The sequence below is a fragment of the Mucilaginibacter sp. P4_C11 genome (assembly GCF_056402115.1).
This window is the reverse complement of sequence record NZ_JBFUIA010000007.1, coordinates 173,014-230,684: the sequence shown is the minus strand read 5'-3', so window position 1 is coordinate 230,684 and position 57,671 is coordinate 173,014. Positions and strand designations below refer to the sequence as shown.

Here is a 57,671-nt window from a genome sequence, read left to right as displayed (position 1 = left end):
GTGTTGGTAACCTTGGCTATCATAATGCCGCCTTCTATCAGCGCAATCATTGCCAGGGCTGTGCCGCTTAAATCAGCATCGGGCTTAAACTCGCCTGCGTCGATACCCGCCCGGACCAGGTTTTCTATCGATTTTTGCCAGCGGAGCACAGCCTGGGCAGCCTTATCTTTTAACATAGGGTTAGTATCGTCGGCATCAACGGCAGTATTCAAAATGGGGCAGCCACCCGCCGGGAATGTAGCCCTGGTGAAGCTGTGGTACACCTGGGCATAAACAAGCAGCTTATCGTAATAAGTACCGGCCTTTTGAATGCGGTCCTGGATCTGTTTTCTCAGGATAGCCGAGTTATGATCAAATGCTGCGGCGGCAACTTCCTCTTTATTGGCAAAGTTTCCGTAAATGCTCCCTTTGGTAAGGCCTGTAGCATCCGTCAAATCAGACAGCGAAGTGCCGGCATATCCTTTTTTATTGAAGATGGGCGCCGTGGTTTCTACAATAAACTTGCGGGTGCGTTCGGCTTTTGATAATTCCTTTTCCATGATACAAATATACCGGTTGGTATTTGAATTGTTGAAATTTTTGAGTGTGAGTTGTTTTTATATAGATTATCGAATAGAAAATCATGTCAGCTTTAAGCCTTCTGCCTTCTGTTTTTAGCACATATATAATCCGGATCAATGATCGCTCACCAAAACCACCGGCCCTGCCTGTTTTTTACGATCGAGCACCAGCAGCAATAACGGCATCGCCAACACAAATAACAGCCCTACAAAAATATAGGCATCCAGGTAACTCATCAGGAATGATTGCCTGTCTATCCCGTTATTTACTACAGCCATCGCTTTGTGCTGCGCCTCCATCAGGGTGCCGCTTTTGGCTGCAAAGTATTGGGTTAGCCCATTGATACGCTGTGTAGCCTGCGGATTATATATGCTGATGTTAGAGATAAGATCGTTACGGTGCGATCCAAAACGATGGGCCACATAAGTATTGATCATAGCGATACCGAACGAGCCGCCAAGCTGCCGCATCATATTGTTTAATGCCGATCCCTGCGGAACATCTTTGGCATCCAACCCGGATACTGCCAATGCTGTGAGTGGAACGGTTAAAAAAGCCAGCCCCAAAGCCCTGAATATAAGTATCCTGGCGAGGTTTCCGGGTGTTGCTTCGAGGTTTAAGCCCGACATCAGGAAGCTGAACATTATAAACAACACAAAACCGATGGTAATAATTATTAGTGGCGATACGCCCCGTTTAAGCAGGGTAGCCGAAAACAGCAGGCCAAAAATGGCTAATATAGCACCCGGCAACAAGGTAAGCCCCGTTATGGTAGGCGGGAAGAGTAATACCCGCTGTGCCAGCACCGGTGTTAAAAACACCGATGTAAACAGGCCTACACCTGTTACTGCGGTTAGTACTGCTGCAACGGCCAGCGATTTGCTTTTAAGCACCCGCAAATCGATAACCGGGTTGGGGATGGTAAGTTCCCACCAGATAAAAGTGAGAATGCTGAACACGGCAATAACGGTTAACGCAACGATATAACCTGCAGAAAACCAATCGTCAGTTTCGCCCCGCTCAAGTACAGTTTGGAGCGAGCCAACGCCTATAATCAATAAAAGGATGCCCCACCAGTCGACGGCCCTTGGTGTTACTTTTATCTCGGGTTCGGTAACCAATAAGATGCTGGATACCGCTACGGCGATGCCGATAGGGATATTGATAAAAAATATCCAGGGCCAGGAGTAGTTTTCGGTGATGAAACCGCCGAGGGTAGGGCCGATGGTTGGGCCTAAAAATACCCCCACGCCAAATAAAGCGCTGGCAATACCCGCACGGGCTTTGCCATAAACCTCAAAAACGATTGCCTGCGATACCGATAACAGCGCACCGCCGCCAATGCCCTGCAAAAAACGAAACAGCACCAATGTCCAGATATTTGACGCCACCCCGCACATGGCCGAAAAAAAGGTAAAGGCGATAATGGAGCCTATATAATAATTGCGCCTGCCCAGCCTGGTGGCTAAAAAGCTGGTCATGGGAATTACGATGATATTGGCAATGGCGTAAGCAGTGATAACCCAGGAAGTATCTTCCAGCGTTGATCCCAAATTACCGCTCATGTGCGATAAGGCAACATTGACTATCGAGGTATCAATGAGCTCCATCATAGCGGCGGTAATAACGGTGATGATGAGAATGCTTTTTTTCATGGCAGGGTTGGGTAAATACCATATAATATACCAAGTGGTATATTATATGGTAAATTTTTTAAACGGGCTATTATTCCCTTGGTAAATTAATCACCCTTAAAGCTTCATCGGGGTTGGATAGGTATAGCCTGTAAAATTGTTCGGTATTGGCTACGCGGATCTCGTAGGTATCGCTTGCTAATGCGGCCAAAAACTCCTCGGCAACCTGGGCTGGGGGGATACCATTTTTACCACCAATTTCGGCCGAGAATTCGGTATCAACCAGCGGCGGCATCAGTTCAAATACTTTAACACTGGTATCTGCTAATACTAAGCGTAAGGCGCGGGTGTAAGCGTGTAAAGCAGCTTTGGTAGCGCCATAAGTGGCAAGGCTGGTACTTGGCGCAAAAGCTACTATCGATGATACGTTTACAATAGCCGCACCAGGTTGCTTTTTGAGCGATGGCAGCAGTTTTTCGTTCAGGCGGATAACCGACAGGTAGTTGGTCAGCATTTCTTCGCCGGCTTTTTCAAAGGTATTGGTATCGGTAAGCAGGTTATTAAGGTTTGCTGCGCCTGCGTTGTTGATCACGATGTTCAGTTCGGGGAAATCGGTAGTTAGTTTGGCTACCAGTTTTTCTACATCTTCGGCGTTGGATACATCGGCGGTTATTGCGCTCACATTTGGTAATTGGGCCACAGCTTTTTGCAAGCGGGCCTGGTTGCGGCCAATGATGATAACATGATTATCGGCTGATAATTTTTTTGCTAACTCAAAACCTATGCCGGCACTGCCGCCGGTAATGAGTATGGTGTTTTTTGAAGTTTTCATTGTTTTGCGTTGAGTGATTAAATTCAACACGACAAAAATATACCAATCGGTATATTTTTGCAATAGGCAATATTCATCTTTGTGTCATCATTATCAGATGGCTTTTTAGCGGTTATACCTTGCGTTTTTTAAAGCTGCAAAACAGGAAATTTTGTTTTGTTGCAAACGGAGTAGTATGGTCTTCGGTAATACAGGCTACCTTTTCAAAATGCTCATCAAATGTAGCTTGCAACTGTTGTTCTGCGTATTGTTTAATAGCTAACCCGCTGCATTTTTCGGGCCCGTTTTCAGAAAATGTTCCGATAACTAAATAATTGCCGACTGCTTTTGCGGCAATATTTAAGTAGCTGGCAATTTGATCCTGCGTTGTCAGGAAGTGGAAGGCCGCCCGGTCGTGCCAAAGGGTGTATGTTTCGGTGGGTTCAAAATTGGTAACATCGCAAACTATCCAGGTAACCTGGCTGCTTTTTTCGCCAAGCCGAGCCTTGGCTTTGGCTAAGGCTGCTTCGGAAATATCCAACACGGTAATGTTGGTGTAACCCTCCTGCAGCAGGAAATCAACCAGTTTGCTGTCACCGCCACCGATGTCGATTATCCTGTCGGTTTTTGCTAAATCGAAATCGCGAATAAAATTAAGCGAGGTTTGCGGTACGGCTTGCGTCCAGCTTACCTGGTCGGGATTTTTGGTGTGATATACTTGTTCCCAATGTTCTTTTTTATCTGCTTCCATAAACGAGGTTATAGTGTCATGCCAATGATAAATTGACGGATGGCCTTTAGCCCAAAGTTTTAAGTTCTAAGTCAAAAAAAATTCAACTTTAGACTTACGACTTAGTACTGTTGACTTAACACTGGTTTGGCCGAACGAAGTTCCTGATAAATATCTGAAACGTAAAAATTGGTTCTGTGTCGGATTGTATGGTTAACCAATTTTAATTATTTTAATATCGTGCTGGTTTAATTTACCCCGGCGCGGGATCCGGGCGATGGCAGAGCCGGGAGTTTTAAAACCTAAAATACCCGATTTTTCAGACTGCTTTTTCTGAACTTTTGCGAAAAAAATCTTCGTTTTACTTTTGTATCAATAAATATACTTTTTGTGTGAATAAATATCACATTTGTTGCGAAAAAGTGTGAATTTATTACCTTGTTTTTACCTGTTTGTGTATGGATAAAGCGCGGTTTTGATATAAAAAAGGAAGCGCGTAAATTTGTACTGTTTACCAGCGAAAAGAATAATAAAAATCGAATAATCCATTAACCCATAAATTTCGGCCCAGACAAAATGCGTTAGGGATCGTCGCGGATACCGGCTTGTGGACAAGGCCCGTGCAGTATGAGCAGAGAGCCCGGCCGCAGGCAACGCCGGGGAAAGAATCAGGAAGTTAGATTCAAGAATCAAGACGAAGACAATAAAAAAAGCATGCCGTCAATCAACCGGCAGGCTTACTTAAAAATATATAACCAGGTAATTAAGGGCTAAGGGAGGATAAAAACCGACAGGCTGCGTGGGCCGTGGGCGCCAATAACCAGCGATTGTTCAATATCGGCAGTTTTTGATGGGCCGGAGATGAATGCTCCATAGCCATACGTTGCGCTGCCAATTTTTTCATAAGCCTGCGCCATAGTCGGCACTAAGTTAGTTTTACTGATTACTACCGCCAGGTGCTGGGCAATAAAGGGCAGCACCCTGACGGTCATATCCTCTTCTGTGAGCCATAATGCCCCGTTTTCTGCAACGCCAAGGCCCGACCGGAGGATGCATAACTCCACATCGGCAAAACTGTGGGATAATTCGTGTTTTACATCGGCAACATAGGTGTATTCATTCAATTCCTTAATGCCTGAGATGATTTTTACACCGGGTTTAAACTCCTTGTGAAGGATGTTCTGGATGGCCGCATAGTCGGCCACTTCGTATACAAAACTACCCCCTGCACTGCCGATGGTTTTGTATTTTTCAACCAGGTTGTCGTTAGTGGATGTCAGGGTGCTTAAAACCTCAAGGCCGGGTAAATCTGCCTGGCTAAACTGGTTTGCATTTACGGCTGCTAATATGTTTTGGCGGCTGCTCATTTCTTGTTTTCCTTTCTTTTGGCATACCATTCGCCAAATGACTGTTCGGGTGCTTTGGGCATTTCGCGGTGTTTGTACCATGGGTTTGCGCCATTATTAACAGCGAAAGGCGCGTATTTGAACGTAAAGCGACCCATTTTGCCTGCCGCGCGGTAAATTGTGGGCGATGATAAGGTGAAAGCCATGCCTTTCATGGCTAAAGTTTTTGCTTTGGGCGTGTAGCCTGCCTTAACAATTACCTGCCGCCATTTGTATAGCTGGTCGTGAATATCAATTTTAACCGGGCACACATTGCTGCATGAGCCGCATAGGGTAGAAGCAAAGGGCAGGTCGGCATATTTTTCCATATCGAGGTTGGGCGCCAGGATGCTACCTATAGGGCCGGCAACCGCGGTATGGTAACTGTGGCCACCGCTTTTGCGATATACGGGGCAGGTATTCATACAGGCCCCGCAACGGATACATTTTAACGAATTGCGAAAATCTTCGCGACCCAACTGGATGCTGCGGCCGTTATCAACTATCACCATATGTATTTCCTTGCCATCCTGCGGTTTGCTGAAATGGCTGGAGTAAGTGGTAATAGGCTGCCCGGTGGCGCTGCGGGTAAGCAGGCGTAAAAATACGCCAAGGTGCTTGCGCTCGGGAATTATCTTTTCGATACCCATGGATGCAATATGGATTTCGGCCAGGTGGGCGCCCATATCGGCGTTGCCCTCGTTGGTGCATATTACAAACTCGCCGGTTTCGGCAATAGCAAAATTAACCCCGGTAAGCGCCGCGCGGCGGGTCAGGAACACTTCGCGAAGGTGCTGACGAGCGGTTTCGGTTAATATTTTAGGATCTGATTCGCCTTTGGCCGAGCCTAAATGCTCGTGAAAAATGTCGCCTATTTCTTCCTTTTTCTTGTGGATACAGGGCAGTACAATATGGCTTGGCGGCTCGCCGGCTAACTGAACAATGCGTTCGCCCAGGTCGGAGTCGATAACATCTATACCCTGTTTTAACAGGTATTCATTAAGGTGACACTCCTCGGTAAGCATCGATTTGCTTTTTACCATGCGGCTGATGCCCCGTTTCTCCAGCAGGGTATAAATAATTTTGTTATGCTCTTGGGCATTAGCCGCCCAATGTACTATTATCCCATTGTTGATGGCATTAGCCTCAAATTGCTCCAGGTAGGTGCTCAGGTTTGATAGTACGTTGTTTTTAATTTGCGAGGCTGTTTCGCGCAGCAGTTCCCACTCGGGCAGTTTATGTGCTGCAATATCGCGTTTGGCGCGTACCCACCACAAGGTTTCGTCGTGCCAGTCAACCCGTGGCTCGTCGCGGTTAAATATGGCGGCTAATTGCGGGTGATCTTTTGTTGCGGTGCTGCTCATTTAGATAGTGTGGTTTAAAATTTCGGCAACATGAATTACTTTAACATTGCTGTTTTGGCGGCGCAGGATGCCTTCCAGGTGCATCAGGCAGCTCAAATCGGCCGAGGTGATGTATTGGGCCCCGTGTTCAATATGGTCGTCTACGCGGTCTTTACCCATTTTGGATGATACGGCTTCTTCCACCACGCAAAATGTGCCGCCAAAGCCACAGCAATCATCGGCCCGGCTCAAGGGTACCAGCTCCAGGCCTTTAACCATGCCCAGCAGTTGGCCCGGCTTGCTAAAAGGTTCGGCAACCAGTTCTGTCATTTGCGAAATTCGCAACCCACGCAAACCATGGCAGCTTTGGTGCATACCTACTTTGTAGGGGAAGCTGGCTTCCAGGCTTTTTACCTGTAATATATCTACCAAAAATTCGGTAAGCTCAAAAACGCGTTTACGGATTTCTGCGGCTTTATCTTCGTTTTCGTGCGAATGCAGGTGTTCTTTAATATGCAGCGTGCAACTACCGGACGGACAAACAATATAATCGTAACCGGCAAAATTATCGATGAATAAATTATTGCAACCGCCTGTAAGGTGTTCGTAGCCGCTGTTGGCCATAGGCTGCCCGCAGCAGGTTTGATTTTTAGGGTAATGAACTTCGCAACCCAGCTTTTCCAGCAGTTCAAGGGTGGCAATAGCCGCCTGGGGGTAAAACTGGTCGACATAGCAGGGAACAAATAAAGCTACCTTCATTTTTGTGTTTATTTCAATTGGTTAAAGCAATATTAACGCTTATCATTTGCATAACTATCCTTAGGTATCTGCAAAGTATAGTTGTATATTAAAGTACCCAAAATACAGTTATAACAGGCAACTGTTATTCAGTTTTTTTTGCAAAAGGCTGGGGGAGATTGGCGTATTTAGGTAGCGGAATAATCCATGAGATGAAAGAAAAGTGAATTTAAAGCTTAAGCGGGCAATCTTATTAACACGCAATGCCCTCTTTACTTCATCACCTGGCGTTGCGCCTTCTGCATCCGAGGTTTTTTGTTTCTGTTAGTTAAACAATCCAACTACCCCAAGGTTAGCGCAGCCTAATTCGCGGATATTACCTCGCTTAAGCTCAGCTGAAAGCTGAAACTGTCCGACCCACAAGCTGGAAACATCGCGGGAGCGATGCAGTTTTTATTTTATACTGCTGATTTTTAAAGAGATAATGATTTATTAAAAAATATTCTACTATCCCTATAGGATTTATATAAATAATGTTTTATGTTTGCATCGTCAACAAAGACAAATCGTTCTTTATTTTAACTTATCAAGAAAGACTGAGGGAAAGGCCCAAAGACGTCTTAGCAACCTATACATCCGCATAATGTAAAAGGTGCTAATTCCTGCTCCATTCAACGGAGAAAGATAACATACCATCTTCGCCCCCTGCCAATCTAATAAGTGATTTTATAGTTTTTTTTAAGTCGCGTGACCGAGAGGATAGGTGGGGGTCTGCAAAGCCCTAAACGGCAGTTCGAATCTGCCCGCGACGTCTATTTTAGCTTAAAGCTAAAGGCGTAAAGCAAAAAGCTTTTTTGGCGCGTTGTCAGGCTTTAAGCCTTAGGCTTTCTGCTTTTAGCTTCTCCACAAATTTCCTATCGAATATCTTGTCGAGATAGCTTAAAGCTAAAGGCGTAAAGCAAAAAGCTTTTTTGGCGCGTTGTCAGGCTTTAAGCCTTAGGCTTTCTGCTTTTAGCTTCTCCACAAATTTCCTATCGAATATCTTGTCGAGATAGCTTAAAGCCAAAGGCGTAAAGCAAAAAGCTTTTTTGGCGCGTTGTCAGGCTTTAAGCCTTAAGCTTTCTGCTTTTAGCTTCTCTACAAATTTCCTATCGAATATCTTGTCGAGATCCTGAGGTAAGGATATTTCTTATTCACGTCGGGATAGTCACGATAGTTTCCTTCCAGCCGGAAATAACCCGATTCGGCAGCTATGGAGAGGCCTTTGATAAACATGTAGCTTACTTCGTTACTAAAAGTGTGCAAAAAATAATGCGATTTATTGCCATCTATTGTTACCATCCAGCCTCCCCGGTAATTTGCACTGTATGATAATTTATTTAAAAGCTTTATGGTACCGCCCCCGTTAACAGAGAAGCCTGGCCCATAATCATAATTACGGCTATTGTATATGTATTGATCGGGTACGGCGGCCAATAGGATAGGGCCGGCCCCGAGACTGCCGGTTATTTTTACGTCATGCGTTAGCTTAAGCTCCGAGAATAGATTAAATTTTACGCTTTGTGCTCCGTAAAAAAACGCCTGGTTGCGGATGTAATCATAGTTTGCTGATAATATCACCAGGTTCTCCATTTTATCCTGGTCAACCACAGAAATGTCCCATCCGGTAAGTGATCCATATACACTTATCACATTAACCGAGCTGCTATCGTCCTTACCAAACTCGGCAGTTATAGATATATTGCTGAACGGCTTCCTGAAGCCCTCATTGGGTACACCATACAATAATGAGGCCCGGCCGAACCAGCCAAAGCGACCATGTTCAAACGGGCTTACGGATTGTGAATTAAATATCCGTCCTCCAAGATCAAACTCGGCGCCTATTTTTGATGAGTCTCGCTCGGTGCTATTGCCATAAACTTTGCCCCAGGTGCCATCTAAAATGCGGTTTAATCCGCGCATGGGGTTAATAATTAATCCTGCTACTTCGCTGGCCTGCCTTTTAAAACCCCGCTGGCGGTTGTTTACAATACGACTGGATAGTCGAAAAGTCATCTCGCCCAACACTATGCCGCCAAAACTGGTGTTTATAAAATCGTTAGGGGCAGGTGCCTGGTTTTCGGCGAAGGTTTCCCAAAGGTAGCTGCCCGCCATGGTAGCTGGTACCGATTGCCAGAAGCTAAAGCCATTGCTTCGGAACGCACTATAAAACAAACTGCCGTGATAAGGGTGCCCAAACTGGTTAGTTTGGAAAGGATCGTTATCAAACTCCCAGTTGCCGGGGTTAAGGTTGTGGCTTACGCTTTTCCAATTTATACGGGCATAATCCTTATTGGCTACATAGCGGTCAAAAATCCAGGGCGTAATTTCGGCTATACCCAATTCGGCTACCGCACGGCCAAACCTGCGTTTTACGGAAGTATCCCGAACGTCCCGGTAATAGCGTAGTTTCACCTCGGGCTTTTGATCGAATATATTGTTTTGGGCAAAAAGCCTGGAGGCGATACAGAAAAATATAAAGCTTATTAATAATGTTTTTTTTGAAGGGTAAAGATCAGCTAAGCTCATATAAAGGTTATCAGGAGGTGGAAAAAACTATTATCCAAAAGCGCTTAGTAATGAAATTGTTTTGATAGATGTTATAATAATGTTAAATGTTTGTTTTGAAATGGGTTATGATGAAAGTTAAGAACGGTTGAGGAAGAGGATAATCAGCAAAAACTACTTAATTACTTACAAAATACATGACATCAACTTACAATTTACATAAGATCAGCCGGAAATTTATGCTCGCATTTTGTTGAGATAGMCGGCGCATTTGCGTTTCGCAAAAAAAGCTTCGTGTCTTTTTAAATCGAATAAGGGACTTGTATTGGCCAACAACAGGCACAGATATTTGGATGTTTATAAATTGCACGATCAATATAGTGTTAACCATGATCAAATATAAAATATTGACTATTAGCAATTTGTAAAAAATATATTTGAAATGTGTTAAGTTATGTTAACCCAATTAGATGCGCTTGCCCTGGTTAACTATCTCCAAAATCAACAGGAAACTCAAAAAATATTATCTTTAAGCGCTTAACCTGCATTAAGCCCAATCAAAACCAATATCCATTTAAATCATGAAAATTTTCAACATCGTATTTGTTGTGTTGTTTGTCATTTTTGCGGCCCTGCAATATAATGACCCCGATCCTTACATTTGGGTGCCTATTTACCTTTACAGCGCCTGGTTTTGCTTTAAAGCTTCGCAAAAAAAGTTTTACCCGGTTTGGTATGCAGTTGGCATATTCCTTTATCTGGCTTATGCTACATATAAAATATTTGATGCCAATGGCCTGATAGACTGGTTTACCCAACACCACTCCGAAAGCCTGGTAGAAAGCATGAAGGCTGAAAAACCATGGATAGAAGAAACCCGGGAGTTTTTTGGTTTGCTGATATGCGTTGCCGTATTGGGCATCAACTGGGTTTACGGGAACAGGCTGAAAAAGAAAGCGTAATATTTATGCGTTTCAATCAGAATAATTCCCAAATAGGGGGGTTACAGATACGATAATCCGTTATACCCGCCATGAATATAGTACACCGGTTCAAAATTATGTTCATTAGGGTCAAGTTCGCAGCTTACCTGCATGGTGGTAAAGGTTACATCGCCAAAAATGTTGGCTATGGCGGTATCGGCGGCATCGCGGCCGGTGGCAATTTTTATAAGGCCATTTAAGGGCACCAGTTTGGTGGCATCAAAAAGTATCCATTTGCCGCCCAGGTAAGCCTCAAAACAGGCATGAAAATCGGCAGGGTATAAGTGATAGGCATATCCTGTAAAATAGCGGGCCGGAATGGTTAAGGCGCGGCAAAGGGCAATACCCAGGTGGGCAAAATCGCGGCAAACGCCAACCTGTTCGGTAACGGTATCAAATGCCGATGTTTGCGAATTGCTGTACCCGCTTAAATATTGCACATTATTGTGAATCCAGTCGGTAAGGGTAACTACTTTCTCAAACGGATTGGTGATGTGGCCAAACAGATTGTGCGATAGCCGGTACAATTTATCCGACTGGCAATAACGGCTTGGGTTTAGATAAGGCAGCACCGATGAATCGAGCTGGGCCACCAACGTTTCCTGTTGTTGAGAATAGTCGGTAAGCTCATAAAAATTGTCAACCAGCGCGTTGTATGTAACTTTAATAGTCCCCGGCTGATATACCTCGAAGCGCATCAACCGGTTTTCGCCCTGGGCAGATATGATCTCCTCAATTTTAACGTAAGGGTCAACCGTAAACTCCTCGTTCAGCACAGTTTGGTTGGGTGTACGTAATGCATGTATGTTTAATATCAATGTGCCCGGCGCCCGTACTACATATTCCATTTGGGTAAACACATTGAATTTCATTGATCAGCTTTCGGTTTTAATTTCTTCTAATTTGTTAAAGGTAGTATCCATCCAGTCTTCAGATATATGTTCTAAAGCCAGTTTCAGTTCTTCGGCCCATTGGGCCGATATATATTCCAGGTCTTTCTTTTCGTATCGTTGCTGGATAATGTCGAAACTATCCTTTTTATAAACAGCAACGTCAATCGGGAAATCCACATTATTGGAGCTTACCCTTGTTGAATCGAACGAAAGAAAACCAGTTTTAAGGGCCAGCTTCAGGCTGCTTTCCTCGGTAAGGATGCGGTTTAATATCGCCTTGCCATGGCCCGAATTTCCTATAACTACATAAGGCGCACCCTGCCCAAGTTCAACCCAGTTTCCTTCGGGGTACAGTAAAAAAAGCTTGTGCTCGTCGTCGTCTTTTAGCTGTCCGCCTATAATGGTGTTCAGGTCAAACCTGAAACCCGCGGCTTCTAATGATGCTTTGTCTTCGGCAATTACCCGCTTTACCTGCTCGCCAAAGGCGTTTACAGCTTTGTACATTTTGTTAAACTCCTTGGTTTCCAGTAATTCGTTAAAATAAACAATAGCCTTATCCCTTGCCGACCGTAAACCGCTGGTCATGATAAAAAGCGAAAAATGATCTTTTTGTTCTATGGTGATCTTCTTTTTTACAGTGGTATCTGTACCAGAGGTTATACGGGTATCGGCAATAGCCAATAAACCCTCTTTAACCTTAATTCCGAGGCAATAAGTCATTTTTATACAGTGCGATTTGTTCCAAAATTTAAGATAGCCAAAGTAGCGAAAAGAATCGGGGAAAATAGAATCAAGAGGCAATCAACGAGAGCCAAGAGTCAAGACTATTAAAAAGTTGCAAGTAGTTAAAACAAGTAGCAAGTAGTTAGTATCAAGTATCAAGATTTTTTTGGATGTTTAACAAAAAAGCCGCCGTTTCCTTATGAAAACAGGCGGCGTCACGGAACAGAAAAAAGTCTTAACTCTTGACTCTTTTTAAAGTATGTAAAACTGAGCCGGTTTTTGCGGTTGTTTACTTATCACCGCGTCGATGTCATGAGGTAACTCATCCTTCATCATCTGTTTCAGGTTTTTTTCGATGGTGCGGCTAATTGTTGTTGTGGGTGTATCGGTAGGTTTGTTTTCAAACGGATCCTGCAGGTGGATAGCCATTTTTTCGATCAGGAAAAAGGCCGATGATATGGCTATTACCAGTGGCACCTGGAAAATCCCGAAAAATTCCATCAGGCTGAAAGGCAGCAGCAATACAAAAAACATAACCAGCCAGTGAATGTACACACTATAGGTAACCGGGAAAACGGTATTCTTAATACGCTCGCAGCCACCCATCGAATTCATAAAGTTGGTGAGTGTGTTATCAAGGGCCACCTGCTGGTACTCATTTATCCAGCCCAGCTTATACAGTGTGCGCAGGTCATGACCCTGCAACTCGTTTATTGCAAGCGGAATATGGTCGAGCTTTTTGATGTTTTTTACATCATCGTCGGTTAGGTAGGCCTCCAGGTTATCTTTTGCGTTTTGACCGCGCAGGTGGCAGCTTAAGCTATAGCACCAGGCCATTTGCCTGCGGATGATGCGCTCTTTTAACGCCCATTTTTGCTCGCCATCATGGCTGCTATCCACAAAAGTTAACACCTGCCGTGCAAAGGTGCGGCAGTCATTTACAATACCTCCCCAAAGAATGCGGGCCTCCCACCAGCGGTCGTAAGCCTGGTTTGACCGAAAGGCCAGCAAGAGCGATATGATGGTACCCAAAATGGTGGGCACCGTTAGCGGAATAGAGACATCTTTGAAGTTATAGTATTGGTGAACACAATAGATGGTAATGGCGTACACAGCCACCATCAAAACTTCCTTTTTTATTTTACCAAATACGTAGCTTACCGGTATATTTTCTTTTAATAACATAGGTGTGAAATTTTAATTATGATTCATGTTCAGTTAAAATAGGCTCCTCAATTACTACATCTGCCAAAGTGCCTGGCGTTTTAGGCAGCTTTATTAGGGCTGTATCGCATTTATCAAAAAGCATTTGCGGGGCTATGCTGTTTTTAAAAAGCAACTCGTAATTGTCATGTGGGGGCACAATGGCGTCAACTTCATGAGCCTCAAGGAAATTATTGAAAACTGCAACCGTGCTGCCATAAAAAAAAGTGATAGCAATATTGTTGATGACATGGCTATACTTGTTTTCGATATCGCGGCACCTGATATAAAAATTATCGGGAATTTGCCGGTACTCTACGCTGCGCCGCGATAGCATCAGCAATTCACTCATGTTATCGGTAATTTTAAGCATATGTACCAACACAATGCTTACCTTTTCGGGATAAAAAACCTGGGCCAAAGCAGGAATATACTGAATAGACTGCTGGGTAAAATCGGTAGGGATTAATAACGTTTTCATGGTAATTTTAATTAATGGTGAAACCTTGTATGTTTTGTTTGATACAAGTGTAGCAGCCAATAATTAGGAGGATATAAGAAAGTTATTAGAAATTGATTAGAATGCTTATAGCCTCACCTAAATTCTCTCCAAAGGAGAGGACTTTTGATTTGCATATTCGAGAATCGTTTAACCCATTACTTTTTAAAAACCCTCTCCTTTGGAGAGGGCAGGGTGAGGCTCTACAGGCAAAAATACCTTAATCTCGGTACCTATTCCAACTTCCGAGCTGATGCCCAGGCTTCCTTTGTGCAGGCGGATGATGTTAAGCGTTAAGGGCAAGCCAACGCCATGGCCTTCGTACTCGTGGGCGTTTGAGGCGCGGAAAAAAGGCTCGAATATATGCTGAAGCTCGGTTTGGGGGATGCCGATGCCCTGGTCTTTAATAGCAATAATCACTCTTTTATTTTCGGCTAACAGGCTAACTGTTACAGGCCGGTTATTGGAGTATTTGCAAGCGTTGCTGATAATGTTGTTAATGGCCAGCCGCAGCAAATTGCTGTTGCCTTTTACGTAAAGCAAGCTTTCATCGGCAGGTAAGTTTTCAAGATCGATATAGATATTGCTCTCCGGGTTTATTCGTTTAACAGATTCGGATGCGGTAAGCAAAAGTTCATCCATCCTGATGCTTTCCCAGTTTTGCCTTTTGCCATCAAAGCCCGATTGTGCCAGCGTAAGCAGGCTGTTCAGGATCTGGCCCAGTTTTTCCGATTCGGCATACACCGTATTTAAAACCCCGCGTTGCTGGCTGTTCAGGTCTTGTTTGTTTAAAGCCAGCTCAAGCTCAGATGATATAATGGTTAGCGGCGTGCGTAACTCGTGCGATGCATTGCTTACAAAGTTGTTTTGTGTTTCAAAGGCTGTTTCAAGCCTGTTAAGCATGTCATTAAACGTTAGCGATAACTCGGCTATCTCGTCTTTGCCGGTCAGTTCGTCCAGCCGGAAATGCAGGTTATTGGCGGTGATGTTTTTTACATTGTTGATAATTCGCCTCACCGGCTGAAAGGTGTAAAAGGAAAAAACCTTGCCCACAAAATATACCAATATCATGGCCAGCAAAAAGCCATATAACAATATTTTTTGAAGGTCTTTTAGCTCCTGGAAACCAGCTGGGTTTGATGCCGATACAATAACAACATAGCCTGCATTGCCTTTTTTGAACAGCGAGCCTGCATAAAAAGTGTTATCATGCCTGTAATGGGCCTGGCCTGTCAGTAATATATCGTCGATAAAAACCTCGGCAATTCCGGCACTTGCCCGCACTTTATTGCCGTTGCTTACCGCTAAAAAATACTCTTTTTCCGAATCCAGCTTCTCCAGGTATTTGTTGCGCACCTCTAAAGTAGCTTTACTTTTGGCGCCTGGCGACAGCTGTACTTCCGCCGCTATGTTTACGCGGGCTTCCAGCCGTTTATAAAAATCATCAAAGTTGAATTTGTAAACAAGGTAAAATATGGATGCATTAAGCAGTATAAGTATACCGCCCGACAGCATCAGGAATAACAATGTTATTTTACTTTGTATCTTCATCGGTATCGCCCTCTTTCATCAGGTAACCCATACCAAACACTGTATGGATAAGGTTGGGGCCACCGTTTTTCTCCAGCTTTTTACGCAGATAGTTTATGTAAACATCTACCACATTGGTGCCCATATTAAAATCAATATCCCAAACATTTTCCAGGATTTGGATGCGGGATAATACCTTTTTTTGATTTTTCACAAAATATTCAAGCAACCGGTATTCGGTTGCTGTAAGTTTTAATGTCTCGTTGTTGCGGTAAGCTATTTTTGATTCGGTATTGAGCAGCAGGTTGCCTATTGTATAGGTGTTATTTGCTGATGTTTCGCTTCCGCTGCGGCGCAGCAGCGTACGAAGGCGGGCGGCAAGCTCCGCAATTTTAAACGGTTTTACCATGTAATCATCTGCGCCGCTATCCAGGCCGCTTACAATATTCTCGGTAGAATCGAGCGCCGTGAGCATAATAATGGGCATCATTTTTTTTTGCTGCCTGATGCGTTTGCAAACCTGTATGCCATCCATTACGGGCAGCATTACATCAAGTATAACCAGGTCAAAATCATGATCGAGCGCCATTTGTAAACCCGTTGCACCGTTAGCTGCAACGCTTACTTCAAAACCATAATCGGTGAGGCCGCGCTTAATTACCGATACCACATTTGGTTCGTCCTCAACTAATAGTATCCCCATAAAACAACCAATGTATTTAACTGCTGGTTTGCCAAAATAAATAAATAATTTAGCGGTTGACTAATTATTGAAATATAAACCTATAATTGTATTCCATTTTCGGGCTTTTTAAATTACCACCGGGTTGCGAATTTTATTTGCATACCTTGGTTTACATAGCAGATACTAAAATATACCCATAACCGGGTATATAAAATTAAAGAAACAGTAGACATATTAGCAACCCTATGGCCCAATTTATTAAGATCCAACTTTCAGTAATTTGCTATAACTGCGTAATATGCGGAAGCCGCCCGGTAATTGAACAAGCTAAAGGCAGCAAATTTATAGTGCGGTGCCCTAAAGACAGTGCACACTACCAAACCCAACCAGGACTAGTTGATATAGATGACTGGAATAAGAACAACCGGGCACAGGATAGCGACGATAAATTGAAAGTAGTGGCTAATTAAGCCTTCCCCGATAAATAGTTAACGCTAAAACCAATAATTTCTTTGATATACAGGCTCCACTTGCTTAAAACTTCGGCACTGGGCATTAACTCAAAAAGCGACCATTGTACATCACCTGAAATTACATTGCAGGAATATGGAATTACATCAACATGTTGGCCGTTAAATATTTGCATAGCCCGGCGCATATGAAAGGCTGAGGTTACCAGCAGGTAAGGCCCCTGTTGCTTATTTTTCAGTAGCAGCGCTTTGGTTAATGATGCATTTTCGACCGTATTACGCGCGTGGTTCTCTATTAGTATACAACTGTCTGGAATCTGAAGTATCCGCAGTTGCTGCTGCACAAAATATCCTTCTCTAAAAGCGTCCGGAACAAGGCTGCTGTTTCCTCCCGATATCACTATTTTTTTTACCTGGCCGCTTCGTTGCAATAAAATGCCCTGTATAAACCTGTCGGCAGCCCAGTTAAATACGCCTTTACCTTGTTTGTTTTCACTTACAAAACCACCTAAAATTATGGCTGCCCCGTATGTTTTGCCTGGCGGCAGTTTAACAGGAGCTATATCCCATGCCCTGGCCAGTAGGTTTAAAAACAAAGGGGCCGAAAATATCCATAATAACACCACTCCCCAGGTAAGGCACCTGCGTTTCAATTTAGGCCTTTTTGTTATAGCGGCTATCAGCAACAAAACAAAAACATACAAAACCGGCAACAGTAAAAAAGATAGCACCTTGGATAGGATAAAAAACATAGCAGGAGTAAAAATAGGCAAAAAGAGACAATCAGGAAATTACAATTAAAGCAATAACTACACGTTTGCCTATTGGGAGTTGTTTATAACAGACATTAAACTATTTGTAGTTATTTAACTCTCACTATCGGTGCTACGTAACAAACTGGCACCATCATTGTCATATGATTACTAAACAAAACATTAAAAATATGGGCTTTATAAAAATACTTGCCGTTGGTGCAGCAGTTGCCTATGGCATAAATTACGTTACAAAAAAAGGACCTGATGGAAAATCAATCATCGATAACCTGGCCGAAGAGGCACCTGAATGGTTTGACCGTGCAAAAAAATATGGCGAGCTTACTTTAGAACAAATTGCCGTGCGTGCGCAAAACTACAGGGATAATACGCGATATTAGGTGGTCATTTCGCTGCGCTGTCATTGGTCATTGTCGCTACGCTTGTCATTAGTCATTTCGCTTTGCTGTCATTGTCGCTACGCTTGTCATTAGTCATTTCGCTTTGCTGTCATTGTCGCTACGCTTGTCATTAGTCATTTCGCTTTGCTGTCATTAGTCATTGTCGCTTCGCTTGTCATTAGTCGTTTCGCTTCGCTGTTATTGGTCATTGGTGGATTTATTTGAATTTTTTAAAACAACGACAGCCAATTAAACTTGGCCCTAAATGACCAATGACCAATGACCAATGACCAATGACCAATGACCAATGACCAATGACCAATGACCAATGACCAATGACCAATGACCAATGACCAATGACCAATGACCAATGTTAAAAACATACTTTTTTTTGGCGATAGCCTTACGGCGGGGTACGGTTTAGGAAACCATAAAACCGAGTCGTTCCCTGCGTTGATACAACAAAAAATAGATGTTGCGGGCCTGCCGTATCATTGCATTAATGGTGGTCTTAGTGGTGATACTACGGCTGGTGGTTTAAAGCGGCTGGAATATTGGGTGAATCGTCCTTTGCACGTTTTTGTGCTCGAATTAGGTGTAAATGATATCATCAGGGGTATATCGCCGCAAACTACTGCGAAAAATATACAAACCATTGTTGACAAGGTAAAACTAAAATATCCTGGCATCATACTGGTAATGTTGGGTATGGAAGTTCCGGCTTTTATCCCCGGGACGTTTGCCGTAGATTTTAAAGCTATTTTTCGCAGCGTGGCCGATGCCAACCAAATGGCTTTTGTGCCTTTTTATTTAGATGGTGTTGCAGGCAAAACACACCTTAATTTACCCGATGGGCTGCATCCCAATGCAGCCGGCTACAAAGTAATGGCCGATAGCGTTTGGCCGGTGCTAAAGGCATTGTTATAATACAGGCCTTTTCCTGAAACCTGTTATTTTACGCCACTGGGTGTAAATTCATATCCTTCAAGACAGTAAAGGACGCCCAAATAAAAATATCATTTTACATTGCAGGGTATACGTTGAAAGCATGCTTTCGGCATAGTTTTAACTATGATTTGGCTAAAACCTTTTACTACTTTTATAAACCCGGATACTACCATTTAATATGAAACTACTTTTATGTAAGCCTGCGCTTTACATCGCTTTATCGTTTTTTTGTTTGTTTAAAATCCCTGTGGCTGCTGCGCAAACGCCAACAGCTATGGGCCTACAGTGTGAATACCTGACTACCCCAATAGGTATCGACGCCAAACACCCCCGCCTAACCTGGAAAATGGCCGATGCACAGCAGGGAGCCGCTCAAACTGCCTACCAGCTTTTTGTAGGTACCGATTCGCTGGCGATTGCCGCAGGTAAGGCCGATAGCTGGGCAACTACTAAAACGTCATCGGCCACCAGCCTGGTTACCTATAACGGCGAGATATTGCAGCCCTTTACTAAATATTTTTGGCGGGTTGTTTTGTGGGGTAACGCTGGTAAAAAGCTTAGCTCATCGGCAATTACCAGTTTTGAAACGGGGATGATGGAAATGCGCAACTGGAAAGGATCGTGGATAAGCGATAACTATGGCATTGCAGCTAACCCTGCACCGTATTTTCGCAATACGTTTAAGGTTGGCAAAACTATCAGGTCGGCAAGGGCATACATCGCGGTAGCAGGTTTATATGAACTTTATATTAACGGTAAAAAAATTGGCAACCACCGGCTCGATCCAATGTATACCCGGTTTGACAGGCGTACGCTTTATGTGGCTTATGATGTAACCGCCAACCTGCAGAACGGCAAAAACGCCATAGGGGTGCTGTTGGGCAATGGTTGGTACAACCACCAAAGCACGGCTGTATGGTTTTTTCACCAGGCGCCATGGCGTGGCAGGCCAACCTTTTGTATGGACTTAAGGGTAACCTACACCGACGGCACTACCGAAACCATATCATCCAACACACAATGGAAAACATCTTTAAGCCCTATAGTATTCAATAGCATTTATACCGCCGAACATTATGACGCCCGCAAGGAACAACCCGGATGGAATACCGCCGATTTTGTTGACTCCGGATGGAAAAACGTAATTAACCGGTCGGCACCATCGGCTAATATTGTGGCCCAAAGTATGCAGCCTATTCGTAATGTAGAGGAGATAGCCACCAAAACCATCACTAAAATTGATGATAACCTGTGGGTGTTTGATATAGGCCGCAACATATCGGGCGTAAGCCAGATTACCGTTAAAGGCGATTCGGGCACAATAATCCGCCTGAAACATGCCGAGCGGCTGAATAAGAACGGTCACGTAGATCAATCCAATATCGACCTGCATTACCGCCCGACAGATGATAAAGACCCTTTCCAGACCGATATTTTTATTCTTGGTGGTAAAGGCGAAGAAACCTTTATGCCTAAGTTTAACTATAAAGGCTTTCAGTATGTAGAGGTAAGCAGCAGCAAGCCTATCCAGCTGACCAAAGAAAGTTTGAAAGCTTACTTTATGCACAGCGATGTACAACCGGTAGGCGAGGTAAGCTCATCAAACCAAACTATTAACCAAATTTGGAGCGCCACTAATCACAGCTACCTGAGCAACTTGTTTGGCTACCCAACAGATTGCCCGCAACGCGAAAAGAATGGTTGGACGGGCGATGCCCACATAGCCAGCGAAACAGGCCTGTACAACTTTGACGCCATTACTATTTATGAAAAGTGGCTGGCCGATCATCGGGATGAGCAGCAGCCTAACGGCGTATTGCCCTCCATTATCCCCACCGGCGGCTGGGGGTATGAGTGGGGCAATGGGCCCGACTGGACAAGTACTATTGCCATCATCCCCTGGAATATTTACTTGTTTTATGGCGATAGCAGGCTATTGGCAGATAGCTACACCAGCATCGAAAAATATGTAAACCATATTGATGAGCTGTACCCGACCGGCCTTACCAGCTGGGGCCTTGGCGATTGGGTACCTGTAAAATCTGTTTCGCCGGTTGAACTTACCTCGTCGGTTTATTATTATACAGATGCAACGATATTGGCCAAAGCAGCCCATATTTTAGGTAAACAAACCGATTTTGTAAAATATACAGCACTGGCTACAAAAATAAAAAATGCCATCAATGCCAAATACCTTAATACGCAAACCGGCATTTACGGTCAGGGTTTTCAAACCGAATTGAGTGTTCCGTTATTCTGGGGTGTGGTGCCCGATAATATGAAAAGCAAGGTGGCCACCAACCTGGCCGCCCGCGTGGCTGCTGATAATTACCACCTGGATGTAGGTATCCTTGGCGCCAAAGCCATTTTAAGCGCCTTGAGCGACAATGGTTACCCCGATGTGGCGTACAGGATAGCATCGCAGGAAACTTTCCCTTCATGGGGTTGGTGGATGGTGAACGGAGCAACAACGCTGTACGAGAACTGGCAGATTGATGCCAAATCTGACATATCCCTTAACCACATTATGTTTGGCGAAATTGGCGCCTGGCTGTACAAAGGCATTGCAGGAATTCAGCCCGATGCAAATCAGCCCGGCTTTAAAAATGTGGTCCTGGTGCCTCATTTTGTGCCCGGCTTAAATGAGTTTACAGCTATGCACGTTGGCCCCTACGGCAAAATTTTATCGTCATGGAAACGGGAGGGGGGTAGTGTTACTTATAAAGTAACGGTGCCGGCAAATTCAACGGCAAGTATCACCTTCCCCGCAGGTAAAGTTACCTTATCAGGTAAATCCATCGGCAAAGAATATAAGGCGGTGGCGGGTAACTATGAGTTTAAAATAAGCCCCCCAACCCCCTGAAGGGGGAGTTATTGATTGGGTACATTCACTTTAAAAAGAAGAGGTGAGGCTAAATGACTTAAAATTGACAGGCCGGTTATAATACCGGCCTGTTTTGTATATAGCTTTGTTACATCGGGGCCTGCAACCCGTTTTGCTACCATGTACTATAAATTAACATTATTACTCCTGCTGATTGTTAATACAGCATTTGCCCAAAACGATGAGGGCTGGGTATTAAAAAACAGTAACGACGGTGTAAATATTTATACACGCAAAGTATCCAACTCAAAAATAAACGCCATTAAAGTGGAGTGCCATTTTGATGTTCCGGCCTCGCGGCTGGTAGCCGTTTTGATGGATGTGAAAAACAGCGAGGATTGGCTGTACCATACCTCATCAAACTATATTATAAAACAGGTGTCACCATTGGAGTTGTATTACTATTCGATGGTAGAGGTGCCCTGGCCCGTAAGCAACCGCGATTTTATAGCTCACATAAAGGTATCGCAGGATGCGGTTAGTAAAGTTATTACTGTTGATGCCCCCTGCATCCCTGATATGGTACCCCGAAAGGCTGGTGTGGTGCGTGTAGCCGATTCAAAAGGCAAATGGGTACTCACGCCTGTTGGTAATAATAAAGTTAAAGTATTGTACACCCTGCATGCCGATCCCGGTGGCAGCATTCCCGCCTGGCTAAGCAATATGTTTGCCACCAAAGGCCCTACAGAAAGCTTTCAAAAACTAAAATTGCAACTGCAAAAACCAATGTATAAAAACGTAAAGGTGCCTTATATAACGGAGTAAGCATCAGTCCTGAGGGGGGGCAATTGAGTAGCTTCCTGGTTTTTTAGCGGCAGAATGCAAAAACAAAAAAAGCAATGAACAATACATTGCTTTTTAAATACCTGGCTTCTTGCCTCTATTTCTCTGTTTTCTCAGGAATAATCAGATAAACATCTTCGTTATCTTTTTTCATGAGATATTTTTCGCGGGCAAATTTTTCTAATTGCTGCGGGTTGGATGTAAGCTCGTTAAGCTCTTTGGTAACCTGGTCTGTTTGGGCTTTATAAAAATCGCGTTCTTTTTTTAGCTTGTTTACCTGGGTACGGTATTCGTATTGCGAAAACAGGTCGTTTTTATCGAAAAAAATCATCCATATTAAAAATGCCAGCGTAACCAAAAAGAATTTATTCTTAAAAAGGTTAATGAGGCGTTTCATCAATATGGGTTCTTTGAATTTCATTTAAAGCTATTTAATTTTTTTTATTGGTGCAAATATTTTTGGTGAGTGGTTGATTGGGTTGATTAGGTGATTGATTTTTAACTTAATCAACCATTCACCCAATCAACCACTCACTTAATGAACTATCTTCTACCCGACGATCTGCTTGCACCGCTCATGCCGCTTGCCCCGCCAGAACGACCACCGCCGCCTCCGGCTGGTCTGCCGCCGCCACCACCTGAAGGTTTGCGGCCACTACCGCCACGGCCACCTTCGCGTTTAAAGCTGCCTGATCCTTTTTTAGATTGGCCTGCAACTAAGTTTGCAGCCATAGCCACGGGGCTCATTGGATAAGGGTGACCTTCTTCAACAGGGATCTCTTTCCCTATCAGCTTATGGATGTCGCGTAAAAACAGGATCTCTTCCGAATCGCAGAATGACATGGCTATGCCATCGGCGCCGGCCCGGCCTGTACGACCGATACGGTGTACATAAGTTTCGGGGATGTTTGGCAACTCGTAGTTTACAACGTGGGTAAGCTCGTCAATATCAATACCGCGGGCAGCAATATCAGTAGCTATAAGCACGCGGGTAGTACGGTTTTTAAAGTTGGTTAAAGCCCGCTGACGCGCGTTTTGTGATTTATTACCGTGAATGGCTTCAGCAGTAATGCCTACTTTATTCAAATCTTTTACAACCTTATCGGCGCCGTGTTTGGTACGGGTAAATACCAGTGCGGTTTTAATGCCTTTATCTTTAAGTATGTGGATCAGCAATGATTTTTTATCATTCTTCTCTACATAATATAACGCTTGTTGTATGGTATCGGCTGTAGACGATACCGGGGTTACTTCAATCCGCTCGGGATTGGTTAAGATGGTATTGGCTAATGATGTTATTTCGGCAGGCATGGTGGCCGAGAAAAACAGTGTTTGCCTTTTTGAAGGTACTTTGGCAATGATCTTTTTAACATCATTTACAAAACCCATATCCAGCATGCGGTCGGCTTCGTCCAGTATCAGCATGCGCACCTGGTCAAGGTGTACAAAGCGCTGGTTCATTAAATCTAACAAACGGCCTGGAGTTGCTATTAAAATATCAACACCGCGGCGTAAAGCATCAACCTGTGGGTTTTGCGATACACCACCAAATATAACCAGGTTTTTTAAACCGGTATGTTTGCCATAAGCGGTAAAGCTTTCAGCAATCTGGATAGCCAGTTCGCGGGTTGGGGTAAGCACTAAGGCTTTGATAGCTTTTTGCTCTTTGTGGGCCATCCTGTCCTGGAACAGTAACTGCAAAGTTGGTAGCGCGAAGGCGGCGGTTTTACCCGTACCTGTTTGTGCGCAACCCAATAAGTCGCGGTGATTTAATACAATAGGAATGGCTTGCGCCTGGATAGGAGTAGGGGTTGTATATCCCTCGGTTTTTAAGGCCTTGAGGAGAGGCTCAATTAATTTTAAATTTTCGAATGACATGTTTGTTTGAATGTGCAGATGTGCAAATTTCAGATGTGCAGATATGCTTGTAATATTATAGACTGATATGCCTATGTTTTTAGCGAGGCATAATTTTCTGCAAAGATACGCTTTTTTATATTAAGATTAATTTGAACAACCAAAGGCAGGGAAATCGCTTTTGAAAGTTGATCCTGAAGAAAGGTAGCTCCTAAGGAGCAAAAAAGGTTGAACTATTCGTTTTCTACAAACATGTAGCCTACGAGGCAGCTTAAAAGTGTATTATTTTGTAAAGGTCAACCGTTTGTAGCTGAAAAAAATTAAAAGCGATTTACCTGCAACCAAAGGTTACTTTGCTGATAAAATGGTATCAATAATAACTTAGTCATCAAAAAAATGAAAAGATGTGCCATCATCACAATTACCTGTTTCGTTATATTTATGTTTTCATGCATTTACGATCCCGGAAATAATGATATCGCTATCATTAACAATACTACCGACTCATTATATTATTATGTGCATGATTATAAATCGGAAAATGAATATACTTATAACTTTGCTTATGATTCAATAGCAGCAAACGATACAGCTAAAAGACGGTATGATATAGCTTATAACATTAATGGTAATCAATTATTACCTCATGATACCATCCACCCTTCAATTAACGCCTCGAGTTGGAAAAATAAGGCAGCAGATAAGGGTGGGTTAACTTTTTTGTTTTATAGAAGAGACATTCAGCTATTGCCAGAGAGTACGCCGCTAACGTATAAAAATATCTATAGAAGAATTGATTTAACAGTAGGGCAGTTGGATAGCCTAAAATATAAAATCGAGCTCAAAAACTAAGCCGTAACCGCTTTCCCGGCAGCTGCCTGCCTTTTTTGCTCGCGTTCGCGTAAAAATGCATTTAGCAGCAGTATGCCTACACCAACCATAATGGCTACATCGGCAATGTTAAATATGCCGGTTTCAAAAACACCAAAGTTCATATGGGCAAAATCGGTTACGCTGCCATAAACCGCCCTATCGTACAGGTTACCTATTCCACCTGCCAGTATCACGATAATGCCGGCCTGGTTAAGCAGTGTTAAACCGCGTTTTAATAGCACGTACAATAAGCCCCAAGCCAATGCCGCCGCCGGCAAAACCGAAAGCAGGATAAAATGCCATGGGTTGGGCAACCTATCGCCCATACTTAAAAATGCACCGGTATTTTCAACACGGGTAATGGTGAGGAAGTTTTTTATAACGGTAATAACAATGGCAAAATGAATATGATCACGTACATATATCTTGCTGATCCTATCGGCCCCAATAACTAAAGCTAAAAGCAATAATAACCACAATCCCCTCGAAATCCTTTTCTTATCCATCAAAATTTAGTACTGGTATTTTGTTTATAACGTAACAGGTGTTACTTAAGTTATAGGCCCACATCAATTGCGGCCGAAAATATTGGTCATTTCATAAAAAATGAGCCATCCGTTTTGTTTACAGATGGCTCATTATATCGGTCGAAATTATTTTTTCAGAAATTTAAAATCTTTACCAATGAATTTGGCGTTTGCGCCTAATTCTTCTTCAATACGAAGCAATTGGTTGTATTTAGCAATCCTGTCTGAACGTGAAGCCGAACCTGTTTTGATTTGGCCGCAATTTAATGCTACAGCTAAATCGGCAATGGTAGCATCTTCAGTTTCGCCAGAGCGGTGGCTCATTACCGAGGTATAACCGTTGGTTTGTGCCAAAGTTACCGCGTTGATGGTTTCTGTTAATGAACCAATCTGGTTTACTTTTACCAGGATTGAGTTTGCAGTATCTTCGTTAATACCACGTTGTAAACGTTTGGTGTTGGTTACAAATAAATCATCACCTACCAGCTGTACAGTTTTGCCCAGTTTTTCGGTTAATAATTTCCAGCCATCCCAATCATCCTCGGCCATGCCGTCTTCAATCGAAATAACAGGGTATTTGGCAACAAGCTCTGCAAGGTATTCAACCTGCTCGGCGCTGGTGCGGATAGCACCTTTTTCGCCTTCAAATTTGGTATAGTCGTATTTGCCGTCTTTGTAAAACTCAGATGCAGCACAGTCAAAAGCGATAAAGATATCTTCGCCTGGTTTGTAACCTGCTTTTTCAATCGCTTTCAAAATGGTTTCAACACCATCTTCGGTGCCTTCAAAAGTTGGAGCAAAACCACCTTCGTCGCCAACAGCGGTTGATAAGCCACGGTCGTGCAGAATTTTTTTCAGGTTGTGGAATACTTCGGTACCCCAACGTAATGCTTCAGAAAATGATGGCGCGCCAACCGGCATAATCATAAATTCCTGGAAAGCGATAGGGGCATCAGAATGCGAACCACCGTTGATGATATTCATCATCGGGATAGGTAAAGTGTTGGCATTTACACCGCCAATGTAACGGTATAAAGGCTGACGGCTTTCCTGTGCGGCTGCTTTTGCAACTGCCAATGAAACACCTAATATAGCGTTTGCACCAATTTTACCTTTATTTTCGGTACCATCAATTTCAATCATCAGGGCGTCGATGCTGTTTTGATCAAACACATCAATACCTTTTAATTCAGGAGCTAAAATGTCATTTACGTTGGCAACGGCTTTTAACACACCTTTACCCATGTATTTTGTTTTATCGTCATCGCGAAGTTCAACAGCTTCGTGTACACCGGTGGATGCACCAGAAGGTACCGCGGCGCGACCGAATGCGCCATTCTCAGTTAATACTTCTACTTCGATAGTAGGGTTACCGCGCGAATCTAAAATCTGGCGGGCGTGTACGTCAATTATTAAGCTCATTTTTTTATTGTCAGATATTTGTAATTTGTAAACCGGCGGCTAAGTTAACAGCAAAATCAAGAAATCACAATCGAAATTTTGTATTTGTTATGATTATTAATCAGTCGGGCCAAAGGGTAACAATAAATTAACACGCAGTTAAAGATATTTTTACGTAATGGACTAAGCCGCTATGTTAATGTATTAATCGGTTGTGGTAGGCACATGTTCGCGCTGCACAGCGTTTTTGCGGTTAATACGGTACATCAGCATTAGCATAATATTGTTTTTGGCGCTGCTTTGTATGGCTGTATAATTACGCTGATTTATCCAGCCGGCCTGCACTATCCAGCTTTTATCAACCTGGTAACCCAAAGCAGCAGATATACGGTTGCGCTCGAAATTGGGTGCCCGGTTATTAAAAAAAACCTCGTCGAAAACCGAGATAAACCAGGTGTTGGCAATAATTTTTTTGTGATTTAAAGGAATAAACATGTTCAGGCGATACCTGAAACGGTTACGGAAATCGCCATTTACCCAGCGCTGCTCTATGCGGTAACGGTGTTCGAATTTAAAGCGGTCTAAAAACTGGTTAACCGTCATTTGCTCCCAAAACCTGAATTCATTGGTTGCTGGGCCTTTATCAAGATCGGTATAATCATAAGTATGATAAGTGCCGGTGCCAAGCAGGGCGGTAAAGTTTTTATCCAGATCGTAACTTACGCCCGCTTTTGCCTCGTAGTACTGAAACTGTTTAAACACGCCGTTTGTTCGAGTTTGAATTTCAGAGTATCCGCCCCATTTGTGGGCACTATCGCCCGGTAATACAACGGTGGCTATGCCCCAGGTACCTACTTTGCTATCCTGGGCTTGTACTGCCGAAGAGCCAATAATGAGTACCAATAAAAATAAGTAAAATCTGTTCACGTTAAATCAATGTTAATAAAATGCAAATATCTATTTTATTAACATTAATTTAATGTTGATGAATGAAATTATTTAACAGGAAGTCCCTCCGGAAACATGGCCGAAGATACTTATGCACCAAATTAAATTATTATGGCGATGCCTTTGGCCCGGGCTAACCGCTCATACGCACACAAGGCATTAGGCGCGGGCCGGTATCCGCTTTTATCCCTATCGCAGCTGTCTGAATCAGAATTTGCAGAATTAGAGAATGGGCAGAAGATATTAGTTTAGTGTTAACCTTGAGAAAAATAAAATATTGATTGTTAGGTATTTATAAGAAAATAATCTAAAATGTGTTAAGTTATGTTAACCCAACTAATACGCGTTTGCTCTTAGGACAATAAATCTTACTACTTGATACTAACTACTTGATACTAAAACCTATTCCCATTTAAAAGTCTTTATAGCCACAGCATAAACAATAACAAACCAAATTAAAAGGATCAGGAGTTGATGCGTTACATCTGCCAAGCCCGCACCTTCAAAAGCCACCTTGCGCATGGCATTGTTTAGGTGTGTTAAAGGCAAAGCATTGCTGATTACCTGTAGCCATTTAGGGAAAGCTGTTACAGAAAAAAAAGTGCCCGACAGTAAAAACTGCGGCATGGTAATAATATTAGACAGGGGAGGCACCGTGCCCTCGTTTTTGGCAATGCCCGAAATGATGAATCCAAAGCCCATAAATATAATGAGCCCGAAAGCCGAGAGCACCAGCATATTAACTACGGTGATAAACCCGTGGATAAGCGTAAAGCCAAACAGGTAATGGCCAACTAAAATGATGAACAACGCACCCAGTAACGAGAAGGTTATCCTGGCCAGCGCCTCGCCCAACACAATGCTTGATCGTTTAACCGGCGTAGCAAAAAAGCGCTTGATAACCAATGTTAAACGTAAACTCAGGAAAACAAAGGCAGTACCAAAAACGCCGCTGCTCAGGATAGAAAAACCTAACTGGCCCGGTAAAATAAAATCGATGTATTTATACGCGCGGCCGGATACGGTAGTTTCTTCAAGGTGCACAGCTTCGGGTATTTTAAAGCCTGATACGGATTGTATTTTGGCTATTTCGGCCAGCTGCGCATTGTAGGAAATATTGTTCAATATCGATTTTAAAATGCCTCCTTTGTTTGAAGCCTGGCTGTATTGCACCTTTATATTCAGCGGTTGCATGGGCACCAGCGGTTTAATATCTATAATAGCATCTATTTGCCCTTTAGCCAGGTTCTTGTTCATATCATCTGTTGACTGATCTGTTATGAAATTTATCAACTGTCGCTGTTTGAGTTGCTGATAAACCTTTCCTGCAGTATCGCAACCTTTGGCAACGCCAACATCAACCGAAGGGGCTCCGCCGCCAATATTGGCAAATACCACTATAAATATTAAAGGGAAGGCCAACGTAAACACAACCGCCGACGGGCTGCGTAGTATGGCCCTAAAACTTGCTTTGGCAATAGCCAGGGTTGCTTTAGTATTGCTATATCTTTTCATTAGTTCATTTGGCCTCACCCCGGCCCTCTCCAAAGGAGAGGGAGGTAAAAACGGGGTTTATTTATTTACGATATTATGTATTATCTCTGTTCTTTTAAAGTCCTCTCCTTTGGAGAGGATTTAGGTGAGGCTCTCTACCCTTCCCGCCATTCCTTACCTGTAAGGTTTATAAAAACATCCTCCAGGTTGGCCAGTTTAACTTGTTTTTTACGTTCGAAACCAGTTTCTACCAACTGGTCAATAAAATGATCGGGGGTATCTATGCCAATGATGTGGCCGCCGTCAACAAAGGCAACACGGTCGCATAACACTTCGGCTTCGTCCATGTAATGGGTGGTTATCACAACCGTTGTACCCTGGTCGCGTATTTCGCGGATCAAATCCCAAAGGTTGCGGCGGGCCTGCGGGTCGAGGCCGGTTGTGGGTTCATCCAAAAAGATGATGCGTGGGTTATTAATAAGTGTGGTGGCGATAGAAAAACGCTGTTTTTGCCCGCCCGAAAGGTCTTTATATTTTGCTTTGGCTTTATCAACAAGCGCAACTTTTTCCAGCATTTCGGTGGGGGTTTTGTCAACCCCGTATAAGCCGGTAAACAGCTCTATCAGCTCCGATAGGTTAAGGTTGGGATAATAACCAGCTGCCTGCAACTGCACACCTATGCGTTGTTTAATGCTGTCTTTATCGGTATCAATATTAAAGCCATCAACAGTTATTTCGCCCGATGTTTTTTCGCGCAGGGTTTCAATAACTTCAAGGGTGGTAGTTTTTCCGGCGCCATTGGGGCCAAGTAAGCCGAAGATCTCGCCTTCATAAACTTCAAAGCTGATGCCTTTTACGGCAGCAAAATCGCCGTAATTTTTTACCAGGTTTTTTACAGTGATAATGGGTGGTTTTGCCATAGGGTAAAAATGCAACAGAATAATGAAATATCAATGAATTATTTAAAACAGCTCCAGCCTCACCTAAACAGCATTCATGAGCGCCCAAAAGCATCATAGTGCGAATAATCCTCTCCAAAGGAGAGGACTTTTGATTTACATATTTTATTTTCAAAAACCTTGATTTTTCAGAACCCTCTCCTTTGGAGAGGGTTGGGTGAGGCTCTTTATGTTTTTGGTTACGGGCTCATCGTGCTTTTAACCGTTTTGTCTTCGGTTTCGATTATACCCTGTTCCGGTTTATTTTATCTCCCTTTTTATAGTGTTTTTGTATAACTAACATTATTGGAGTACCGTTGATTTATATGAAACCTGATATAAAGCTCCCCCTTCAGGGGGCGGGGGGCTATTTTATCAAATGGCCTATAGAGTGAATAATAGTTTCGGCGTGTTCGGCAGCTTTAACTATCAGGTGGATGATTTGTATAGCAAGTAAAGTTTTCATGGTGATTGCGATTTGTTGGTTCAAAAGTGCAAACAGAATGATCTTTTAGCTATGGTTATTAGGCGAAGCAAAGCAAACTTCCGGTAAACGGCGGAAAATTACCGATGAACGTGTGGCTGAAACTGTGGTTTGTCGGTGAGTGTTTGAAAAAAAAGCGCTGGGTTGCCAACGGATAATCGCCTTCGGAAAAAAAATCGGCCGCAGTTATAAAAACACCCCGCCCATAAATACCGTATTTACAGGCGGGGTGTTATTTCGCCCTACTCTGCAATCGCCAGCAGCCGCTTCCACTCGGGGTGGCGTTTTAAATAAGCGACAATGTATGCGCAAAGGGGCACAATTTTCAGGTGGTTATCTTCAATATAATTAAAAGCTTTCTCTACAAGAGCCGCGGCAACGCCGGTGCCCTCCATCTCTGCCGGTACTTCGGTATGTATCAGGTAAATTTTGTCGCCTTTTAATTTGTAATCAATAAAAGCCCTGTTGCCATCTATAATGAGTTCAAAATTATGAATGGCCTGGTTATTAATAAGTGGAATGTCCTGGTATTTCATGTTTATTTAAAATTTGTGCCGAAACTAAATTAGCAACAAAATTAATAAAGCCGTTTTGTTATTGTATTTTTAGGCAAATGTTGCTGATAGGTTAAAAAAGAGAGCAAGCAAGCGGTTCAGCATGTTATTTAACTGGCCGCAAATGTCTGATATTAACTTAGTTGTTTGTGTTTTTAAATTTTAATTAATTTTGATTTGTGGTTCTATTTTTATAGAATTACACTTAGAAACATCCCTGGTTTCGCCGTTAATGAAAACTATTGTGAAGCAGTTTAAGCATATTTTACTTCATGCTATATTATCGTTATGCGTTATCTGCGCTTTTGCACAGGTAAAGCACCCGCGATATTTGGCCGGCAACAAGAAAAAAACGGCCATTGCTACACCGGTTAAACCGGTAAAGGGCAGCGCGCAATTTCGCGAGTTTTCAAAAATTTTGGCCAATGCCAATGTTACTTTTACCTTTCCCAAAGGTTTCAGGGAAATACAGGCTGTAAACAATGAGAATTTTTCTTTTGATTACGCCATGGAAATTCCCGGGCGCGAGTTTGAAATATGGTTCCAGGTAAAATCCTTAAAACAAAACTGGCTGAGTTTGGAGCGCAACCATGAGCAGCAAAATCCCGATTCATCATACCTGGAGGTTGGTAAAGCGCAGGCTACTAATTTTTCTGGCGAACAGGATAATTCTGTCAGGTCTATCCCGGCCAATGTGCTGGCCCGTTATAATGCCGATGCGGGTAAATCGTACCTGTTAACACTGATGGACATGCCCGATACCAAGAGCTACAAATACGCCCTGCTTATTATTTTGCAGCGTAACCATACCGGTACCATTATGGCGGTTTGTTTTACCAACGAAAAAGATGCTGAGTTTTTCAGGAACATTGATAGGGCCAGCAACTGCCTTAAGTTTAAGCCCCATTAATAGACACACTAATTCGCACCAATTGAAGGCGAATTTCACGAATTGAGGAGTGGATTTTCTTGTCAGTTAATCATGATAGTCATGAGATTCGTGAAATTCGCTTTAATTAGCGTGCATTCGTGTATTTCAGATATAATGTTAATAAGTTGACAGTTTTGAACACTCAATTCATTGCCGAAACTTTATTTTTGCAGATAGGTGCATAGTGACACCTATTTTAAAATTCTACTTTATAAATGGCAGAACCAGTTAATTACAGTGAAGATAGTATCCGTTCGCTCGATTGGAAGGAGCACATCCGTTTGCGCCCCGGTATGTACATTGGTAAACTGGGCGATGGCTCGGCTTACGATGATGGGGTATACGTATTGCTTAAAGAGATTGTAGATAACTCGATAGATGAGTTTGTAATGGGCAGCGGCCGCACCATCGAGGTAAATATGAGCGATCATAAAGTATCGGTACGCGATTATGGCCGCGGCATCCCGCTGGGTAAGGTTATTGATTGCGTAAGTAAAATAAATACCGGTGGTAAATATGATAGCAAGGCCTTCCAAAAATCGGTAGGGTTAAATGGTGTGGGTACCAAGGCGGTAAACGCGCTATCAAACAATTTCATCGTACAATCATACCGCGAGGGCCGTACCAAGCTGGCCGAATTTGCCAAAGGCGAACTGATTCGTGATGAAGCCGAAAAAGAAACCACCCAGCGTAACGGTACCGCTATCAACTTCATACCCGACGATACCATTTTCAGGCATTACCGTTTTATCCCGGAGTTTGTCGAGAGCATGATCTGGAATTACGTGTTCCTTAACTCGGGCCTTACCATTAACTTTAATGGTCAAAAATATTTTTCGGAACGCGGGCTGTATGATTTGCTTACCCGTAATACCGATGTAGAAACATTGCGCTATCCTATCATCCACCTTAAAGGCGAGGATATTGAAATAGCCATGACACACGGGCAGCAATACGGCGAGGAATATTATTCGTTTGTAAACGGCCAAAACACTACGCAAGGGGGTACCCACCAGCAGGCGTTTCGCGAGGCGGTGGTAAAAACCGTTCGTGAGTTTTATAAAAAAGAGTTTGATGCAGCCGATATCCGGGCATCAATAGTTGCCGCAATTGCTATTAAGGTACAGGAACCGGTTTTTGAATCGCAAACTAAAACCAAGCTGGGTTCACAAAACATCGGCCCCGAAGGCCCGTCTGTGCGTACTTTTATTAACGACTTTGTTAAAAAGGAATTAGATAATTACCTGCATAAAAATCCGGCTGTTAAAGACGCTTTAGAAAAACGTATCCTGCAATCAGAACGGGAGCGTAAGGATATTGCAGGCATCAAAAAACTGGCCAACGAACGCGCCAAAAAGGCATCGTTACATAACCGCAAGCTGCGCGATTGTAAGCTGCATTTTGAAGATACCCACGAGCGCCGCCAGGATACTACATTGTTTATTACCGAGGGTGATTCGGCCAGTGGAAGTATCACCAAATCGCGCGATGTAATGACCCAGGCAGTTTTTAGTTTAAAGGGTAAACCGCTTAACTGTTTCGGCCTAACCAAAAAGGTAGTTTACGAAAACGAAGAATTTAACCTGCTGCAACACGCCCTTAATATTGAAGATGGCCTGGATGCCCTGCGGTACAACAACATCGTAATAGCTACCGATGCCGACGTGGATGGCATGCACATCCGCCTGCTGCTGATGACTTTCTTTTTGCAGTTTTTCCCCGACCTGGTAAAAGCGGGCCACGTTTTTATCCTGCAAACGCCGTTATTTAGGGTGCGTAATAAAAAAGAAACTATCTATTGCTACAGCGATGAGGAACGCCGTAACGCCATAGCCAAATTAGGCAACAAGCCCGAGATTACCCGCTTTAAAGGCCTGGGCGAGATATCGCCCGATGAGTTTGGCTTGTTTATAGGCAAAGACATCCGCCTTGACCCTGTGATCCTGAAAGATGCTAATATTAAAGGCCTGCTGGAATACTTTATGGGCAAAAATACCCCAACCCGCCAAATGCACATTGTAAACAACCTGCGGGTTGAGAAAGATGACGAAAGCATTAACCCGCTGGTAGCCGAAGAGGCCGACGGTGTGGCATTGCCGGTGGCGGTGTAAATAGGTTTCTGAACCGGAATTTTTAGGATTATCGGAATTTCTCGAATTTTTAAAATTCTGCTAATTCTTTAATTCGATAAATTCCGGTTCAGACAATTTAAGTATATCAAAACATATTTCGAAAATATTCATTACCTTGTATCCCCCTATTCTTTAAATGGATAGGGGGATAGTTTTTTATATAACTTTTAAAAAAAGAACCCTCTCCTTTGGAGAGGGCAGGGTGAGGCCATGACTAACCACGAAATTAAAATAGCGTTCGATGAATACGACGCTATTGAGCAACTTGATAAAACCGATTACAGGCTGTGCCTTGAAGCAGCCGAAGCATTAAAAAACTCCCATTCTCCATATTCAAAATTCAGGGTAGGGGCAGCGTTACGCCTGCAAAGCGGAAAAATTATTTACGGCAGTAACCAGGAAAACGTAGCCTATCCATCCGGCCTGTGTGCCGAGCGTGTAGCATTATTTTACTGGGGGGCCAATCACCCCAATGATCCTGTTGAAGCTATGGCCGTAACCGCCCATACAGATGGATTTGAACTTACCCGGCCGGTAACCTCATGTGGCTCATGCCTACAGGTATTGGCCGAAGTTGAGAAAAAGCAAAACAAACCCATTAAAATTATTTTATATGCACAGCAGGGGCCGGTTTGGGTAATACAGGGCATTGAAAACCAACTGCCATTTTTGTTTTTTGAAGAACGCCTTACTACATAACCCATGAAATTAAAACTGCTTTTATTGCTTATTGGCTGTGCCTTTACCACCCACGCATTTGCGCAGCAGGGCTTCCCGTTTGATAACGAGATCAGGGCTTTTAAACACCAGGATAGCGTGAGCTTCCCTAAAAAGGACGGTATTTTATTTATCGGCAGTTCGTCCATTCGCTTATGGAGCGATCTGGAACAACGTTTTGCCGATAAGCCTATTATTAAACGCGGCGTTGGCGGCAGCACCATCGAACAATTGGTTGATTATTATACGCCTTATATCCTGGTGCCATATCAGCCCCGCAAAATATTCATTTACGCCGGCGAAAATGACATAGCCGCTGGTAAATCCGGGCAATTTGTAGCCGATGAATTTACCAAGCTGTGGGCTATCATTCATACCAGGTTGCCTAAAACAGAAATTTATTTTATGTCGGTAAAGCCAAGCCCGTCGCGCGTTAAATATTATGCCGAAGTGTATAAAGCTAACGACCTGATCAAAGCCTACCTGAAGGATAAGCCCAAAAGCCATTATGTTGATTTAGTGCCGGCAATATACAAGCCCGGTACAACCCAACCGGATAGTAGTTTATTTAAAGGCGATTACCTGCATTTAAACCCAAATGGCTATGATAAATGGGAGATGGTGCTGAAACCGTTGGTGAAATAGGTAACAAAAGATTAAAGCCGGCACATAATCCCCTCGGGTGGGGAGCTTTTTAGATGCCCTTTTAACCCAAAAAAGCCATCCTTTTTGGGGATGGCTTTTTATTTAAAGTTTGTATTGCTTTGCTGTTTTCAATAATGCCGTGCTGTTACGTATACTTAACAACAGCGGCATTTTAATTATTAAAACACAGCAACAGCATTCAAACAATTAAGCTTGTTTGGCAAACTGAACGTTAATTAACAGTTTGATGTCTTCGCCTACTACAATTGAGCCGGCTTCGGTAACGCCGTCCCAGGTAAGGCCAAATTCTTTACGGTTAATTTTACCGCTGATTTCGAAACCTGCTTTGGTGTTGCCATAAAAATCAGCAGCCGAACCGCCAAATTCTACAGCTAACGATACCGGTTTAGTAACGTCTTTGATAGTTAAATCGCCTTTTAAAGCAAACTCATCGTCACCGGTTTTGGTGAATGAAGTTGATTTGAAGCTGATTTTTGGATAGGTTGCTGCATCAAAAAATTCAGCCGATTTCAAGTGCTCATCACGTTGGCTTTGATTAGTGTCGATGCTATCGATATCTAACGTAAAGTCGATCTCGGCGTTTTCAAAATCATCGTTATCTGTGATTAACTCACCGGCAAAGCTTTTGAAAAAGCCGCTTACGGTTGATATAACTAAGTGTTTTACTTTAAATTGTACTTCTGAATGCATTGGGTCGATAACCCATTTTGTTGCTGTTTGTGTTGACATGATATTTGTTTTTTTTGTTGATACAAAGATAATACAATAATAGATGTTTAAACATCTATTATTGCTAATTTACAATTCGCAGACAATGAGATACAAGTTTAACCATACACTTGCGTAAAAGTTTAAATATTTAAGTTTTTAGTTTTGAGTCAGGAGTTTTTTTAGATTTGACTAACCACTAAAATCAAACATACCATATCAATGTTAAGTAATTAATATGTTGTTGTAAGTAAAAGGCTACTTTTTCAACTCAAAACGCAATACGCACAACTCATAACCTAAAAAAATGAGAAAGCTTTTTATAGTTTCATTCTTTATCATATTTGCTGCGCTGGCAGGGTGGACCATCATCTGGAAACCCGCCGCATGGTCGTTCATTATTATGGTGCCCATTTATGCTGTGGGTTTTTATGACCTGGTGCAAAAAAAGCACAGCATTGTGCGCAACTTCCCGGTGTTTGGGCACCTGAGGTTTTTGATGGAGGATTTGCGGCCCAAAATATACCAGTACTTTGTTGAAAGTGATACCAACGGTACACCGTTCAACCGCCAAAACCGCAGCGTAGTGTATCAGCGGGCCAAAATGGTTGATGATACCCGCCCCTTTGGTACCGAGCTTGACGTTTACGAAAACGGCTACGAATGGCTTAACCACAGCATTGCCGCTATTGATCACCATAAACTAAATATGGCCCCCCGTGTAAAAGTTGGCGGGCCCGATTGTACGCAGCCTTATATGGCCAGCGTATTCAACATCTCGGCCATGAGTTTTGGCTCGCTGAGTGAGAATGCCATACTGGCCCTTAACGGCGGCGCCAAACTGGATAACTTTGCCCATAACACCGGCGAAGGCGGCCTGAGCGACCACCACCTGCAGCCCGGCGGCGATATTATCTGGCAGATAGGCACCGGCTACTTTAGTTGCCGCCATAAGGATGGTACTATTGATTATGATGCCTTTGCCCTGCGTGCCGTGCTGCCGCAGGTAAAAATGATCGAGATTAAGCTGTCGCAAGGTGCCAAGCCGGGGCATGGCGGTATTTTACCGGCAGCCAAGGTAACGCCCGAAATTGCCCGTATCCGCCTGGTCGAGATGGGGCAGGATGTGGTATCGCCACCGTACCATACCGCTTTTAACGATCCTATTGGCTTAACCACCTTTATTAAAAAACTGCGCGAGCTATCCGGTGGCAAACCCATCGGCTTCAAATTGTGCGTAGGCCATAAAAGCGAATTTTTGGCTATTTGCAAAGCGATGGTTAAAACCGGCATCTACCCCGATTTTATCACCGTTGATGGGGGCGAGGGCGGCACCGGCGCAGCCCCGCTTGAATTTTCGAATTCGGTAGGTATGCCCCTGCGCGAGGCTTTGGCATTTGTGTACGATGCCCTGACTGGGTTCGATATTAAAAAACATATCAAGCTCATTGCCTCGGGCAAGGTAGCTACCGGTTTCGACCTGGTGAAGAACTTTGCCATCGGTGCCGACATGTGTAACAGCGCCCGCGGCATGATGTTCGCCCTGGGCTGCATCCAGGCGCTGGAGTGCAATATGAATACCTGCCCAACCGGCGTGGCTACGCAGGATAAAGGCCTGATGCGCGGACTGGTGGTCGACGATAAAAAGGTACGTGTAGCCAATTTTCACAAGGCCACAGTAGGCAGCGCTATCCAGATGATAGGTGCCGCCGGCCTCAGCAAACCCTGCGATTTGCACCGCATGTTCATTTACCGCCGCATTAACCACAGCCAGATTCAAACTTATGCCGAGTTGTTCCCCTATATCCCCAAAGGCAGCCTGCTGAACACCCCATACCCCGCCAGTTTTGAACTGGACATGGCCCTGAGCAGCGAGAATACCTTTTTACCGGATTATAGCGTAGTAACCAATATTGATTACAGTAATGTGAGTTCGTATATAGTATGAAGTAGTTGGTTTTGGAGTATTAAGTAGTAAGTATCAAGTAGCAAGACAGGAACTGCAACAAACTACCTCGCAATGACGGTAGTTTGATATTGACAGTCAGTAACTTACAAGCACGTCATTGTAAGAGATAGCGTGGCAATCTCGTAACTACGCAAACGGGGCTATACAAGGACGATTTGATGTCAATTAATCAACAGCACCTTTATTATATTTGCATAGAATGGAGAAGCTAAGAAATTTTTATGCCCTGTTTTGGATCCTGGGCTTAACCCTGTTGATTTACGCCTTTTTTAGAATAAAGCAGGAAATTTTCCGGCATAGAAAGCCAGCTACAGAAATAAAAAAGCCCCTCTCCTGATCATCATTTGGGGGGCATCCACAATCACCTATCACAACCGCCATTGTGATGAACGAAACAATCTCCAAACTATGCTTCATGTTTTTGTGGATTGCGAAATTATTTTGTAGAAGCTACGACATTGGCCCGCTCATTCGCCGCGGGAGGGCTGTTACTTTTGTCTTGAAACAAAAGTAACCAAAAAATCAAGTCAGCAGAAATGCTTCTTTGCGCACGGGCCTTTGCCCTGCAAAACGGCCAAAACCTGGGCTGGAATTATTTGCCCCTTTGCTTTGCCGCACAGGTCGCCCCTTCTGGCAAAACTTCCTATGCCCTGCCACTGCCCTGACCACCATCGTTTTGACAGTTTTTGCCCGAAGCTGTTCTGCTGACACTTTGGGGAAAACGAGAGCTTTTTCATATAAACATACGCAACTAAAATTCTGCAAATTCTCAAATCCTGAAAACGGCTCAGCCCTCTTGAACACCTTTGAAAAATCATTTACATGTGAAAAATTCTGATTCTAACAACTAAAAAGCTGTTCTGCCAGCATACCTCATTTCAAAAGATCCTCTGCCGTTCCCTTTACTGCCGGGCCAATATCGGCAGGGAGGCTGTCTTTGAGTATTTTTAGGGCTTCTGCTGCTGTTCCGCTGCCCAGTAGTTGGTTGTTGGGCAATCTTACTTCAAAATAGCCTTCGTCAACCGGATTTATAGTTGCTATATCGCCGGTGTAGGGATAGCCGGTACATTTGCTAAAGCAAAGTCTGTTTAGGCTGGTGAACGGGAAAAGTTTGCTTAAAACTTCGTCGTCCATTGCTAGGCTGATAAACTCTTTTAAGTGGTCTGTTGGCGGGTGGTTTAATGTTTGGTGCCAGCTATATTCAACCTCCCGGCCTATGTCAAAGGCATGGGCTTTATCATTGGGTGTAACAAACGGGAATTTTTGATATAGTGCTTTTGTTGTAATGTTATTACCAAGCCAGTAATCAATAGCCATAGCAAGCTGATTAATATCGGGTGTTGAGCCGTTGGCTAAACAAACACCATCCCGCCAAAAATCGGGCAAGTAAAGCTTTCGTTTTGCGGCGATGTATATTTGCGAAAACTTATTTCCGTTTTCGACACTGGCATAAACAATCGGGAACTTTACTTTGATGTCCTCATCAACCGCTACCCTAAAAGCAGAATTTATTTTAGCCAGTTCCAAATCAAGGGCTTTATCAAGGCTGCCAACCGTCTCTATTTCAATATACTTGCCGCTTTTTTTGCCTTTGCCGAACATTAAAAACACAAACAACCCGAATGTGGTGGTGATAATTGAAACAATTACCCAATCCTGAGCCATTCCCGGCCTGAATTGCAGCTGCCCGTGCGAACCTACTACCCAAACACCCATTGTAACCAGGCAAAGCAGTAAAAACAATATGGCGAAAAGCTTTTTTAACATGTGGTGAATGATAAAGGTTGGTGTAAGTTAATAAGGTTTGGGCGATTGAGGGGAATTTTTTGGTTTGGGAAAGTCACAAGTGTGCATCGCTTGTTTCCATTGTGCAAGAATGGCGCTAAAGGGGTTACAAACCGAAGGGAACTATACGCATATTTACTTAGAGGATGGCAAAAAATATTTAGCAAGCAAAACCCTCAAAGAGTACCACGAACTGCTGGAACGGTCAATTTTTTACGTACCCATCAATCACACCTCATCAATTTTAAAAAAATGGCCTCGTACGTAAAATCAGACGGCGGCTTTATTGGAATGGACGACAATAGCCAGATCCCGGTTTCGCGAATGAAAAAGGAGGAGATTGTGAAGAGGATCAGGGGCTGAAAGGCTTGTGCTTTACAGGATGTTTTATAAAATAGGTCAACAGGTCATCAACCAGCAGGCGGCCACTCAAAACTTTTACTAAGGGGTTATGCACCTTATTTGTTCATCGCTGAGCTATTACATGCAACATATTCTAAAGTATTTGCAACATACGCGCAATTAAAGCCGGACGAAATTTTGTTTTTTTGGAGATATCCCGATCATCATCAAACACTGCCATGAAGAAATTTTGCCTGCTTAGCACTTTAGTAATTATGCTATCCTCCGCTATCGCCTTTAAAACCGAGACTAACCTCCTGGTTGGGAAATGGGAACATACCGGCACTTACCAGGGAGCGCCCTTTAATTTTCTGGCCATTTTCAGAGCCAATGGAACCTTTGATGGTTTTATCAATAAAAAGGAATTTGTAAGCGGAACTTATCATATGAACAATGATACACTCCACATGTCTGACCCTACCTGCAACGCCAAATATGAAGGTAGCTATAAGGTTGAGTTTTTTGGCCGGCAAGACTCCCTTAAATTTCATGTGGTACAGGATACATGTATGGGCCGCAGGCAAGGGACTGATGGATTGCTATTTAAAAAAATAACCGCGGCCAAATAGCCACATCGTGCATGAAAAAGTTTTGCATCACCCTATTTGCGCTTGGTTTCATCCTGGTTATTTCGCTAAGCGCGTTTAATGATCCGGAACAAATAACGGCTGCAGCATTGGGCCGCAAGTTATTTTTTGACCCAATACTCTCCCGCACTAAAAAAATCAGCTGCGCGTCTTGCCACAAAGAGGAGTTTGCCTTTTCCGATACTTCCGCCATCAGCTTAGGTGTACACAACAGGAAAGGTGTGCGTAACACACCCTCAGCTATGAACATGAGCTTACAGGTAGCTTTCTTTTGGGACGGGCGTGCCACCACGCTGGAACAACAGGCCCTGATCCCGCTCCAAAATCCTATTGAAATGGATATGCCCTTAGCTACAGCCGTGTGGCGACTGCAAAACAATGCTTATTACAAAACAGCATTTTTAACCATTTTTAACGAAGCGCCCAATGCCAATAACTTAGCCAAGGCATTATCAGCATTTGAGCGTACACTGGAAACCGGCGATTCGCCATTTGACGACTGGCGCCTGAATGATAATGAGGCCGCCGTTAGCGAATCGGCCAGGCGGGGCTTTACTATTTTTAATACCAAGGGGCGTTGTATCCAGTGTCATTTCGGTCCCGACTTCAATGATGTCGAATTTCGCTCCATCGGTTTGTATGACGGAAAAAAAATGTCAGATAGCGGCCGCGCCTGCGTTACCAAAAAGGTAAATGACCTGGGCAGGTTCAAGATAGGCGCTTTGCGTAACGTGGCAATAACCGCCCCTTATATGCATAACGGCATGTTTAAAACACTGCGACAGGTAATTGACTACTACAACGACCCGGATAAAATTGTACCCTACTCCATTAACCGCGATACCCTGCTTAAAACGCCAATGAATTTAACTGAACAGGAAAAAACCGACCTGGAGAATTTCCTGGTTTCATTAACCGACAAACGGTTTGCGGGGACGCTGAAAAAGACGCAGCCTTAACATGATAGCAGGGTGGCCTGGCACGCGTTATCCAGGTTTATTGTGGGTTTGCAGGTATTTGAATTTACTAAGTTTATAAACATCTCTATCTTATGAAAAAAATAATTTTAAAGAAAGTGTTAATCAGGTTATGTCAGGCCATCTTTAGCTATGTAACTTTTAGTAGTGCAGTGTACGCACAGGCGCCAAAACAACCCGACACCATGACGCAATTGCTTGATTATTCCCGGCCGGGGACAGCACACGCGCAGTTGGGAAAACTTGCCGGCACCTGGCTGTTTCAGGATGCAAAGCTGGCCTTTGTTAAAGGTACGCTGGTGCGTAAGCCCATCTACAACGGGCGATTTTACAGCGTTGAAATGACAGGCGGGAAACTACCTGTACCCGTTGCCGAGGGGAAAATGAAGGAGGATTTTTACCAAAGCATGCAAATTGAAGGGTTTGACAACCCCAAAAAGAAATACATCAGCACCTCTATCAATAATCATATCGGCAGCGACATTCAAATGCAAACCGGCACTTTTGACCCTGCAGGGCAAGCGTTCACCTATGAATGGGATGATGAGCTAATCCCCGGACAAGCTCAAAAGAACCGCCGGATTTTGACTATTCAGGATGCCACCCATTACAAGGAAGAGTTTTATGAAATGCAGGGCAATGCATTTGTTAAAGTAAGGGAACTGGATTACACGAAGACCACCGGTAAATAACAGTAAGTGAGCAACTTTTGCCTTTATGGTAACAATTTAGCAATCACTCCCAAAGTCCTGCCGAACTCGTTTCGGCACCTCACATGCTACGTATACATCAAGTGGGTTGCCTGTTCTGTGGGATCCCGAAATAAGTCCGGGACGTGTTATGAGAAGGCAAAGTTCACTTTAGCGCAAGAGCGATGGGGTACTTGTGAGTGCTTTAGGTCTGAAGTATGCAAAATCCTGTAATCTGAAAAAACTGCCTAATCCGAGTTCAGCCAAACTCCCCCCCGCGATAGGGATGGCAACGGATACCTGCCAGGCGCCTAATGCCTTGTGCGCGTATGAGTGTACAGCCCGGGCCGCAGGCATCGCCATGAAGAAGAATCAAGAATTAAGAGTCAAGAATCAAGACTGAAATTGTCAATACTTCGGCAACTCCAGTTACTCGAGACGTCAGTTTAGTGTTAACCATGATTTTAATATAAATTGTTTATTATCAGGTGTTTGGTGTATTTTGTGTTTGAAATGTATTAAGTTATGTTAACCCAGTTTTGGTGTATTTGCCCCGCAACAATTCGCGCGAAGCTGTCCCATCTGCAAATTATTTCCTTATTTTGAATTATGGAACCACTAACTCTCACCAAACCCCAGGCCCGCAAAATCATCCTCCATGCCGCTGGCCTGGCCCGGCAGGCGCAGTTTGGGACGGGGATTGAAGCAGTTTACCGGCTGATTGATCACCTGGGGTTTGTGCAGTTGGATACTAATTACGTGGTTGAACGGGCGCACCACCACGTAATGGCCGCGCGGGTGCCCGATTATGAGCCGGAATGGCTGGGCGAACTAACCGCCGACGGCCGGATTTTTGAATATTTTACTTCCGACGCGGGTTATATTCCGATGGGCGATTTCCGTTTTTCGCTGCCAGTTAAAGAAGGTTTTTCGGTAAACCGGAAGCCGGTAAGCCCGGCCGAAACCCGCCTTATGAAACAAGTGCTGGACAGGGTGGAACGGGAAGGCCCCCTGATGGTTGGCGATTTTGAAAACGACCGCCTGGAAGCCAGCTCGGGCTGGTGGGACTGGCGGCCGGCCAAAGTGGCGCTGGAAAGGTTGTACCTTGACGGCAAGCTGACCATTACCCGCACCAGGGCTTTCCATAAGGTATATGATGTGCCGATGAACTTAATTCCCGCGGATACGGATTTAACCATGCCCACGGCAGAGGAATTTGCCCGATTTGTGATCAGGCGTACGCTGGGGGCATTGGGGATTGCCTACGTTAAAGAAATGGCCTGGCGCGCCCGTTACGTGAAGGGCAACCTGGTTAAAAAAGAACTGGAGAAAATGGTAGCTACAGGTGAAGTGCGCATGGTACAGGTAGATGGGCTGAAAAGCGCGCCGCTTTATATGCTGCCCGATCAGCAAACTGAGGTTGAACTGGCGGGTGATGCCTTTATCCTTTCGCCCTTTGATATCCTGAATGTTTTCAGGCACCGGCTGAAGGACTTTTTTGACTTTGACTACCAAATTGAATGCTTTGTACCCGCGCCCAAACGTAAGTATGGCTATTTCTCGTTACCGGTACTGGTAGGCGATACATTTGTAGCTCGCATGGATGCCAAAGCCGACAGGAAACAAAAAATACTGCTTGTACACAACCTGCACTTTGAAGAGACAGAGCTTGACGAGGCTATGATAGGGAAGATAACAGTAGCGCTAAAGGCGTTTGTACAATTTAACAAGTGCCGGGATATTGTTTTCAAAAAGTCGAACCGGGATGATTATTTGGAGGCTATTGGTGGGGCATTTTGATGGCAAGGGGATCATGCAAATTTTAGATTTGAAAATTTAACGTAGCCCTAAATCTGTAATTTGTTGCCTTAAACTTTCGCCCCAAAATGGAATAGTTTGGTAGTAGTTTATGCAGTCCTCTAACGTATTAAGGTCATCCAGTGTCGGCAAAATGTTTTGTTCAAAATCTATCTGAAACTCATTTATGAACGTTGCCAAGTCAGAACCTGTTTTAATGATGTATCCCGTTTTGTTATGATAATCGTGTACGAAACGGTTAATAGGTAAATACCCATTTTGCCCCATTAGGATATTAAGATCATGGTATGACGGTTTGGAATTATCCTTTGTAGTAGCTTTAAGTGCGATCCCTATGTTAAAGGAAAAATTAACTTCGTCTTTTGAATTCCACGAAAAATTTTGAAGATTAATAACTATATGAAAGTCGTCACGGGTTTTCCACCATGTCTGGCTGTTGGTTGAATAGCCGAATTGTTTTAGCGTCGGTTTTAAATAGGCTTTAATAAAAGCAGTTTGTTTTTGCTTTGCATCCATTTGGTTAGTTTTTAGGGTTGGGATATGCAATTAGTTTTTAACCAAAAAAGGGGCACAAGGCCCCTTTCAATATATGTTTCAATCAGCTTTAACTACAAAGCCAATACTTCTTTAACTCTTTCAGCAGCTTCTTTTAGTAAGATAGCCGAGAATACTTTCAATCCTGAATTATCGATGAGTGCTTTTGCTTCGGCGGCGTTGGTGCCTTGCAGGCGTACAATGATAGGTACAGGGATGTTGCCAATTTCTTTGTAGGCATCAATAACACCTTGTGCAACACGATCGCAACGAACGATACCACCAAAGATGTTGATGAGGATGGCTTTAACGTTTGGATCGCTCAGGATGATGTTGAAACCTGCTTTTACGGTTTCGGCATTGGCAGTACCACCAACGTCAAGGAAATTGGCAGGCTCGCCGCCGGCAATTTTAATAATATCCATAGTGGCCATAGCTAAACCTGCGCCATTAACCATACAGCCTACGTTACCGTCAAGCTTTACATAGTTAAGGTTTGATTTGCTTGCTTCAACCTCGGTAGGGTCTTCCTCGTCGGTATCGCGCATAGCGGCATAATCTGGGTGACGGTACAGTGCGTTATCATCCAGGTTAACCTTAGCATCAACAGCTAAAATTTTGTTATCAGATGTTTTTAAAACCGGGTTAATTTCAAACTGCGATGAATCGGTAGCATCGTAAGCTTTGTATAAAGCGGCGATAAACTTGGTCATGTCCTTAAAAGCCTCGCCAGATAAACCTAAGTTGAAAGCTATTTTGCGGGTTTGGAATGCCTGCAAGCCAACTTTAGGGTCAATTTCTTCTTTAAATATCAGTTCGGGGGTCGAGTGTGCAACTTCCTCGATGTCCATGCCGCCTTCGGTGCTGTACATGATAATGTTACGGCCTTTAGCCCTATCAAGCAGTACGCTCATGTAAAACTCTTTTACTTCGCTTTCGCCGGGGTAGTAAACATCCTGGGCTACTAAAATTTTCTTAACTTTTTTACCTTCGGGTCCGGTTTGTGGGGTAACCAGTTGCATGCCAATAATATTGCCTGCAATTTCTTTAACCTGGTCGTGATTTTTGGCCAGCTTTACGCCACCGCCTTTACCACGGCCACCGGCATGTATCTGGGCTTTTATAACCACCCAGCTTGATCCCAGGTCTTCTTTCAATTTTTGGGCAGCTGCAACAGCCTCTTCGGGTGTGTCAGCAACAATGCCTTCCTGTACTCGTACGCCAAAGCTTTTCAATATCGCTTTGCCCTGATATTCGTGGATATTCATGTTTTTTGAAGAATTTGCGGTAAATCTACAATTTTTGTTTAAAGTAGGGGAGGATTGCAGCGTTTATTTGACAGTACTTATTTTATCATCACCTTTTAGCCAGAAAGAAATTTTACTGCCCTGGCCCAATTTGCTTTGGATGGTTAGTTTACCGCCATTTTTTTCGATAAAATCCTGGCAAAGCGAGAGCCCCAGCCCCGAGCCTTTTTCGCCCGAGGTGCCATCTTTATGGAAATTTTCTTTGCGGAATATTTTGGCAATATCCTCGGCAGACATGCCGCCGCCGGTATCTTCTACATACACTTCAACAAAGCCGGGTTTGGTGCTGTATCCCAGGGTTATTTTGCCGTCAACCGCGGTAAATTTAGTGGCATTGCCAAGCAGGTTGCGCAATACCAGTTTTATCATGTCCCTGTCGCCGTAAACAGCAATGCTTTTATTAATGTTGTTAACCAGTTCAATGTGTTTGTTGTCGGTGTTCAATTTAAACAGGTGATAGTTTTCGTCGGCAATTTCCATTACGTCAAATAAAACCGGGTTTACCTGGATGCCGTCCATCTGGCTTTTTGCCCAGTAAAGCAGGTTATCCGTAAGGCTAAATGCCGAGCCAATGTTTTCGTCGAGATGGGGGATAAGCTCCTCTAATTCTTCCAGCGAGATCGAACCGGATTTTACCAGATCGAGGGTTTGTTTGAGCTGGCCAATTGGCCCCCTTAAATCGTGCGAGATGATGCTGAAAAGTTTGTCTTTGGTTAAATTTGATTCCTGCAGCGCCTTGCTTTGGGCCAAAATCTCGTCGTTTTTATCACTTAATTCCCTGGTTTTTTCCTTCACCTTTTTTTCAAGCGCCAGTTTTTGCCTGTTAATACGGCCATTGTTTAATATACCGAACAGGTAAAATAACAGCGCGGCTGTAAATGCATATAATAAATAAGCCCACCAGGTTTTAAACCAGGGCGCAGTAACATGAAACGAATAGGAATCTGTGCGGCTTATTTGCCCGTAAATATTTTTGGCCCGCACAAAAAAGGTGTAATCGCCATCGGCAAGGTTGGTAAATGAAACTTCGCGGTCATGGCTCCAGGCCGACCATTTATCTTCAAACCCGTTTAATTGGTATTGATATTGAATTTTATCGGCGTCCTCAAAAAACGGGCTTGTAAAAACAAATTTCAACCTGTTTTTTGAAAACGGAATATCGTTTTGCGGCAGCCCGGCCCCGTTAGCAAAAATGGTTGAATCTGCCGCCTTTACGGTTTTGATGTATACCGGCAAAGGTTTATGGTAATAAGTTGGCTGATTGGGGATGTAATTAACAACCCGCTTTAAATTACCAATCCATACCTGGTTGGTGCCAGCTGCAAGTACGGGTGCATCTACATCAACAGGCAGCAGGCCATGCGTAGCCAACGCATTTTTTTTAAACGGCGTAAACAGCAACCTGAATGAGCCATTGGGCTGCTTAATAAAAGCTCCTGCACTTTGCTCTTTTTTTGATGGCGCACCCCAAAAGTAAATATCGCCTTTGGCAGTTTGTGTAGCTGTATAAATGCAAACGCCCTGGCTTACCTTACCAAGTATGGCATCGGGCTCAAACCTGTTTTTTGTTTTGTTGTAGCTATAAAAACCATTGGTGGTAGCAGCTATAATCCGGCCGTTTAAGTGGTAAATCCGGTTGTTAAGGGTCGATGGCAATCCGTTTTTTGTATCATAAAAGGCCGTGCTGATTACCGAATCCATCTGCGCGTTCAGCCTTAGCTTATAAATGCCTTTATTGTAATGGCTTATCCATACGTTACCCTCGTCGTCCTGTTGTATATAGCGGGTTTCCTGTTCAAAACCCCTGATCTTTTTTTCGTGCCAGGTATTGCCTTCTTTTGATAGAAGCCAGATGCCCGTGTTATAGGTGCCCATAATCATGCAGTCGGGCTTGTTTTTTACCTCACCCAGGGTTTGGATAAACCAATGATGAATTAAAGGGATGGCTTTTTTGCCTTGAATTTCAAAAACCCCGGTACGATGAGCTAAGTATAGTTTGTTGCCGAAATTAAACATGTTCCAGTTTTCCGTTTCGGTTCCGGGAATGGCAGAAAACGTTGAATTGTCGTTTTTATAGAAAAGTGCTTTATCGGTACCCACATATAAATCGTTGCCTTTTTTACCAAGGGACAATATGGTACCATCGAGGCCATTATTATTGTCATATATGGATAAGGGCGAACTTGAAATCAACTGTGTAATATAGGTATCAGCGCCAAGCCAAATGTTTTGGGCCTTATCCAGGAAGCAAAAGCCGGTATTAAGGTTAAGCCCCAGCATATCCTTTGAATTGAAGTTTACCGTTTGGCCAGCCCTGTTTAAAATATAAACGCCTTCCTCGGTAGCCATTACTATTTTCCCTATATCCATGTATAGCAGGCTTCGCACAGGAATATTTTTGGTGCTGGTAACCGGATTTTTGGTAAGCAGCAGCATTTTTTTACTGCTATCGGCTTCCAACGGGTTTAATGACCATATCCGGTTATTATCGTCGAGCAAAAGGTATTCACCATTTTCATAATCGGCAATTCGTTTTATTTGCAATCCGGCTAGTTGCTTGCCAAAACCGGCATCGGCAAACCCGCCGTTTTTATAAACTAACAAGCCATTACCGCTTAACGAAAACAATTGCTTTTTTAGCCTAAATAACCAGTTATCGGCAATGTTGAGTATTTTAAGCTTGCCTTTGCTGTACCGAAAAATGTTTTTATTGTTATTGAAAAATACCTCGTCGTTAAAAACTATTGTTTGGCGTATATCATTCAGGTTTTTATAGGTTTTGGGAAGCAGGGGTAATAGGGTATGATACTTGTAATTTGCTGCGCTATCTTTCCTGAAATAACCAAGCTCGTTATAGGATCCTACAAAAATCTCGTTTTTTGAATCAAGCCCCAGCGAAAACACATAGTTTTGATTGGCAATGGGCATTAAATCCCAGGTTAGGCCATCATATTTAACAACGCCATCGTTATTGGCAATATACAGCACTCCCTGGTTATCCTGTGCCATAGTCCAGCTTTGAATGCCGGCGCCGTAAACGTTCATTGGATATTTTTCAACAAATAGCTGTTGAGCATTTATAAGTGATACATTGAAAAGTATAATGCAGCAAACTATCAGAAGGCGCATATCTTATATTTAGGTGTTTGCGATAAGTTTATTGCTACTTTAAAGTTTTGTATTGTCGCCTTTTATACGGGTTTTAGTATATTTTGTTATACTATTTTAACATCATCGCCTTAAATTTAGCTAAAATTTAGCAGGTTATCAACGCCGCGATAAAATCAACCAAAATAGTAACTTTGCGTTATGCTTAAAGCTAAATCCATCTACAAGTCATACGGGCAGTTACAGATATTGAAAGGTGTTGACCTGGAGGTTAAACGTGGCGAAATTGTGACCATTGTTGGCGCATCGGGCGCCGGCAAAAGCAGTTTACTTAATATTTTGGGCACGTTAGACAGGCCGGATTCGGGTCAGTTATATATTAATGATATCGAGCTAAGCCAGCTTAACAATAAAAATCTGAGTGATTTCAGGAACCGGAAAATTGGCTTTATCTTCCAGTTTCACCATTTACTGGCCGAATTTACCGCCCTGGAAAATGTGTGCATCCCGGCGTTTATAGCAGGTGTATCAAAATCAGAGGCCGAAAAAAAGGCTAAAGAGCTACTGAATTTATTGGGCCTGGGCGATAGGGTGAGCCATAAACCGAACCAGCTTTCGGGCGGTGAGCAGCAGCGCGTAGCTGTTGCACGTGCTCTGATCAACAACCCCGCGTTGATATTTGCCGACGAACCATCGGGCAACCTCGATTCGGTAAACGCGCTGGAATTGCATGAACTTTTCATTAAGTTGCGTAAGGATTTTAACCAAACCTTTGTAATTGTTACTCATAATGAGGATCTTGCCAACCTGTCTGACCGTACGGTTATTATGAAAGACGGTTTAATTGTACCATAAGCTTAGCTATTAAATTGAAGATACTGATAACGGCAGCAAACGCTGCACCGGCTTACAAGCAGAAAAACAAATTAAACGGCGCCGACATAATCATGGGCGATTACATGGACCTGCCGGATTTTATGCTGAAGCCCGGCCAGCTCATTCGGCTGCCTAACCCTGCATCGCCCAGTTATACGCACGAAATGCTGGCTTTATGCCTCGACTTAGGGGTAGGCACGGTTTACCTCTTCCGTGAACGGGAAACCGAACTGTTAAAACAATCGGAAGTATTATTTAACGAATATAATATAACAATCATTGCCGGCGACGATAACATATAAAGATATTGATAAGCGCAAAACGGCGTTTGTACTGGAGTTGGATGATGTTTTATATCCGGCCAAAGATTATATATACCAGGTTTACTATCTGTTTGCAAATATGCTGGAGTATGTTGAACTGGTTGATGCCAAACAAGTAATTAGCTTGATGACAGATACCTACGTTGCCGAAGGGCCGGAGTTTGTATTTGATAAACTTGAAGAGGAGTTTCCTGTTGCTGCGCAGTACAGGGATAAATTTTACGGCCTTTTTGACACCGCCAAGCTGCCCTTGAAATTGCTTTTATACCAAAATATGCTTACCTTACTTCAGGAAGTGGTTATTGACCGTAAAAAGCTATTTATTGTTACCAACGGGAAAGTTATACAACAGGTAAATAAGATAAAACAGGTAGAGTGGCATAAGCTTGAACCGTATCTTACCTGCTACCTGGCCGATGAAACCGCCCCAAAACCAGAGCCCGATGTAATACACCTGTTAATGCAGGAACATAACCTGCAACGTAGGGATATTTTGATGATAGGTAATTCGGAGGTAGATAATTTATGTGCTGAAACTGTTGGGATTGACTATATCAGCGTCGATAAATTTTTGTAACGTCTGTTGTAACATACTTATTTTTATTTCGTTAACACATTATACTCGTTGTACATGAAAAAAATATTTTACTTAACTATAATTTTGGCARCCGGTTTATCCGCCTGCTCAAAAAAGAAAAATACCACCACTGATGATGGTATATTAACTGCCCCTACTAAAATGGGTACTACGCTTGATTTGATAAAAGATTCTGTTTATCTGTATGCCAAGGAAACTTATTTATGGTACGATGCCATACCCGATTACAAAACATTTCAGCCACGCAAGATCACCGCATCTGCCGATGCAGATGCACTTACCAAAGAGGTTGACCAAATTTCGCAATACAAAATAAACCCAGCCACGGGCCAGCCTTATGAGTATTACGCGGCAGATCCGGGTTCGGCTAAATATTCGTTTATCGATGACGGTTCGGTATCTACAGAATTAGGTGGTACCAACGGCGACTTTGGTTTTTCGGTTTTATACCAGGAAACTACGGATTTGCGCATCAAATACGTATATCCCGGTTCGCCGGCAGATAATGCGGGGCTGAAAAGAGGTTACCAGATAACCAAAATAAACGGCCGTACCAGTCTTGATTATGATAACGGAACAAATGTTCAGTTTGTAGTAAATGCTATTTTTGGAACCGACCCGCTTACCATGACCGTGAAAAAGCCCGACGGGACATCTGCTGATGTTTCATTAGCCGTGGCAACTTATACCACAAACCCGGTTTTAACCTATAAAGTATTTACCGAGGGTGCCAAAAAAGTGGGATACGTGGTGTTTAATACCTTTACTTCGCCAACCAATGCCAGCCCGCAATTATTAAAGGCGTTTAAAGCTTTTACCGATGCTGGTGTTACCGAGTTGGTAGTTGATTTACGTTATAACGGTGGCGGCTATGTATCAACAGCCGAATATTTAGACAACCTGATTGTGCCGACTGCTAAAAACGGATCGAAAATGTACACTTATTATTATAACGATAAGCTACAGGCCGATAATCACCCCTTGTTGAGTGCGGTATATAATATTCAAAAAGGCGACTTTTTACCTGCAAACAACACCGTAAATTTTGCTAAAAACGGCACGTTAAATATCAGCCGGGTATTTTTTATTGTAACCGGGTCAACAGCCTCGGCCAGCGAATTAACTATCAATAACCTGCGCCCCGAAATGGATGTACAGTTTATTGGCCGCACAAGCTATGGTAAACCGGTAGGCTTTTTTGCTATAGATATTAATAAATACCAGTTATATGTGCCGCAGTTTGAAACTAAAAACTCGGCCGGCGTAGGCGGCTATTACGCTGGTATGAATCCTGGCACCACCGATTACCCAGGTAAAAATGATTACGATGATGTTACCAAAGATTTTGGCGATAGTACAGAAGTGTTATTGCAACACGCTTTAAACTTTGTTAAAACAGGTACCTACGCTGTATCCGGGCCAAGAGTTCAAAGCCTGGGCAAATCACAAACCATGACAGCCGACCAGGTAAACACCATGACCCTGAAATTAGACGAACGTAAGTTTAGAGGAATGGTAGGAGGGAAAAAGGAACTTCGTCATAAATAAACAGAGTATATAACGAATTTTAAAGCCGCGTCAATTTATGGAGCGGCTTTTTTTATAATCCGTTAAAAAACAAAGTTTTATTACTGTGGGACTGGCGGAAAAACCTATTTTAGGTTTAAATTTCGCCTGCATGAAAAACTTGATACTCGCGCTGTTTTTGCTTTTAGATTTTACAAGTGAAGCACTTGCCCAAAACCAAAAACAGCCCCCTATAATAGATATGCACCTGCATGCCCTGGCGGCTGATGACCAGGGCCCCCCTCCTTTAAAAGTAGGTGCACCTTTTAAAACCTTTGGCGCCAACGACCCGCAGCATGATTATGGCGAGACATTTATCGGGGCCTTAAAAACAGGGGAATGGAATGAGTATTCTGTTATTTCGCCTACTACAGACGATTCGTTGAGATCGCTATCTCTGCAAATATTAGAAAAACGGAACGTTTATGCCGTTTGCAGCGGGGATATTAATAAGGTGCGCAAATGGAAGGCGGCATCGCCAAAGAGAATACTGAATGCGGTGTACTGGGATTTTGCTCAAATAAAAAGGCAAAAACTTTCTGTCGATTCTTTAACTAAATTGTTTAAATCAGGCGAGTTTAAGGTGTTTGGGGAGATAGCCTTGCAATACGAGGGTATTTTACCTACCGATACCGCTTTTGAACCATACCTTAAAATGGCCGAAGACCTGGATATTCCTGTTGGTATCCATATAGGGCCCGGCCCACCCGGTGTGATATTTTTAGGAGCCAAACACTACCGGGCCAGGATGCATAGCGCTTTGATACTGGAAGAGGTTTTGGTAAAACATCCCAAATTGCGTTTATATGCCATGCATGCCGGCTGGCCGATGATTGATGATATGCTTGCCATGTTATATGCCTATCCGCAATTATATGTCGATCTTGGAGTAATCAGCTATATTTTGCCAAAAAAGGAATTTTATTATTATTTACAACGACTGGTTAATGCAGGGTTTAGTAAGCGAATCATGTATGGATCAGACCAAATGGTATGGCCTGGTGCAATTGAAAAAAGTATTGACACAATCCAGGCCGCTGATTTTTTGACTAAAGAAGAAAAGAGGGATATCTTTTTTAACAATGCAGTGCGCTTCCTTAGGTTAAGCGATAAGCAGGTGCAGGCTATGCAGTGATAAATTAATCGGCCAGTTCCCGCAAATCAACAGCTACTACCCGCGATATCCCTTGCTCAACCATGGTTACGCCATAAATAACATCGGTGCTGGCAATGGTGCGTTTATTGTGCGATACAATGATGAATTGCGAATCTTTTGAAAAGGTGCGGATGATATTGTTGAATTTATCAATATTGGTATCATCCAATGGGGCATCAACCTCATCAAAAATACAGAATGGGGCTGGTTTTAACAGGTAAAGGGAAAAGAGTATGGCTGTGGCCGTAAGGGTTTTTTCTCCTCCGGATAATTGGTTGATAGACAGCGGGCGTTTACCTTTTGGCTTCGCGATAATGTCAATGTCCGATTCAAGCRGATGACTTGGATCAGTCAGGATCAAATCGCATGAGTCCTCATCATTAAACAGCGAACGGAACACTTTGATAAAGTTTTCACGCACCATCACAAAGGCATGCATGAATTTTTCTTTGGCGGTATCATCAATCTCCTGTATGGTGGCCAGCAGCGATGCCTTAGCTTCGCTCAAGTCCTTCTTTTGGGCCTGGATGAAGGTGTAACGCTCATTCATCTCATTATAGGCCTCAACCGCCATCGGGTTAATAGCGCCGAAATCATCCAGTTGTTTTTTTAGTTTCTCGGCCTTTTCGCGAAGCTCCTGTTCGCTTTCGGCCGGCGTTTCGGTTTCTGGCAGGTCTTCAATATCTATGTTAAACTCAACCGAGAGGCGTTCTTTAAGCGCGTTTAGTTCCAACTTCAGGTTATTACGCTCATCACGAAGTTCATTTTCAATTACCTCGTGGTTATCTTTTTTACGGCGAAGGGCCGTTATCTCGTTTTCGTTTTCGGTTATGAGGCCACGCCATTGGTAGTATTCCTGCTCGGCCTGTTGAGTGGCTTTCTCCAGGTTTTCCTTCTGCTCGTACATCTCCAGCAGGTCATCGTCAGAGTTATCAGATTGTTTCAGGTTGTCCTGTATGGCAATTTTTACCTTTTCCAGTTCGGTACTGTTTTGTTTAATGCGGGCCTCCAGGTTTTCCTGCTGATTATCGCGGTATTCCAGGTCTTTTACCAGGCCCGATACCTTGTTTTGCTGCTGGTGAAAACGGATATTCTCCTGGTTAAAGGCGTTTGATTGTACCGATACATATTCGTTCAGCTCGTTAAATTCGACCTGTTTATCAACAAGTAGTTCGCTTTGAATTTGCTTCTGGGCTTTTAAATCGGCCAGCTGCGGGTGCAACGCTTCCATTTCGGCTTTAATGCCTTCAATTTTGCGGGCTATATCATCCTTACGGTTAAGGCTGTTTTCAATAAATGTCTGGTACTGCTCCTGCCGGGTTTTTACCGTGATCAGTTCGGTGTCCAGCCGGTTAATGATCATCTGCTGCTCATTAATCCCGGCACTTTTGGTTGATGATTTTAAGGCAGATAATCTACTCTGTAATTCGTCAGATTTGCTTTTCTGCGTGTTAACCAGGTTTTCTATACCCTTAATCTCTTTAGCCAGGTTTTCCAGGTTTTTGGCGCGCCCAATCCTTTTCCCCTCAAACAAACCAACCGATCCGCCGGCCATGGTATGCCTGGATTTGTTGAATTTACCACTTTTACCTATCAGTACAACGCCATCGGGAAGGGCAGCGTTGTTAATTTGCTGGTCTTTGTCATCATCAACCAGGTATACATCCTTTAGCAGGTGGTTACACAGGTTAATGTAGCGTTTATCAACCTCAATAACCTTAAGGGCCGATACCGCGCCCGCATTTTCAAAAGCAGGGTTAGTCGGGTTTATCTCGTTATAATTTTCAAGGATAAAGAAATGCGCCCTACCGCGTGACGAATTGCTCAATAGCTGGATAGCCTTTATAGCTTCATCATAATTTTCAACTACGTAATAGTTCATCAGCGGCTCCAGGTAGTTTTCAATAGCTACGCGGAATTCCTCTTTACAAAACAATACGTCACTAAACAGGGGAGCGTTTTTGGCCCAGTCGGTATTTTTCTTTAAAAAGCGGATAGACTCGGGGAAACCTTCCAGGTTATCCACCATGCTTTTGGTAAGGTTGTACTCGTTTTGCTTGGCATCCAGCTTGCGGCTTTCTTTAATTATAGTATCTTTTACCAAACTTAGCTCGCTGTCTGTTTCGGCTATCTGCTCCTTTAATTTATTTTCAAAGTCGAGGGATTGCAGGTAATCAAAATCCAGCGTTTCCTTACGGTTTTGCAGCTCGGCAACTACCTGGTTAAAGTGCGAAAGTTCTACCTCCTTATTGGTGGTATCTTCCATATTGCGCTGGCTTTCCTGCTCCAGCGCCTGTTGCTGAATTTGCAGAATATCAATGTCCTTTTCGGCCTTATAGGCCTGGTTTTGCAGGCGGGTATTGATACCGGTTATTTCGGTAAGTTCGTTTCGGGCCGATGTTTGCTGCAGGCGCAACTCGTCAACTGCTTCTTTCAAATCGGCCAGGCGGGTTTTAATGGTTTGCAGGTTTTCATCCTCCAGCGCCTTTTCTTCCGAAAGACGTTTGATGTTATAAAAAACGTGGTTTAACTGGTTTTTATCTTTGTCCAGTTCCTCGGTTAAGCGCGCTTCTTTATCCTGCTGAAATTTTAGCTGCTCGTTTTTGATCTTTTTCTCGCTTTCGTACGAGCGAATCTTGGATACAAATTCGTTGGTGGTTTTTTGCTGTACCGATAGGTTCTTCTCTTTGGTGATGCTATCCAGCTTTTGTTGTTGCAGGGCTGCCTCCAAAGTATCTATCTGGGCAACAATGCCGCCCTTATCCGCTTTTTGCTTTTGCTCCTGGTCCTGAATTTTTGCCAACGATTCGCTGAACGACACGATGCGGAACGAGGCCAACATAATGCTCAGCGATTTATACTGATCCTTTATCCGGTAATAGCGCTCGGTTTTTTTTGCCTGGTTTTCCAGTGTTTTCAGGTTCTTTTCAATCTCGAAAAGCAGGTCCTCCACACGCTCCAAATCGGCCTCGGTATCTTTAAGCTTGTTAAAAGTTTGCTTTTTGCGCAGTTTGTACTTAGAGATGCCGGATGCTTCCTCGAACAAATTACGGCGAGAGCCTTCTTTGTTGGTAATGATCTCGTCAATCATCCGAAGCTCGATAATAGAGTACGAATCTGAGCCGATACCCGTATCCAGGAAAAGATCGGTAATATCCTTTAAACGACACTGTACATCATTCAACCGGTACTCGCTTTCGCCGGTGCGGTAAAGCTTGCGGGTAAGGGTAACCTGCGAATAAT

Annotated in this window: 51 protein-coding genes, 1 tRNA gene and 1 riboswitch (2 of these 53 only partly in view); of the genes, 23 read left to right on the top strand and 29 right to left on the bottom strand. The window is 43.4% G+C overall.

Going from position 1 to position 57,671, the window contains the following annotated elements:
• The 7 genes from AC1DU2_RS08980 to AC1DU2_RS08950 form a co-directional block, all read right to left on the bottom strand.
• Window positions 1-539, bottom strand: partial view of a TetR/AcrR family transcriptional regulator gene (locus AC1DU2_RS08980; protein ID WP_477366080.1) — the 5' portion only. It extends 67 nt beyond the left edge of the window; the window shows 539 of its 606 coding nt (coding positions 1-539); its start codon is at window positions 537-539; its stop codon lies off the left edge, out of view.
• A gap of 135 nt (window positions 540-674) precedes the next feature.
• A complete protein-coding gene (locus AC1DU2_RS08975) occupies window positions 675-2,216 on the bottom strand; it encodes a DHA2 family efflux MFS transporter permease subunit (RefSeq protein WP_477366077.1) in 1,542 nt (513 codons plus the stop codon).
• A gap of 70 nt (window positions 2,217-2,286) precedes the next feature.
• Window positions 2,287-3,027 (bottom strand): SDR family oxidoreductase, encoded by a 741-nt coding sequence (locus AC1DU2_RS08970; protein WP_477366074.1) that lies wholly within the window; start codon window positions 3,025-3,027, stop codon window positions 2,287-2,289.
• A 112-nt stretch (window positions 3,028-3,139) separates the two neighbouring features.
• Window positions 3,140-3,757 carry a class I SAM-dependent methyltransferase gene (locus AC1DU2_RS08965; protein WP_477383792.1) on the bottom strand — a complete coding sequence of 206 codons (618 nt, stop codon included), beginning with the start codon at window positions 3,755-3,757 and terminating at the stop codon, window positions 3,140-3,142.
• Window positions 3,758-4,506: 749 nt separating this feature from the next.
• Window positions 4,507-5,103, bottom strand: coding sequence for a LutC/YkgG family protein (locus AC1DU2_RS08960; RefSeq protein ID WP_477366068.1), 597 nt, complete (start codon window positions 5,101-5,103; stop codon window positions 4,507-4,509).
• Window positions 5,100-6,485, bottom strand: a complete 1,386-nt coding sequence (locus tag AC1DU2_RS08955) for a lactate utilization protein B (RefSeq protein ID WP_477383791.1) — start codon at window positions 6,483-6,485, stop codon at window positions 5,100-5,102. The genes AC1DU2_RS08960 and AC1DU2_RS08955 overlap by 4 nt, the downstream gene beginning before the upstream one ends.
• Window positions 6,486-7,223, bottom strand: coding sequence for a (Fe-S)-binding protein (locus AC1DU2_RS08950; RefSeq protein ID WP_477366064.1), 738 nt, complete (start codon window positions 7,221-7,223; stop codon window positions 6,486-6,488). It abuts the gene before it with no gap.
• Between the two features lie 559 nt (window positions 7,224-7,782).
• Window positions 7,783-7,893, top strand: a riboswitch (SAM riboswitch).
• 50 nt (window positions 7,894-7,943) lie between these two features.
• On the opposite strand from AC1DU2_RS08950, the gene AC1DU2_RS08945 reads away from it, so the two are divergent.
• Window positions 7,944-8,014: transfer RNA gene (locus tag AC1DU2_RS08945), tRNA-Cys, on the top strand.
• 325 nt (window positions 8,015-8,339) lie between these two features.
• On the opposite strand, the gene AC1DU2_RS08940 is transcribed toward AC1DU2_RS08945, so the two are convergent.
• Window positions 8,340-9,770 carry a DUF3943 domain-containing protein gene (locus AC1DU2_RS08940; protein ID WP_477383790.1) on the bottom strand — a complete coding sequence of 477 codons (1,431 nt, stop codon included), beginning with the start codon at window positions 9,768-9,770 and terminating at the stop codon, window positions 8,340-8,342.
• Between the two features lie 560 nt (window positions 9,771-10,330).
• On the opposite strand from AC1DU2_RS08940, the gene AC1DU2_RS08935 reads away from it, so the two are divergent.
• Entirely contained in the window at window positions 10,331-10,711 is a 381-nt protein-coding gene (locus AC1DU2_RS08935) for a transmembrane 220 family protein (RefSeq protein WP_477366059.1), read from the top strand.
• 41 nt (window positions 10,712-10,752) lie between these two features.
• Here AC1DU2_RS08935 and AC1DU2_RS08930 read toward each other — a convergent pair whose 3' ends face one another.
• The 6 genes from AC1DU2_RS08930 to AC1DU2_RS08905 form a co-directional block, all read right to left on the bottom strand.
• Entirely contained in the window at window positions 10,753-11,604 is an 852-nt protein-coding gene (locus AC1DU2_RS08930; protein WP_477383789.1) for a transglutaminase-like domain-containing protein, read from the bottom strand.
• A 3-nt stretch (window positions 11,605-11,607) separates the two neighbouring features.
• Window positions 11,608-12,345: a proteasome-type protease gene (locus AC1DU2_RS08925; RefSeq protein WP_477383788.1), complete on the bottom strand. Its 738-nt coding sequence runs from the start codon at window positions 12,343-12,345 to the stop codon at window positions 11,608-11,610.
• Between the two features lie 255 nt (window positions 12,346-12,600).
• The gene (locus tag AC1DU2_RS08920; protein ID WP_477366053.1) at window positions 12,601-13,533 is read right to left on the bottom strand and encodes a bestrophin family protein; all 933 of its coding nucleotides are present in this window, start codon (window positions 13,531-13,533) and stop codon (window positions 12,601-12,603) included.
• A 16-nt stretch (window positions 13,534-13,549) separates the two neighbouring features.
• Window positions 13,550-14,032, bottom strand: coding sequence for a hypothetical protein (locus tag AC1DU2_RS08915; RefSeq protein ID WP_477383787.1), 483 nt, complete (start codon window positions 14,030-14,032; stop codon window positions 13,550-13,552).
• A gap of 183 nt (window positions 14,033-14,215) precedes the next feature.
• A complete protein-coding gene (locus tag AC1DU2_RS08910; protein WP_477383786.1) occupies window positions 14,216-15,601 on the bottom strand; it encodes a sensor histidine kinase in 1,386 nt (461 codons plus the stop codon).
• Window positions 15,585-16,283 (bottom strand): response regulator transcription factor, encoded by a 699-nt coding sequence (locus AC1DU2_RS08905; protein WP_477366044.1) that lies wholly within the window; start codon window positions 16,281-16,283, stop codon window positions 15,585-15,587. The genes AC1DU2_RS08910 and AC1DU2_RS08905 overlap by 17 nt, the downstream gene beginning before the upstream one ends.
• A gap of 227 nt (window positions 16,284-16,510) precedes the next feature.
• On the opposite strand from AC1DU2_RS08905, the gene AC1DU2_RS08900 reads away from it, so the two are divergent.
• Complete coding sequence (locus AC1DU2_RS08900) at window positions 16,511-16,735, top strand: hypothetical protein (protein WP_477383785.1); 225 nt, start codon at window positions 16,511-16,513, stop codon at window positions 16,733-16,735.
• Here the strand turns inward: AC1DU2_RS08900 and AC1DU2_RS08895 are convergent.
• A complete protein-coding gene (locus AC1DU2_RS08895) occupies window positions 16,732-17,487 on the bottom strand; it encodes a YdcF family protein (protein ID WP_477383784.1) in 756 nt (251 codons plus the stop codon). The two genes, AC1DU2_RS08900 and AC1DU2_RS08895, sit on opposite strands and share 4 nt — an antisense overlap.
• A 164-nt stretch (window positions 17,488-17,651) precedes the next feature.
• On the opposite strand from AC1DU2_RS08895, the gene AC1DU2_RS08890 reads away from it, so the two are divergent.
• The 4 genes from AC1DU2_RS08890 to AC1DU2_RS08875 all read left to right on the top strand — a co-directional run bounded on the left by AC1DU2_RS08890 (window position 17,652) and on the right by AC1DU2_RS08875 (window position 22,485).
• A complete protein-coding gene (locus AC1DU2_RS08890; RefSeq protein ID WP_477366035.1) occupies window positions 17,652-17,888 on the top strand; it encodes a YtxH domain-containing protein in 237 nt (78 codons plus the stop codon).
• A 363-nt stretch (window positions 17,889-18,251) separates the two neighbouring features.
• Complete coding sequence (locus tag AC1DU2_RS08885; protein ID WP_477383783.1) at window positions 18,252-18,815, top strand: arylesterase; 564 nt, start codon at window positions 18,252-18,254, stop codon at window positions 18,813-18,815.
• A 199-nt stretch (window positions 18,816-19,014) separates the two neighbouring features.
• Complete coding sequence (locus AC1DU2_RS08880) at window positions 19,015-21,699, top strand: alpha-L-rhamnosidase (protein ID WP_477383782.1); 2,685 nt, start codon at window positions 19,015-19,017, stop codon at window positions 21,697-21,699.
• Window positions 21,700-21,840: 141 nt separating this feature from the next.
• Window positions 21,841-22,485, top strand: a complete 645-nt coding sequence (locus tag AC1DU2_RS08875; RefSeq protein WP_477383781.1) for an START domain-containing protein — start codon at window positions 21,841-21,843, stop codon at window positions 22,483-22,485.
• A 115-nt stretch (window positions 22,486-22,600) separates the two neighbouring features.
• On the opposite strand, the gene AC1DU2_RS08870 is transcribed toward AC1DU2_RS08875, so the two are convergent.
• The gene (locus tag AC1DU2_RS08870; RefSeq protein WP_477383780.1) at window positions 22,601-22,924 is read right to left on the bottom strand and encodes an FtsB family cell division protein; all 324 of its coding nucleotides are present in this window, start codon (window positions 22,922-22,924) and stop codon (window positions 22,601-22,603) included.
• Window positions 22,925-23,046: 122 nt separating this feature from the next.
• Window positions 23,047-24,381: a DEAD/DEAH box helicase gene (locus tag AC1DU2_RS08865; RefSeq protein WP_477383779.1), complete on the bottom strand. Its 1,335-nt coding sequence runs from the start codon at window positions 24,379-24,381 to the stop codon at window positions 23,047-23,049.
• 375 nt (window positions 24,382-24,756) lie between these two features.
• Between AC1DU2_RS08865 and AC1DU2_RS08860 the strand changes: the two genes are divergently transcribed.
• Window positions 24,757-25,212, top strand: coding sequence for a hypothetical protein (locus tag AC1DU2_RS08860; RefSeq protein WP_477383778.1), 456 nt, complete (start codon window positions 24,757-24,759; stop codon window positions 25,210-25,212).
• Here the strand turns inward: AC1DU2_RS08860 and lspA are convergent.
• The 6 genes from lspA to AC1DU2_RS08830 all read right to left on the bottom strand — a co-directional run bounded on the left by lspA (window position 25,209) and on the right by AC1DU2_RS08830 (window position 31,561).
• A complete protein-coding gene (gene lspA, locus AC1DU2_RS08855; protein WP_477383777.1) occupies window positions 25,209-25,739 on the bottom strand; it encodes a signal peptidase II in 531 nt (176 codons plus the stop codon). The genes AC1DU2_RS08860 and lspA overlap by 4 nt on opposite strands.
• Window positions 25,740-25,886: 147 nt before the next feature.
• Window positions 25,887-27,182 carry a phosphopyruvate hydratase gene (gene eno, locus AC1DU2_RS08850; RefSeq protein ID WP_477383776.1) on the bottom strand — a complete coding sequence of 432 codons (1,296 nt, stop codon included), beginning with the start codon at window positions 27,180-27,182 and terminating at the stop codon, window positions 25,887-25,889.
• Window positions 27,183-27,365: 183 nt separating this feature from the next.
• Window positions 27,366-28,088, bottom strand: a complete 723-nt coding sequence (locus AC1DU2_RS08845; RefSeq protein WP_477383775.1) for a DUF2490 domain-containing protein — start codon at window positions 28,086-28,088, stop codon at window positions 27,366-27,368.
• Between the two features lie 423 nt (window positions 28,089-28,511).
• On the bottom strand, window positions 28,512-29,624 hold the full coding sequence (locus AC1DU2_RS08840; RefSeq protein WP_477383774.1) for an ABC transporter permease: 1,113 nt from the start codon (window positions 29,622-29,624) through the stop codon (window positions 28,512-28,514).
• 134 nt (window positions 29,625-29,758) lie between these two features.
• Entirely contained in the window at window positions 29,759-30,523 is a 765-nt protein-coding gene (locus tag AC1DU2_RS08835) for an ABC transporter ATP-binding protein (protein ID WP_090651231.1), read from the bottom strand.
• Between the two features lie 744 nt (window positions 30,524-31,267).
• Window positions 31,268-31,561 carry a GNAT family N-acetyltransferase gene (locus tag AC1DU2_RS08830; protein ID WP_477359758.1) on the bottom strand — a complete coding sequence of 98 codons (294 nt, stop codon included), beginning with the start codon at window positions 31,559-31,561 and terminating at the stop codon, window positions 31,268-31,270.
• A gap of 262 nt (window positions 31,562-31,823) precedes the next feature.
• Here AC1DU2_RS08830 and AC1DU2_RS08825 point away from each other — a divergent pair, with 262 nt between their 5' ends.
• The 4 genes from AC1DU2_RS08825 to AC1DU2_RS08810 all read left to right on the top strand — a co-directional run bounded on the left by AC1DU2_RS08825 (window position 31,824) and on the right by AC1DU2_RS08810 (window position 36,004).
• On the top strand, window positions 31,824-32,489 hold the full coding sequence (locus AC1DU2_RS08825) for a hypothetical protein (RefSeq protein ID WP_477383773.1): 666 nt from the start codon (window positions 31,824-31,826) through the stop codon (window positions 32,487-32,489).
• A gap of 236 nt (window positions 32,490-32,725) precedes the next feature.
• Window positions 32,726-34,621 (top strand): DNA topoisomerase IV subunit B, encoded by a 1,896-nt coding sequence (locus AC1DU2_RS08820; protein ID WP_477359762.1) that lies wholly within the window; start codon window positions 32,726-32,728, stop codon window positions 34,619-34,621.
• Between the two features lie 231 nt (window positions 34,622-34,852).
• On the top strand, window positions 34,853-35,341 hold the full coding sequence (locus AC1DU2_RS08815) for a cytidine deaminase (RefSeq protein WP_477383772.1): 489 nt from the start codon (window positions 34,853-34,855) through the stop codon (window positions 35,339-35,341).
• Between the two features lie 3 nt (window positions 35,342-35,344).
• On the top strand, window positions 35,345-36,004 hold the full coding sequence (locus AC1DU2_RS08810) for a GDSL-type esterase/lipase family protein (RefSeq protein WP_477383771.1): 660 nt from the start codon (window positions 35,345-35,347) through the stop codon (window positions 36,002-36,004).
• 207 nt (window positions 36,005-36,211) lie between these two features.
• Here the strand turns inward: AC1DU2_RS08810 and AC1DU2_RS08805 are convergent, their stop codons facing one another.
• Window positions 36,212-36,754, bottom strand: a complete 543-nt coding sequence (locus AC1DU2_RS08805) for a YceI family protein (protein ID WP_477359768.1) — start codon at window positions 36,752-36,754, stop codon at window positions 36,212-36,214.
• A 286-nt stretch (window positions 36,755-37,040) separates the two neighbouring features.
• On the opposite strand from AC1DU2_RS08805, the gene AC1DU2_RS08800 reads away from it, so the two are divergent.
• A complete protein-coding gene (locus AC1DU2_RS08800) occupies window positions 37,041-38,681 on the top strand; it encodes an FMN-binding glutamate synthase family protein (protein WP_477383770.1) in 1,641 nt (546 codons plus the stop codon).
• Window positions 38,682-39,575: 894 nt separating this feature from the next.
• Here AC1DU2_RS08800 and AC1DU2_RS08795 read toward each other — a convergent pair.
• Window positions 39,576-40,469, bottom strand: a complete 894-nt coding sequence (locus AC1DU2_RS08795) for a DUF6193 family natural product biosynthesis protein (RefSeq protein ID WP_477383769.1) — start codon at window positions 40,467-40,469, stop codon at window positions 39,576-39,578.
• A 270-nt stretch (window positions 40,470-40,739) separates the two neighbouring features.
• On the opposite strand from AC1DU2_RS08795, the gene AC1DU2_RS08790 reads away from it, so the two are divergent.
• The 5 genes from AC1DU2_RS08790 to AC1DU2_RS08770 all read left to right on the top strand — a co-directional run bounded on the left by AC1DU2_RS08790 (window position 40,740) and on the right by AC1DU2_RS08770 (window position 44,942).
• A complete protein-coding gene (locus tag AC1DU2_RS08790) occupies window positions 40,740-40,850 on the top strand; it encodes a hypothetical protein (RefSeq protein WP_477383768.1) in 111 nt (36 codons plus the stop codon).
• 218 nt (window positions 40,851-41,068) lie between these two features.
• Window positions 41,069-41,458: a hypothetical protein gene (locus tag AC1DU2_RS08785; RefSeq protein WP_477359778.1), complete on the top strand. Its 390-nt coding sequence runs from the start codon at window positions 41,069-41,071 to the stop codon at window positions 41,456-41,458.
• 11 nt (window positions 41,459-41,469) lie between these two features.
• Window positions 41,470-42,435, top strand: a complete 966-nt coding sequence (locus tag AC1DU2_RS08780) for a cytochrome-c peroxidase (RefSeq protein WP_477383767.1) — start codon at window positions 41,470-41,472, stop codon at window positions 42,433-42,435.
• A gap of 92 nt (window positions 42,436-42,527) precedes the next feature.
• Window positions 42,528-43,145, top strand: a complete 618-nt coding sequence (locus AC1DU2_RS08775; RefSeq protein ID WP_477359782.1) for a DUF1579 family protein — start codon at window positions 42,528-42,530, stop codon at window positions 43,143-43,145.
• Between the two features lie 606 nt (window positions 43,146-43,751).
• A complete protein-coding gene (locus AC1DU2_RS08770) occupies window positions 43,752-44,942 on the top strand; it encodes a winged helix-turn-helix domain-containing protein (protein WP_477383766.1) in 1,191 nt (396 codons plus the stop codon).
• A 36-nt stretch (window positions 44,943-44,978) separates the two neighbouring features.
• Here AC1DU2_RS08770 and AC1DU2_RS08765 read toward each other — a convergent pair whose 3' ends face one another.
• The 3 genes from AC1DU2_RS08765 to AC1DU2_RS08755 form a co-directional block, all read right to left on the bottom strand.
• Window positions 44,979-45,476, bottom strand: a complete 498-nt coding sequence (locus AC1DU2_RS08765; protein ID WP_477383765.1) for a DUF4304 domain-containing protein — start codon at window positions 45,474-45,476, stop codon at window positions 44,979-44,981.
• 92 nt (window positions 45,477-45,568) lie between these two features.
• Complete coding sequence (gene sucC, locus AC1DU2_RS08760) at window positions 45,569-46,822, bottom strand: ADP-forming succinate--CoA ligase subunit beta (protein WP_477383801.1); 1,254 nt, start codon at window positions 46,820-46,822, stop codon at window positions 45,569-45,571.
• Window positions 46,823-46,825: 3 nt separating this feature from the next.
• Window positions 46,826-49,930, bottom strand: coding sequence for a sensor histidine kinase (locus tag AC1DU2_RS08755; RefSeq protein WP_477383764.1), 3,105 nt, complete (start codon window positions 49,928-49,930; stop codon window positions 46,826-46,828).
• Between the two features lie 180 nt (window positions 49,931-50,110).
• Here AC1DU2_RS08755 and AC1DU2_RS08750 point away from each other — a divergent pair, with 180 nt between their 5' ends.
• The 5 genes from AC1DU2_RS08750 to AC1DU2_RS08730 all read left to right on the top strand — a co-directional run bounded on the left by AC1DU2_RS08750 (window position 50,111) and on the right by AC1DU2_RS08730 (window position 54,407).
• Complete coding sequence (locus AC1DU2_RS08750; RefSeq protein WP_477383763.1) at window positions 50,111-50,764, top strand: ABC transporter ATP-binding protein; 654 nt, start codon at window positions 50,111-50,113, stop codon at window positions 50,762-50,764.
• 14 nt (window positions 50,765-50,778) lie between these two features.
• Window positions 50,779-51,087 (top strand): hypothetical protein, encoded by a 309-nt coding sequence (locus AC1DU2_RS08745; protein WP_477383762.1) that lies wholly within the window; start codon window positions 50,779-50,781, stop codon window positions 51,085-51,087.
• Window positions 51,065-51,685, top strand: a complete 621-nt coding sequence (locus AC1DU2_RS08740) for an HAD family hydrolase (protein WP_477383761.1) — start codon at window positions 51,065-51,067, stop codon at window positions 51,683-51,685. The genes AC1DU2_RS08745 and AC1DU2_RS08740 overlap by 23 nt, the downstream gene beginning before the upstream one ends.
• 54 nt (window positions 51,686-51,739) lie before the next feature.
• Window positions 51,740-53,254: a S41 family peptidase gene (locus AC1DU2_RS08735; RefSeq protein WP_477383760.1), complete on the top strand. Its 1,515-nt coding sequence runs from the start codon at window positions 51,740-51,742 to the stop codon at window positions 53,252-53,254.
• 130 nt (window positions 53,255-53,384) lie between these two features.
• A complete protein-coding gene (locus AC1DU2_RS08730; RefSeq protein WP_477383759.1) occupies window positions 53,385-54,407 on the top strand; it encodes an amidohydrolase family protein in 1,023 nt (340 codons plus the stop codon).
• A 4-nt stretch (window positions 54,408-54,411) separates the two neighbouring features.
• Here AC1DU2_RS08730 and smc read toward each other — a convergent pair whose 3' ends face one another.
• Window positions 54,412-57,671, bottom strand: partial view of a chromosome segregation protein SMC gene (gene smc, locus AC1DU2_RS08725; RefSeq protein ID WP_477383758.1) — the 3' portion only. Its footprint extends 280 nt past the window's final position; the window shows 3,260 of its 3,540 coding nt (coding positions 281-3,540); its start codon lies off the right edge, out of view; the stop codon is at window positions 54,412-54,414.

Excerpts from the sequence above, each read along its gene's own strand:
- AC1DU2_RS08975 (WP_477366077.1), bottom strand. The coding sequence starts at position 2,216 with ATGAAAAAAAGCATTCTCATCATCACCGTTATTACCGCCGCTATGATG.
- AC1DU2_RS08970 (WP_477366074.1), bottom strand. The coding sequence starts at position 3,027 with ATGAAAACTTCAAAAAACACCATACTCATTACCGGCGGCAGTGCCGGC.
- AC1DU2_RS08965 (WP_477383792.1), bottom strand. The coding sequence starts at position 3,757 with ATGGAAGCAGATAAAAAAGAACATTGGGAACAAGTATATCACACCAAA.
- AC1DU2_RS08960 (WP_477366068.1), bottom strand. The coding sequence starts at position 5,103 with ATGAGCAGCCGCCAAAACATATTAGCAGCCGTAAATGCAAACCAGTTT.
- AC1DU2_RS08955 (WP_477383791.1), bottom strand. The coding sequence starts at position 6,485 with ATGAGCAGCACCGCAACAAAAGATCACCCGCAATTAGCCGCCATATTT.
- AC1DU2_RS08950 (WP_477366064.1), bottom strand. The coding sequence starts at position 7,223 with ATGAAGGTAGCTTTATTTGTTCCCTGCTATGTCGACCAGTTTTACCCC.
- AC1DU2_RS08940 (WP_477383790.1), bottom strand. The coding sequence starts at position 9,770 with ATGAGCTTAGCTGATCTTTACCCTTCAAAAAAAACATTATTAATAAGC.
- AC1DU2_RS08935 (WP_477366059.1), top strand. The coding sequence starts at position 10,331 with ATGAAAATTTTCAACATCGTATTTGTTGTGTTGTTTGTCATTTTTGCG.
- AC1DU2_RS08930 (WP_477383789.1), bottom strand. The coding sequence starts at position 11,604 with ATGAAATTCAATGTGTTTACCCAAATGGAATATGTAGTACGGGCGCCG.
- AC1DU2_RS08925 (WP_477383788.1), bottom strand. The coding sequence starts at position 12,345 with ATGACTTATTGCCTCGGAATTAAGGTTAAAGAGGGTTTATTGGCTATT.
- AC1DU2_RS08920 (WP_477366053.1), bottom strand. The coding sequence starts at position 13,533 with ATGTTATTAAAAGAAAATATACCGGTAAGCTACGTATTTGGTAAAATA.
- AC1DU2_RS08915 (WP_477383787.1), bottom strand. The coding sequence starts at position 14,032 with ATGAAAACGTTATTAATCCCTACCGATTTTACCCAGCAGTCTATTCAG.
- AC1DU2_RS08910 (WP_477383786.1), bottom strand. The coding sequence starts at position 15,601 with ATGAAGATACAAAGTAAAATAACATTGTTATTCCTGATGCTGTCGGGC.
- AC1DU2_RS08905 (WP_477366044.1), bottom strand. The coding sequence starts at position 16,283 with ATGGGGATACTATTAGTTGAGGACGAACCAAATGTGGTATCGGTAATT.
- AC1DU2_RS08900 (WP_477383785.1), top strand. The coding sequence starts at position 16,511 with ATGGCCCAATTTATTAAGATCCAACTTTCAGTAATTTGCTATAACTGC.
- AC1DU2_RS08895 (WP_477383784.1), bottom strand. The coding sequence starts at position 17,487 with ATGTTTTTTATCCTATCCAAGGTGCTATCTTTTTTACTGTTGCCGGTT.
- AC1DU2_RS08890 (WP_477366035.1), top strand. The coding sequence starts at position 17,652 with ATGATTACTAAACAAAACATTAAAAATATGGGCTTTATAAAAATACTT.
- AC1DU2_RS08885 (WP_477383783.1), top strand. The coding sequence starts at position 18,252 with ATGACCAATGTTAAAAACATACTTTTTTTTGGCGATAGCCTTACGGCG.
- AC1DU2_RS08880 (WP_477383782.1), top strand. The coding sequence starts at position 19,015 with ATGAAACTACTTTTATGTAAGCCTGCGCTTTACATCGCTTTATCGTTT.
- AC1DU2_RS08875 (WP_477383781.1), top strand. The coding sequence starts at position 21,841 with ATGTACTATAAATTAACATTATTACTCCTGCTGATTGTTAATACAGCA.
- AC1DU2_RS08870 (WP_477383780.1), bottom strand. The coding sequence starts at position 22,924 with ATGAAATTCAAAGAACCCATATTGATGAAACGCCTCATTAACCTTTTT.
- AC1DU2_RS08865 (WP_477383779.1), bottom strand. The coding sequence starts at position 24,381 with ATGTCATTCGAAAATTTAAAATTAATTGAGCCTCTCCTCAAGGCCTTA.
- AC1DU2_RS08860 (WP_477383778.1), top strand. The coding sequence starts at position 24,757 with ATGAAAAGATGTGCCATCATCACAATTACCTGTTTCGTTATATTTATG.
- lspA (WP_477383777.1), bottom strand. The coding sequence starts at position 25,739 with ATGGATAAGAAAAGGATTTCGAGGGGATTGTGGTTATTATTGCTTTTA.
- eno (WP_477383776.1), bottom strand. The coding sequence starts at position 27,182 with ATGAGCTTAATAATTGACGTACACGCCCGCCAGATTTTAGATTCGCGC.
- AC1DU2_RS08840 (WP_477383774.1), bottom strand. The coding sequence starts at position 29,624 with ATGAAAAGATATAGCAATACTAAAGCAACCCTGGCTATTGCCAAAGCA.
- AC1DU2_RS08835 (WP_090651231.1), bottom strand. The coding sequence starts at position 30,523 with ATGGCAAAACCACCCATTATCACTGTAAAAAACCTGGTAAAAAATTAC.
- AC1DU2_RS08830 (WP_477359758.1), bottom strand. The coding sequence starts at position 31,561 with ATGAAATACCAGGACATTCCACTTATTAATAACCAGGCCATTCATAAT.
- AC1DU2_RS08820 (WP_477359762.1), top strand. The coding sequence starts at position 32,726 with ATGGCAGAACCAGTTAATTACAGTGAAGATAGTATCCGTTCGCTCGAT.
- AC1DU2_RS08815 (WP_477383772.1), top strand. The coding sequence starts at position 34,853 with ATGACTAACCACGAAATTAAAATAGCGTTCGATGAATACGACGCTATT.
- AC1DU2_RS08810 (WP_477383771.1), top strand. The coding sequence starts at position 35,345 with ATGAAATTAAAACTGCTTTTATTGCTTATTGGCTGTGCCTTTACCACC.
- AC1DU2_RS08805 (WP_477359768.1), bottom strand. The coding sequence starts at position 36,754 with ATGTCAACACAAACAGCAACAAAATGGGTTATCGACCCAATGCATTCA.
- AC1DU2_RS08800 (WP_477383770.1), top strand. The coding sequence starts at position 37,041 with ATGAGAAAGCTTTTTATAGTTTCATTCTTTATCATATTTGCTGCGCTG.
- AC1DU2_RS08795 (WP_477383769.1), bottom strand. The coding sequence starts at position 40,469 with ATGTTAAAAAAGCTTTTCGCCATATTGTTTTTACTGCTTTGCCTGGTT.
- AC1DU2_RS08790 (WP_477383768.1), top strand. The coding sequence starts at position 40,740 with ATGGCCTCGTACGTAAAATCAGACGGCGGCTTTATTGGAATGGACGAC.
- AC1DU2_RS08785 (WP_477359778.1), top strand. The coding sequence starts at position 41,069 with ATGAAGAAATTTTGCCTGCTTAGCACTTTAGTAATTATGCTATCCTCC.
- AC1DU2_RS08780 (WP_477383767.1), top strand. The coding sequence starts at position 41,470 with ATGAAAAAGTTTTGCATCACCCTATTTGCGCTTGGTTTCATCCTGGTT.
- AC1DU2_RS08775 (WP_477359782.1), top strand. The coding sequence starts at position 42,528 with ATGAAAAAAATAATTTTAAAGAAAGTGTTAATCAGGTTATGTCAGGCC.
- AC1DU2_RS08770 (WP_477383766.1), top strand. The coding sequence starts at position 43,752 with ATGGAACCACTAACTCTCACCAAACCCCAGGCCCGCAAAATCATCCTC.
- AC1DU2_RS08765 (WP_477383765.1), bottom strand. The coding sequence starts at position 45,476 with ATGGATGCAAAGCAAAAACAAACTGCTTTTATTAAAGCCTATTTAAAA.
- AC1DU2_RS08755 (WP_477383764.1), bottom strand. The coding sequence starts at position 49,930 with ATGCGCCTTCTGATAGTTTGCTGCATTATACTTTTCAATGTATCACTT.
- AC1DU2_RS08750 (WP_477383763.1), top strand. The coding sequence starts at position 50,111 with ATGCTTAAAGCTAAATCCATCTACAAGTCATACGGGCAGTTACAGATA.
- AC1DU2_RS08730 (WP_477383759.1), top strand. The coding sequence starts at position 53,385 with ATGAAAAACTTGATACTCGCGCTGTTTTTGCTTTTAGATTTTACAAGT.